General features: G+C 52.9%; 49 protein-coding genes, 1 tRNA gene and 2 pseudogenes. 30 read left to right on the top strand and 22 right to left on the bottom strand.

Annotation, left to right across the window (positions count from 1 at the left end; translation table 11 throughout):
* Positions 1 to 454: 454 nt before the first annotated feature.
* Entirely contained in the window at positions 455 to 973 is a 519-nt protein-coding gene (locus tag OGX90_RS19670; protein WP_047408665.1) for an Hcp family type VI secretion system effector, read from the bottom strand.
* A 673-nt stretch (positions 974 to 1,646) separates the two neighbouring features.
* Between OGX90_RS19670 and tssB the strand changes: the two genes are divergently transcribed.
* The 15 genes and pseudogenes from tssB to OGX90_RS19595 all read left to right on the top strand — a co-directional run bounded on the left by tssB (position 1,647) and on the right by OGX90_RS19595 (position 21,236).
* On the top strand, positions 1,647 to 2,153 hold the full coding sequence (gene tssB, locus OGX90_RS19665) for a type VI secretion system contractile sheath small subunit (RefSeq protein WP_071445512.1): 507 nt from the start codon (positions 1,647 to 1,649) through the stop codon (positions 2,151 to 2,153).
* 19 nt (positions 2,154 to 2,172) lie between these two features.
* Positions 2,173 to 3,654, top strand: coding sequence for a type VI secretion system contractile sheath large subunit (gene tssC, locus OGX90_RS19660; protein WP_286624547.1), 1,482 nt, complete (start codon positions 2,173 to 2,175; stop codon positions 3,652 to 3,654).
* Between the two features lie 5 nt (positions 3,655 to 3,659).
* A complete protein-coding gene (gene tssE, locus OGX90_RS19655) occupies positions 3,660 to 4,082 on the top strand; it encodes a type VI secretion system baseplate subunit TssE (RefSeq protein ID WP_071445507.1) in 423 nt (140 codons plus the stop codon).
* A 5-nt stretch (positions 4,083 to 4,087) separates the two neighbouring features.
* Positions 4,088 to 5,920, top strand: coding sequence for a type VI secretion system baseplate subunit TssF (tssF, locus tag OGX90_RS19650; RefSeq protein WP_103284720.1), 1,833 nt, complete (start codon positions 4,088 to 4,090; stop codon positions 5,918 to 5,920).
* Positions 5,887 to 6,930 (top strand): type VI secretion system baseplate subunit TssG, encoded by a 1,044-nt coding sequence (tssG, locus tag OGX90_RS19645; protein ID WP_071445502.1) that lies wholly within the window; start codon positions 5,887 to 5,889, stop codon positions 6,928 to 6,930. The genes tssF and tssG overlap by 34 nt, the downstream gene beginning before the upstream one ends.
* A gap of 28 nt (positions 6,931 to 6,958) precedes the next feature.
* Positions 6,959 to 8,233, top strand: coding sequence for a type VI secretion system-associated FHA domain protein TagH (gene tagH / locus OGX90_RS19640; protein WP_502872851.1), 1,275 nt, complete (start codon positions 6,959 to 6,961; stop codon positions 8,231 to 8,233).
* A gap of 23 nt (positions 8,234 to 8,256) precedes the next feature.
* The gene (gene tssJ / locus OGX90_RS19635) at positions 8,257 to 8,763 is read left to right on the top strand and encodes a type VI secretion system lipoprotein TssJ (RefSeq protein ID WP_373371263.1); all 507 of its coding nucleotides are present in this window, start codon (positions 8,257 to 8,259) and stop codon (positions 8,761 to 8,763) included.
* A 2-nt stretch (positions 8,764 to 8,765) separates the two neighbouring features.
* On the top strand, positions 8,766 to 10,109 hold the full coding sequence (tssK, locus tag OGX90_RS19630; RefSeq protein WP_286624543.1) for a type VI secretion system baseplate subunit TssK: 1,344 nt from the start codon (positions 8,766 to 8,768) through the stop codon (positions 10,107 to 10,109).
* Between the two features lie 27 nt (positions 10,110 to 10,136).
* Positions 10,137 to 10,922 carry a type IVB secretion system protein IcmH/DotU gene (gene icmH / locus OGX90_RS19625; protein ID WP_374115577.1) on the top strand — a complete coding sequence of 262 codons (786 nt, stop codon included), beginning with the start codon at positions 10,137 to 10,139 and terminating at the stop codon, positions 10,920 to 10,922.
* Positions 10,923 to 10,933: 11 nt separating this feature from the next.
* Positions 10,934 to 13,672 (top strand): type VI secretion system ATPase TssH, encoded by a 2,739-nt coding sequence (gene tssH / locus OGX90_RS19620; protein WP_103284724.1) that lies wholly within the window; start codon positions 10,934 to 10,936, stop codon positions 13,670 to 13,672.
* Entirely contained in the window at positions 13,669 to 14,415 is a 747-nt protein-coding gene (gene vasI, locus OGX90_RS19615) for a type VI secretion system-associated protein VasI (protein ID WP_103284725.1), read from the top strand. Before tssH ends, vasI begins: the two co-directional genes overlap by 4 nt.
* Before the next feature lie 4 nt (positions 14,416 to 14,419).
* The gene (gene tssA, locus OGX90_RS19610) at positions 14,420 to 15,841 is read left to right on the top strand and encodes a type VI secretion system protein TssA (RefSeq protein WP_457921894.1); all 1,422 of its coding nucleotides are present in this window, start codon (positions 14,420 to 14,422) and stop codon (positions 15,839 to 15,841) included.
* Between the two features lie 51 nt (positions 15,842 to 15,892).
* Entirely contained in the window at positions 15,893 to 19,378 is a 3,486-nt protein-coding gene (tssM, locus tag OGX90_RS19605; protein ID WP_474897275.1) for a type VI secretion system membrane subunit TssM, read from the top strand.
* A gap of 14 nt (positions 19,379 to 19,392) precedes the next feature.
* Positions 19,393 to 20,845 (top strand): annotated as a pseudogene (locus tag OGX90_RS19600) (VasL domain-containing protein).
* Positions 20,757 to 21,236, top strand: coding sequence for an Hcp family type VI secretion system effector (locus OGX90_RS19595; RefSeq protein WP_047408701.1), 480 nt, complete (start codon positions 20,757 to 20,759; stop codon positions 21,234 to 21,236). The pseudogene OGX90_RS19600 and the gene OGX90_RS19595 overlap by 89 nt, the downstream one beginning before the upstream one ends.
* A gap of 228 nt (positions 21,237 to 21,464) precedes the next feature.
* Here OGX90_RS19595 and OGX90_RS19590 read toward each other — a convergent pair whose 3' ends face one another.
* From OGX90_RS19590 to OGX90_RS19580, 3 genes are all read right to left on the bottom strand, one after another.
* A complete protein-coding gene (locus tag OGX90_RS19590; RefSeq protein ID WP_103284728.1) occupies positions 21,465 to 22,247 on the bottom strand; it encodes a lipoprotein YafT in 783 nt (260 codons plus the stop codon).
* Between the two features lie 632 nt (positions 22,248 to 22,879).
* Positions 22,880 to 22,955 (bottom strand) — tRNA-Phe (locus tag OGX90_RS19585).
* 105 nt (positions 22,956 to 23,060) lie between these two features.
* Complete coding sequence (locus tag OGX90_RS19580; protein ID WP_048215570.1) at positions 23,061 to 23,768, bottom strand: DUF554 domain-containing protein; 708 nt, start codon at positions 23,766 to 23,768, stop codon at positions 23,061 to 23,063.
* Positions 23,769 to 24,236: 468 nt separating this feature from the next.
* On the opposite strand from OGX90_RS19580, the gene OGX90_RS19575 reads away from it, so the two are divergent.
* Positions 24,237 to 26,372 carry an ornithine decarboxylase gene (locus tag OGX90_RS19575; RefSeq protein WP_071445577.1) on the top strand — a complete coding sequence of 712 codons (2,136 nt, stop codon included), beginning with the start codon at positions 24,237 to 24,239 and terminating at the stop codon, positions 26,370 to 26,372.
* A gap of 52 nt (positions 26,373 to 26,424) precedes the next feature.
* Here OGX90_RS19575 and OGX90_RS19570 read toward each other — a convergent pair whose 3' ends face one another.
* The 4 genes from OGX90_RS19570 to mutY all read right to left on the bottom strand — a co-directional run bounded on the left by OGX90_RS19570 (position 26,425) and on the right by mutY (position 30,413).
* Complete coding sequence (locus tag OGX90_RS19570; protein ID WP_008785778.1) at positions 26,425 to 27,681, bottom strand: nucleoside permease; 1,257 nt, start codon at positions 27,679 to 27,681, stop codon at positions 26,425 to 26,427.
* Positions 27,682 to 27,891: 210 nt separating this feature from the next.
* Positions 27,892 to 28,977 carry a membrane-bound lytic murein transglycosylase MltC gene (mltC, locus tag OGX90_RS19565; protein ID WP_008785777.1) on the bottom strand — a complete coding sequence of 362 codons (1,086 nt, stop codon included), beginning with the start codon at positions 28,975 to 28,977 and terminating at the stop codon, positions 27,892 to 27,894.
* Positions 28,978 to 29,063: 86 nt separating this feature from the next.
* Entirely contained in the window at positions 29,064 to 29,333 is a 270-nt protein-coding gene (locus OGX90_RS19560) for an oxidative damage protection protein (RefSeq protein ID WP_003027126.1), read from the bottom strand.
* A 27-nt stretch (positions 29,334 to 29,360) separates the two neighbouring features.
* Positions 29,361 to 30,413 carry an A/G-specific adenine glycosylase gene (gene mutY, locus OGX90_RS19555; protein WP_286624540.1) on the bottom strand — a complete coding sequence of 351 codons (1,053 nt, stop codon included), beginning with the start codon at positions 30,411 to 30,413 and terminating at the stop codon, positions 29,361 to 29,363.
* A gap of 160 nt (positions 30,414 to 30,573) precedes the next feature.
* Here mutY and trmB point away from each other — a divergent pair, with 160 nt between their 5' ends.
* The 4 genes from trmB to ansB all read left to right on the top strand — a co-directional run bounded on the left by trmB (position 30,574) and on the right by ansB (position 33,623).
* On the top strand, positions 30,574 to 31,293 hold the full coding sequence (gene trmB, locus OGX90_RS19550; RefSeq protein WP_003825406.1) for a tRNA (guanosine(46)-N7)-methyltransferase TrmB: 720 nt from the start codon (positions 30,574 to 30,576) through the stop codon (positions 31,291 to 31,293).
* Complete coding sequence (locus tag OGX90_RS19545; protein ID WP_003027115.1) at positions 31,293 to 31,619, top strand: YggL family protein; 327 nt, start codon at positions 31,293 to 31,295, stop codon at positions 31,617 to 31,619. Before trmB ends, OGX90_RS19545 begins: the two co-directional genes overlap by 1 nt.
* Before the next feature lie 49 nt (positions 31,620 to 31,668).
* Positions 31,669 to 32,388, top strand: coding sequence for a YggN family protein (locus OGX90_RS19540; protein WP_003825409.1), 720 nt, complete (start codon positions 31,669 to 31,671; stop codon positions 32,386 to 32,388).
* A 188-nt stretch (positions 32,389 to 32,576) separates the two neighbouring features.
* Positions 32,577 to 33,623 carry an L-asparaginase 2 gene (gene ansB, locus OGX90_RS19535; RefSeq protein ID WP_003027108.1) on the top strand — a complete coding sequence of 349 codons (1,047 nt, stop codon included), beginning with the start codon at positions 32,577 to 32,579 and terminating at the stop codon, positions 33,621 to 33,623.
* A gap of 114 nt (positions 33,624 to 33,737) precedes the next feature.
* Here the strand turns inward: ansB and hemW are convergent, their stop codons facing one another.
* Genes hemW through OGX90_RS19510 form a run of 5 tightly spaced genes read right to left on the bottom strand, consistent with a single transcriptional unit; the run spans position 33,738 to position 37,044 of the window.
* Positions 33,738 to 34,874 carry a radical SAM family heme chaperone HemW gene (hemW, locus tag OGX90_RS19530; RefSeq protein WP_286624538.1) on the bottom strand — a complete coding sequence of 379 codons (1,137 nt, stop codon included), beginning with the start codon at positions 34,872 to 34,874 and terminating at the stop codon, positions 33,738 to 33,740.
* Positions 34,867 to 35,460 (bottom strand): XTP/dITP diphosphatase, encoded by a 594-nt coding sequence (locus OGX90_RS19525; RefSeq protein WP_003825414.1) that lies wholly within the window; start codon positions 35,458 to 35,460, stop codon positions 34,867 to 34,869. Before OGX90_RS19525 ends, hemW begins: the two co-directional genes overlap by 8 nt.
* Positions 35,461 to 35,467: 7 nt before the next feature.
* Positions 35,468 to 35,758, bottom strand: a complete 291-nt coding sequence (yggU, locus tag OGX90_RS19520) for a DUF167 family protein YggU (protein WP_003027101.1) — start codon at positions 35,756 to 35,758, stop codon at positions 35,468 to 35,470.
* Positions 35,755 to 36,321 (bottom strand): YggT family protein, encoded by a 567-nt coding sequence (locus OGX90_RS19515; RefSeq protein WP_003825417.1) that lies wholly within the window; start codon positions 36,319 to 36,321, stop codon positions 35,755 to 35,757. The genes yggU and OGX90_RS19515 overlap by 4 nt, the downstream gene beginning before the upstream one ends.
* A gap of 18 nt (positions 36,322 to 36,339) precedes the next feature.
* Entirely contained in the window at positions 36,340 to 37,044 is a 705-nt protein-coding gene (locus OGX90_RS19510; protein WP_057067562.1) for a YggS family pyridoxal phosphate-dependent enzyme, read from the bottom strand.
* A gap of 17 nt (positions 37,045 to 37,061) precedes the next feature.
* Between OGX90_RS19510 and OGX90_RS19505 the strand changes: the two genes are divergently transcribed.
* Entirely contained in the window at positions 37,062 to 38,042 is a 981-nt protein-coding gene (locus OGX90_RS19505; RefSeq protein WP_286624536.1) for a type IV pilus twitching motility protein PilT, read from the top strand.
* Here the strand turns inward: OGX90_RS19505 and ruvX are convergent.
* The 8 genes from ruvX to metK all read right to left on the bottom strand — a co-directional run bounded on the left by ruvX (position 38,039) and on the right by metK (position 45,291).
* The gene (gene ruvX / locus OGX90_RS19500) at positions 38,039 to 38,455 is read right to left on the bottom strand and encodes a Holliday junction resolvase RuvX (protein ID WP_008785771.1); all 417 of its coding nucleotides are present in this window, start codon (positions 38,453 to 38,455) and stop codon (positions 38,039 to 38,041) included. The genes OGX90_RS19505 and ruvX overlap by 4 nt on opposite strands.
* Positions 38,455 to 39,018, bottom strand: a complete 564-nt coding sequence (locus tag OGX90_RS19495) for a YqgE/AlgH family protein (protein ID WP_003027086.1) — start codon at positions 39,016 to 39,018, stop codon at positions 38,455 to 38,457. The genes ruvX and OGX90_RS19495 overlap by 1 nt, the downstream gene beginning before the upstream one ends.
* Before the next feature lie 176 nt (positions 39,019 to 39,194).
* Positions 39,195 to 40,142: a glutathione synthase gene (gshB, locus tag OGX90_RS19490; protein ID WP_003027083.1), complete on the bottom strand. Its 948-nt coding sequence runs from the start codon at positions 40,140 to 40,142 to the stop codon at positions 39,195 to 39,197.
* 19 nt (positions 40,143 to 40,161) lie between these two features.
* Positions 40,162 to 40,893 (bottom strand): 16S rRNA (uracil(1498)-N(3))-methyltransferase, encoded by a 732-nt coding sequence (gene rsmE / locus OGX90_RS19485; RefSeq protein ID WP_111464965.1) that lies wholly within the window; start codon positions 40,891 to 40,893, stop codon positions 40,162 to 40,164.
* Between the two features lie 74 nt (positions 40,894 to 40,967).
* Positions 40,968 to 41,675 carry a deoxyribonuclease I gene (endA, locus tag OGX90_RS19480; protein ID WP_103284734.1) on the bottom strand — a complete coding sequence of 236 codons (708 nt, stop codon included), beginning with the start codon at positions 41,673 to 41,675 and terminating at the stop codon, positions 40,968 to 40,970.
* Between the two features lie 94 nt (positions 41,676 to 41,769).
* Positions 41,770 to 42,267 (bottom strand): SprT family zinc-dependent metalloprotease, encoded by a 498-nt coding sequence (locus tag OGX90_RS19475; RefSeq protein ID WP_003825440.1) that lies wholly within the window; start codon positions 42,265 to 42,267, stop codon positions 41,770 to 41,772.
* A 76-nt stretch (positions 42,268 to 42,343) separates the two neighbouring features.
* Complete coding sequence (galP, locus tag OGX90_RS19470) at positions 42,344 to 43,738, bottom strand: galactose/proton symporter (RefSeq protein ID WP_008785766.1); 1,395 nt, start codon at positions 43,736 to 43,738, stop codon at positions 42,344 to 42,346.
* Positions 43,739 to 44,136: 398 nt separating this feature from the next.
* Positions 44,137 to 45,291, bottom strand: a complete 1,155-nt coding sequence (metK, locus tag OGX90_RS19465) for a methionine adenosyltransferase (protein ID WP_234692669.1) — start codon at positions 45,289 to 45,291, stop codon at positions 44,137 to 44,139.
* Between the two features lie 540 nt (positions 45,292 to 45,831).
* Between metK and yqgG the strand changes: the two are divergent.
* From yqgG to speB, 4 genes and pseudogenes are all read left to right on the top strand, one after another.
* Positions 45,832 to 45,933, top strand: a pseudogene (yqgG, locus tag OGX90_RS19460) (small protein YqgG); the annotation flags it as partial.
* Positions 45,934 to 46,191: 258 nt separating this feature from the next.
* Positions 46,192 to 46,338 (top strand): acid stress response protein YqgB, encoded by a 147-nt coding sequence (gene yqgB, locus OGX90_RS19455; protein ID WP_071692618.1) that lies wholly within the window; start codon positions 46,192 to 46,194, stop codon positions 46,336 to 46,338.
* The gene (speA, locus tag OGX90_RS19450) at positions 46,331 to 48,307 is read left to right on the top strand and encodes a biosynthetic arginine decarboxylase (RefSeq protein WP_071692619.1); all 1,977 of its coding nucleotides are present in this window, start codon (positions 46,331 to 46,333) and stop codon (positions 48,305 to 48,307) included. The genes yqgB and speA overlap by 8 nt, the downstream gene beginning before the upstream one ends.
* Positions 48,308 to 48,514: 207 nt before the next feature.
* Positions 48,515 to 49,435, top strand: coding sequence for an agmatinase (gene speB / locus OGX90_RS19445; RefSeq protein ID WP_234692668.1), 921 nt, complete (start codon positions 48,515 to 48,517; stop codon positions 49,433 to 49,435).
* Between the two features lie 186 nt (positions 49,436 to 49,621).
* Here the strand turns inward: speB and loiP are convergent, their stop codons facing one another.
* The gene (gene loiP / locus OGX90_RS19440; RefSeq protein ID WP_032944921.1) at positions 49,622 to 50,380 is read right to left on the bottom strand and encodes a metalloprotease LoiP; all 759 of its coding nucleotides are present in this window, start codon (positions 50,378 to 50,380) and stop codon (positions 49,622 to 49,624) included.
* 279 nt (positions 50,381 to 50,659) lie between these two features.
* Here loiP and tkt point away from each other — a divergent pair, with 279 nt between their 5' ends.
* The 5 genes from tkt to OGX90_RS19415 all read left to right on the top strand — a co-directional run bounded on the left by tkt (position 50,660) and on the right by OGX90_RS19415 (position 57,594).
* Entirely contained in the window at positions 50,660 to 52,651 is a 1,992-nt protein-coding gene (tkt, locus tag OGX90_RS19435; RefSeq protein WP_003825453.1) for a transketolase, read from the top strand.
* A gap of 491 nt (positions 52,652 to 53,142) precedes the next feature.
* A complete protein-coding gene (epd, locus tag OGX90_RS19430) occupies positions 53,143 to 54,171 on the top strand; it encodes an erythrose-4-phosphate dehydrogenase (protein WP_008785759.1) in 1,029 nt (342 codons plus the stop codon).
* Positions 54,172 to 54,210: 39 nt separating this feature from the next.
* Complete coding sequence (pgk, locus tag OGX90_RS19425; RefSeq protein ID WP_003027032.1) at positions 54,211 to 55,374, top strand: phosphoglycerate kinase; 1,164 nt, start codon at positions 54,211 to 54,213, stop codon at positions 55,372 to 55,374.
* 88 nt (positions 55,375 to 55,462) lie between these two features.
* Complete coding sequence (fbaA, locus tag OGX90_RS19420) at positions 55,463 to 56,542, top strand: class II fructose-bisphosphate aldolase (RefSeq protein WP_003027029.1); 1,080 nt, start codon at positions 55,463 to 55,465, stop codon at positions 56,540 to 56,542.
* A 191-nt stretch (positions 56,543 to 56,733) separates the two neighbouring features.
* Positions 56,734 to 57,594 (top strand): small-conductance mechanosensitive channel MscS, encoded by an 861-nt coding sequence (locus OGX90_RS19415; protein WP_003825461.1) that lies wholly within the window; start codon positions 56,734 to 56,736, stop codon positions 57,592 to 57,594.
* The last annotated feature ends 77 nt before the right edge of the window (positions 57,595 to 57,671 follow it).

Below are 57,671 nucleotides of genomic sequence, written 5' to 3'. Positions count from 1 at the left end.
ATTGATGACTAAATGCTCATGAATTTATAAATTAACGTGTTGATTTTATTGTGAATTTTATGATGACCATCGTGCGGGAAATATACTTCTCTTATGTGTTCACACTGCAAAATCATCACAGCCATAGGTCTACGTGCGTTACGTACTACCCGGCCTGCTTTCCCTTTAATTACTCTACTATTTGGCACTGCTATCTATTCTGCTTCCATTGTAAAACTCTGTCCTTTTAACGACATATCAACCTCCCTAAAGTATGACTCTCGCTGTTTAGTGACTGTGACGGTACGTACAGTGTTACGCTTGCGTTCAGGCACGCTACCGCCGAAGTTTCCGGCGTCCGCCATCTCCCGTAAAAACGTAATTCCTTACTGACAGCCTTCTTCTTTATTGATTGCCTGTGGCGCAATACAAAAACAGCACCCTGCCCGTGAGGGCCGGATGCTGTGGTTTTAACTTATGCTTCCAGCGGTGCACGCCAGTCGTCAGCACCGGAAGTACCGGACTTGATGTGTTCCCACTCGACTTTACGGTACGCCAGTGATACGGCGAGCAGTTGAGTGAACTCACGCTGTGTCGGGTCCTGGCAGTGCGGCATATGCAGGTTCATATCCACAATCGTTGAGTCCGTCAGGCGGGTAGTGAAGTAATGTTCCTGCTTACCTTCGACAGAAGTGCGCCACCAGTGCAGTTCAACTTTTGGCAGCATCTCACCGGACGCCAGCGCGTTATACAGTAGCGGAACGGCTTTATTCAGCGCCACGGTAAAGATGAATGGCTTGTGGGCACGCTGGCCTGCGGGCTGACCGGACTGTGGGTCGGTTGGCACGGTGACGTTGTGCAAAAACTCCTGCACCAGCATTTCGTCTTCGTGGCCCTGCACATAGATGTTACCGACAGAATCGGCGGTGAATGCGCCAGCGGTGATATTGCCCTGAGTCTGGCCTGTTATTGAAATGTAACATGGGGTTGGCATTTGTCGTGCTCCTTGTGGGTGTTGTTAACAACTATTTCCGGTGGTCTGCCGTTAATTCCCGACAGGCCGATAATAATGCGGCTCACTCCAGGAGTCGCATTATGCTTCTGCATCCGGCTTACGAACAAACCGAAGATGTGGTAACTCGATGAATGATATTTAATATTTATTAATTATGTTTTTAATTTAATCTAAATATATATTATCAACTATTGCAATTCATTTTCTCAGATGCCTATGTCTGGAAATGGACATTGGTTAATCATGAATAATATTATATTCGCTGCGCTTTATTGAGAAAAGTCTGTGAGGTGTTTCTTAATATGTTTCATCCTTTTATCCATAAGTTTTATACATAGCAATCCACTATAATTATTCCTGATAATGCATAAAATAAATTCATTTAAATTCAATTTGTTATGGTTTTGCATTGTGCGATTTGTGTTGCTTTTGTTTCTTCTGTACTTATATCTATCGAGCGGATAATAAAATCATACCCTTCTTTCAATTGAAGAAAAAGATCTTTTAAAATTTATCATTGAGCGTAAAATGCGGAGCATGAAGGGTGTGGAATTTATCTTTTACTGCCACTGGAACGGCATTGTTAGTAATTTTTTGTAGTAACGAAAATGCTGTGTTCATGGCTCGAGCGACAATCTTACGGACTATTTTTATGAGCAGCAGAAAAAATGACAGCAGTGGCAGTATTGCCCCTAAAGAACGTGTAAATATTAAATTTCAGCCGAAAACGGGAAACCAGACAGCAGAAGTGGAACTGCCGCTTAATTTATTAGTAACCGGCAATCTGACAGGTGGAACAGATGACACTCCGCTGGACGAACGCCAGCCTGTTGCTATTAATCGTAACAATTTTAACGCCGTGCTGGATCAGGCGGATATCGGGCGTGATTTTACGGTGCCCTCTGCGCTTAGCGAAGCTTCTGATGTACGTATGAACGTCAATCTGAAAGTGAAATCACTGGCCGATCTGTCACCGGACAATATTGCCGCCCAGGTTCCGGAGATGCGCAAAATGCTGGAACTGCGCGAAGCGCTGGTTGCACTCCGGGGGCCAATGGGCAATATGCCTGCCTTCCGTGCGCAACTTCAGGCTCTGCTTGCTGACGAAAAGAGCCGCGAACAACTGATTGCGGAGCTGGGCCTCGCTGGCCGGAAATAACTTGTACAAGGATTTCAGTATGTCAGAAACCACCTTACCGGAAGCGCTTGCTTCCACTGCATCTGTCGCCGCATCCAGCCTGCTGGATGAGATCATGGCGCAGACCCGTTTTAAACCAGAATCAGAAAGCTACGATATCGCCCGTCAAGGTGTGACTGCCTTTATCACCGCAATGTTGCAGGATGATGAGGCAGAATCAGTCGATATCCTGGCCGTTAACGGCATGATTGCTGATATTGATGCGCGTATGGGCCGCCAGATGGATCTGATCCTCCATGCCCCGGAGTTTCAAGAGATGGAGTCGTTCCTACGCTCACTGAAGCTGCTGGTTGACCATGCCGATCCGCGTGAAAACATCAAAATTCACATCATGCACGCTACTAAAGAAGAGCTGTTGGATGACTTTGAATTTTCAGCGGAAATAACCCAGTCTGGGTTCTATCGGCATGTCTATTCCAGCGGTTTTGGTCAGTTTGGCGGTGAGCCGTTTGCCGCAGTGATTGGCAATTACGCTTTTAACAATACCGCTGCTGATATGAAGCTGCTGAAGTATGTTAGCGCCGTCAGTGCGATGAGCCACTGCCCATTTCTGTCTTCCGTATCACCGGAATTCTTTGGTCTGGATTCGTTTACCGAACTTCCTGGCATTAAAGACGTTGCTGCTATTTTTGAAGGCCCGGCCTACACCAAATGGCGTTCGTTGCGCGAGTCCGAAGATTCCCGCAATCTGGGCCTGACAGCACCGCGTTTCCTGCTGCGTCATCCTTATGCACCGGATGAAAACCCGGTTAAGAGCTTTAACTACCATGAAAACGTCAGCAAAAATCATGAGCATTATCTGTGGGGAAACACGGCTTTTTTGCTTGCGGCAAACATGGCTGAAAGTTTCATGTCCACCCGCTGGTGCCCAAATATCGTCGGTCCGCAGAGCGGTGGCGCGGTAAAAGATTTGCCGGTGCATTTATATGAAGCCATGGGCCAGCTTCAGGCCAAAGTTCCGACCGAAATTCTCATTACCGACCGGCGGGAGTATGAACTGGCGGAGCAGGGCTTTATTACTCTGACAATGCGCAAAGGCTCTGATAATGCGGCATTTTTCTCTGCCAATTCGGTTCAGAAACCCAAAGTGTTCCCTAACACGGTGGAAGGGAAGGAGGCTGAAACCAACTACAAACTTGGTACGCAGCTCCCTTATCTTTTCATCATTAACCGACTGGCGCACTACATCAAAGTATTGCAACGCGAACAGCTTGGTTCATGGAAAGAAAGAGGGGATCTGGAGCGTGAGCTGAACGGCTGGATACGCCAGTACGTAGCTGACCAGGAGAACCCGCCTTCTGACGTGCGCAGCCGTAAACCGCTGCGTCAGGCGAAGATTGAAGTCTCTGATGTGGAAGGTGAACCAGGCTGGTACCAGGTTGCTCTGAGCGTCCGTCCGCACTTTAAGTACATGGGGGCATCATTTGAGTTGTCCCTGGTCGGGCGTCTGGATAAAGAGTAGTCACCATGATAATGGAGCGGGAGTCTGGGGGGAGTCTGTTTGAACGTATCGGGGAGGCGGCAAAACCATCTTCACGCCAGCGCCCAAAGACGGCGCTGTTGCATTCTATACGCGATAACCTGCGCAATATCCTCAACACCCGTTCCGGTAGCTGTTATGGCTCACCGGAGCTGGGGATCACGGATTTTATCGACAGGCCACCCGAGCGCCAGAACATCCGGGAATGGATGGTTCAGGCGATCCAGAACTGTATTCTGCGTTACGAACCCCGGATATCGGATGTGGCGGTGACTGCTGCCACAGAGGATAGCCATGCGCCACTGAACCTGCGTTTTCATATTGTGGCATATATGGATTTCAGCGACAGGCAGGATGTCCTGGAGTTTGACATTCTGCTGGATAACCACCAGCACTGGTGCGTGGAGTAAACCTGATGGCCTTCGAAGAGCGTTATTACCGCGAAGAACTGGACTATCTGCGTCAACTGGGCAAACTTCTTGGTCGTGAAAAACCCCATCTTGCCCGTTTTCTGGCCGAGAAAGAGGGCGATCCTGATGTGGAACGCCTGATGGAGGCATTTGCTTTCCTTTCTGGTGGCCTGCGGCAAAAGCTGGAGGATGAGTTCCCGGAGTTTACGCACAGCCTGATTAATATGCTGTGGCCCAATTATTTACGTCCTGTGCCGTCAATGGCCGTGGTTGAATACAACCCTGTTGCGACACAGTTTTCTGCGCCCGTTCAGGTTTGTCGTGATGAACTGATTTGCTCAGGCCCGGTTCGCGTGACGTCTTCGGGACGTAAGATTCTGGCCGGGGATGATGCTACCCAGTCTCCTGTATGCCATTTTACTCTGGCACGCGATACCTGGCTGCAACCGTTACATATTCGCGATGTGCGTAACACCAGCACGCTGAAAAAAGGGTACGTTGACATTGATTTTTTCACCGAAGGTAGTGTTTCTCCCGACACATTGGATCTGAATAAACTCACTTTCTGGCTGGGAAACGGAGATGACTATACCCGCCAGCAACTCTATTTATGGTTCAGTGAGCGGTTAATGGATGCGGAACTGGTGGCTGGAGAGCGGCGTATTCCCCTACCGGATTTGTGGCTGAACGCAGCTGGGTTTAAACGGGAAGATGCACTATTGCCGTGGCCGAAAAACGTCCATAGTGGCTATCGCGTGCTTCAGGAGTATTTTTGCTACCCGGAGAGCTTTTTCTTCTTTCATTTACAGGGGGCCACGTCGCTACCGGCAGACTTCCCGGTCGGCGCGTTTACACTGCGTTTGCATTTTAATCTGCCATTACCTGTGGATATCAAGCTTCGCAAAGATTCACTGCGCCTGTACTGTACGCCGGTGGTGAATTTATTCGCTCACCATTCTGAGCCTGTCAGGCCGGACGACAGTTCACCGCAATATGCGTTACGGGCCAGTCAACAGAACCCGGAACACTATGATGTTTTCCAGGTGAAGACGGTTTCCAGTAAGGTTGCAGCGTCGGATAAAACTCCCGGTCCTGATGAAGCAATACATATCTGGCCTGAGTTTGAAGGGTTTCAGCATCAGATCGAGTTCAGCCGTCAGCGTGAAGTTGTCTACTGGCACCACCGCACCAGAACCTCCCTGTTTCATCGTGGTCTGGAACACGCCATTGCCTTTGTTCACGCCGATGGCAATCAGCCCGACCCTTCCCGACTGAACGGTGAAGTATTCACCGCTTCGCTGGTGTGCACTAACCGAATGTTACCTGCGTCACTGCATACCGGCGATATCTGCGTTCCTGTTAACAAAAATCCAGCGGTGGCATCGTTCAGCAACGTTACGCGCCCGACCCGTCCTCTGTATCCAGTAACGGATGGCGATATGCACTGGTCGCTGATTTCCTGCATGAACCTGAACTACCTTTCGCTGTTGGACCGGGAGGCGCTGATCCAGGTGTTGCGTACCTTCGATATGCCGGGTATCCACCATCCACAGCAGGCACGGCTTTCCTCACAGAAGCTCGATGCCATCGAAAAAATGGAATCCCGCCCGGTTGACCGTCTGTTTAAAGGCGTCCCGGTTCGCGGTCTGTCCACCACGCTGTGGATCAATCCCGCCCCCTTTGTCTGTGAAGGCGAGATCTACCTGTTGGGTACCGTACTGTCATACTTTTTTGCGCTGTACGCCAGCATCAACTCATTTCACTGTCTCAAAATTATTAACACGGAAAGTCAGGAGTCCTGGGAATGGCAACACACAGGCCAGCACGCCCTGATGTAGGGGAAACGCTACCGCTCCCGGATGTGCGCGGGATGAATTTTTATGTGCTGATGGAGTCACTGTACCGCCAGTATGGTGAGCCGGGCTGTGAACCATCCCTGCGCACCGAACCGGAGCATGAAGTGGCGCTGTTCAAATCTGATGCCAGTATTGCCTTTCCGGGCAGCGATCTGAGTACGCTTGAACGCAGTGACAGCGGGCAGTTTATCCTGACGACAAAATTCCTGGGCTTCTCCGGCAGTCAGTCGCCGCTGCCCGGCTATTACCTGGATCGGATGGCGCGCGAATCTGCGCAAAATGAAGAGGGGCTGAAAGCGTTCCTCGATCTGTTCAGCCACCGCTGGACGCAGTTTGCTTACCATGCCTGGCGCAAATACCGCTATTACGTCTGTTTTCGCAACGGTGGAACTGATGTCTTTTCACAGCGGATGTATGCGCTGGTGGGCCTGGGCAATCAAAGCGTGCGAGACAAACTCGCCATCAATCACAGCAAAATGCTGGCCTACGCCGGGATACTGGCAACACCTGGGCGCTCGCCGGACGTGGTAAGTAACCTGGTCAGCCACTGCTTCGATTTACCTGATGTCAGCATCGAAAATTGGCAGTTGCGTAAGGTAGTCCTTGAACCCGCGCAACAAAACCGGCTGGGCGTGCGTAATCCTAAACGGAAAACGGCCGGGTATGTGCCGGGCCGCTCGGTGATCGGCGTTAATTTTACCCTCGGTGCCAGAGTGCCGGATCGCAGTGGAAAATTTCTGTTGCGGATCGGTAATCTCTCGATGGCGCGCTACCTCTCTTTTTTACCGGAAGGCGAAAACCACCAGGCGCTGACGATGTTTGTCTCCTTTCTGCTACGCGATCAGTTCGCCTGGGATCTGCGGCTTGATCTCGCACCGGACCAGGCGAAGGGAATGCGGCTGGGCGATCGCTCTCGATCCTGTATCGGACGCACGGCGTTTATCGGCCAGCCGAAAATGCCGCCAACCGTCACCCTCCATATTAGGGATTAATTTAATGGAAACGCAAATGGCTGAGGAAATAACGCACGCTCCCGTACTCTCACTGACGCTACAGGTGATGAACGGTAACGAACTGGAGAGCGGACGCGCCGCAAAATGTCTGTTTACCGCCGATGGCGGGGAAATTGGCAACGCATCCACCTGCCACTGGCCGGTGCAGGACAGGGCGGGTTCTGTTGCCGAACGCGCCTGTCAGGTGGTGATGCATGACGGCACATTTTGTCTGAAAAGCCTGGTATCGGGGCTGATGATTAACCTGGCACCGATGTCCACGGAGACCGGGCTGGTGCGCCTGCGGCAGGGCGATGAGGTCGTTCTGGGGGCGCTGGCGCTGAAGGTATTTATCCACAATGGACAGCTGGTCAGCTACAGCGAACAGATGGCGGCACCGGAAACCATCGTCACCAACCGTGACCGCCTGGCAGACGCGCTGCTGACGACGAACGGTCAGCCTGCGTATCCGGGCATGCCCCGAATGCACCAGCTTGCGGATACCGTGGTCAACAGCTTTTCCGCCGATCCGCTTCAAGCACTCCAGATGGAAAGTCTGACAGTGGCAGGCGATCCGCTTGCGGGGGTTGTCCCTGTCCGCTCTTCTGTTCCTGACAGGGATGGCGTGATCGACACCCCGTTTATGGATTTACCGCCGCGGTATTCCGATCAACAGACTCGCTACGAGGATGCGGCATCACCGACAGATACTGCCCAGCTCCATCTTGCCGTGACCCCGCTGTTGCGTGGGCTGGGCGGCTCGCTTGCCGTGCGTAACTCACAGGATGCCGATGATTTTCTGGAAGAAGCAGGGCGGACGTTGCAGGCGGCGATAAAAGGTCTGCTTGAGCTACAACAGCGCCGCAACAGTCTGTCGGACAAGCATCTGCGCCCGCTGGAAGATAACCCGCTGCGCCTGAATATGGACTATACCACCGCCCTTGACGTGATGTTTGCCGAAGGCAAAAGTCCAGTGCATCTGGCTGCACCCGCTGCCGTTGGTGAGAGTCTGCGCAATATCCGTCATCACGAAGAGGCCAACCGCGCCGCGATTGTCGAATCGCTGCGCGTGTTGCTGGATGCGTTCTCGCCGCAGAGCCTGATGCGTCGCTTTGCGCAGTACCGGCGCAGCCATGAACTGCGAAAGCCGCTGGATGATGCCGGTTCCTGGCAAATGTACTGCGATTACTACGACGAACTGGCCTCCAGCCGCCAGCAGGGTTTTGAAATGCTGTTTAACGAAGTCTATGCCCAGGTGTATGACCGGGTACTGCGCGAAAAACAGCGGGAGCCGGAAGCATGACAGGACGTTTTTTTCGTTTCTGCATGGTGATGTTGCTTTTCAGCCTCACCCTGACAGGCTGCGAAATGGTGAAAAAGCTCGGCCAGGTGATTAAGAACCCGGATGTTCAGGTCGGGAAACTGGCAGATCAGTCATCGGAGGTAACGGTCACGTTACTGACCGAGCCTGACACGAATATCAATGCGGACGGTGAGGCGGCTGCGGTCGATGTGCAACTGATTTATATGAGCGATGACTCGAAGTTGCAGGCGGCTGACTACGACATGGTTGCCAGCACGCCGCTGCCGGAGGTGCTGGGGAAAAATTATATCGACCACCAGGACTTTAACCTGCTGCCGGATACCATAAAAACGTTGCCGCCAGTGAAACTGGATGAAAAAACGCAGTTCATTGGTGTGGTAGCGTACTTCTCTGATGACCAGGCCACTGAGTGGAAGCAAATCGAACCAGTAGAAGGGGCGGGTCATCACTACCGTCTGCTGGTGCATGTACGACAGGGCAGTATCGAAATGAAGAAAGAGGACAACTGAGAATGGCGACCATGAAAAACAGGGTGATCTGGCAGGAAGGTCTGTTTGCCCTGCCGCAGCACTTCCAGCAGCAGCAGCGTCATCAGGAATATTTGCTGAACCAGCGTATGAGTGCGCAGGATGATTTTGCCTGGGGATTCACCTCGTTGTCGATCAATACCGAGCTGCTTGCCCAGGGGAAACTGATGCTGGACTACGCGACGGGTTGTATGCCGGATGGCACGGTGTTCAGCATTCCGGAGCAGGATCAACTCCCTCTGCCGTACCAGCCGCTCGATCTCTCCCGATCCAGCAGCAATGACATTTATCTGGCATTGCCCGTTATCAGTGATATCACCTGTGAAATCGAAGGTCGCCGGAGTGCTGGGCAGGGAACAGAGCGTTACCGCCTGACCCAGGCCGATACCCGCGATTTGCATTCCGATGATGGCGACGTGCAGCCTATCGTGCTGGGACAACTGGCACCGAAAATCGTCAGCGGCGCGGACGATCTCAGCGCCATGGTCACGCTGCCGCTGTGCCGTATCCGCAGCCAGCAATCCGGTGGCGCACTGGTGCTGGATGACAGCTTTATCCCGACCAGTCAGGCCATCCGCGTAAGCCCCGTGCTGAACGGATTTGCTGGCGATGTGCAGGGGCTTCTCAGCAACCGCGCCAGCGAGCTGGCAAAACGTATCGGTTCGCCGGAGCAGAGCGGTATCGCAGATGTGGCTGAGTTCATGATGTTGCAGATGCTTAACCGCAGCCAGATGCACTTTACTCATCGTACCCACCTACACACCCTGCACCCGGAAACGTTTTATCTGGATCTGGTCCGCTTACTGGGGGAACTGATGACCTTTACGGAAGACAGTCGTCTGCCCTGTCCGGTGGAGCCCTACGACCACCGTAATCTTACGCAGTCGTTTAATTCCGTAATCCCGGAGCTGCGCCGGGCGCTCAACACCGTACTGATGCCGCGTGCGCAGAATCTGCCACTCGTCTTCTCTGACGGGTTTTATGTTGCCACGGTTAACGATCCGACCCTGTTGCGCTCCGGCACATTCATTCTGGCGGTGCGCTCACGGATGCCGCACAGCCAGCTTATTCACCAGTTTACCCAGCAGTCAAAAATCGCGGCCACCAACAAAATCCGCGATATGGTCAGTGTGCAGGTACCAGGTGTACCGCTGACGCCGCGAACTGCCGCCCCGCGCCAGTTACCGTACCACGACGGTTTTGTTTACTTCGAGCTGGACAAAGGTGCTGCTGCCTGGCTGGACGTGGTGAAAGCCGGTGCGCTGGCGCTGCATATTTCCGGCACCTTTCCGGATCTGGGGATACAGTTGTGGGCGATAAGGGGTTAAACCATGAATGAGTCGTTCGTTCCGTCCATTGACAGTCTGACCACAGGGAACCCGTCGGGAAAGGTCAATACTGCGCCGCAGCTCGCGGACGAAAGTCTCTCTGGTCGCCAGTACCGATTGGCTCTGCGCGGCAACAGCATAAACCCGATGATTGACGCCGCCACACCCCTGCTGGGGATGGTGATGCGCGTGGACGGGATGAACAGCCAGAGTATGCCGGAACACCTTTTTGCGCAGGTGGTGACGGACGTTCAGGCTGTGGAGCAACTGCTACAGGAACAGGGCTACGAGCCGGGCGTGATTGTCTCGTTTCGTTATGTTCTCTGCACCTTTATTGATGAAGCTGCACTGGGGAACGGCTGGTCGAACAAAAACGAATGGATCAAACAGTCGTTACTTGTGCATTTCCATAACGAAGCCTGGGGCGGTGAAAAAGTGTTCATCCTGCTGGAGCGCTTGATTCGTGAGCCAAAGCGCTATCAGGATCTGCTTGAGTTTTTATTTCTGTGCTTTTCGCTGGGGTTTCGCGGGCGCTACAGGGTGGCTGCGCAGGATCAAGGGGAGTTTGAACAGATATATCGCCGCCTGCATCACGTTTTGCATCAGCTTCGTGGCGATGCGCCTTTTCCGCTGCTGCATCAGGATAAAAAAACGCAGGGCGGACGCTATCAGCTTATCAAACGATTGACCATCCGACATATTCTCTGCGGCGGCATCGTCGTGCTGGCGCTGTTTTATTTCTTTTATCTGCTGCGGCTGGACAGCCAGACGCAGGATATTCTGCATCAACTGAACCGGCTGCTTGCCAGGTAAGGACACGACATATGATCCAGATTAATCTGGCCTCTCTGGTTAAGCATCTTAACCCGTTTTCCCGCCAGGCGCTGGAGGCGGCGGCAGCAGAGTGTATGAGCCAGCAGGCAATGGAAATCACCGTGGCACATGTGCTGTTGCAGATGCTGGCAGCGGTGCGCAGTGACGTGAGGGTGATTGCTGACCGGGCAGAAATTGATACAAATGCGCTTCGCCAGGCACTGAAGGTGGAAAATTACACGACGTCGCGAGCGACAGACAGCTACCCGGCATTTTCGCCGATGCTGGTCGAGTGGCTGAAAGAGGGCTGGCTGCTGGCCTCTGCCGAGATGCAGCATAGCGAGCTGCGCGGTGGAACACTGCTGCTGGCTCTGCTGCATTCGCCGCTACGCTATGTCCCGTCTGCCGCTGCCCGGTTGCTCATCGGCATCAACCGCGATCGCCTGCAACAGGACTTTGCTGAGTGGACGCGCGAGTCGGCGGAGTCAGTCGTACCGGATGCTGGCGGGCGGACCGTCAGTACTAAAAACGATACCGGCGACAGCCTGCTTGGCCGCTACGCCAAAAACATGACCGCAGACGCCCGTAACGGCAAACTCGATCCGGTCCTGTGCCGCGATAATGAAATCGACCTGATGATCGATATTCTCTGCCGTCGCCGCAAAAATAACCCGGTCGTGGTCGGTGAGGCGGGCGTCGGTAAGAGTGCGCTCATTGAAGGACTGGCGCTTCGTATTGTCGCAGGCCTGGTGCCGGACAAGTTGCGCGATACCGATATTATGACGCTCGATCTTGGCGCATTGCAGGCGGGCGCATCCGTTAAGGGTGAGTTCGAGAAGCGTTTTAAGGGGCTGATGGCAGAAGTCATTCAGTCACCCAACCCCGTCATTCTGTTTATCGACGAAGCCCATACGCTGATTGGCGCGGGGAATCAACAGGGCGGGCTGGATATCTCTAACCTGCTCAAACCGGCGCTGGCACGCGGCGAGCTGAAAACCATCGCCGCCACCACCTGGAGTGAGTACAAAAAATATTTCGAGAAAGACGCCGCCCTGTCGCGCCGTTTCCAACTGGTGAAAGTCAGTGAACCCACGGCTGCAGAAGCGACTATTATTCTGCGCGGTCTGTCGGCGGTATATGAGCAATCGCACGGCGTATTGATTGATGATGAAGCCTTACAGGCAGCGGCGACGTTAAGCGAGCGTTACCTCTCTGGTCGTCAGTTGCCGGATAAAGCCATCGACGTACTGGACACAGCCTGTGCCCGCGTGGCGATTAACCTCTCGTCGCCGCCGAAGCAAATTTCGGCGCTGACCACCCTGCGTCACCAGTGCGAGGCGGAAATGCGCCAGCTTGAGCGTGAAATCCGCATCGGCCTGCGGTCGGATACCTCACGACTGACTGAAGTTATCGTCCAGTATGACGAAACGTTGACCGAACTGGATGAACTGGAAGCGGCATGGCACCAGCAGCAGGCGCTGGTCCAGGAAATTATCTCGCTGCGTAAAGGGTTGCTGGAAGAAACCGACGCCAGCAGCAGTGAAGACATCACGCTACCGGACGCTGACGATAACGTCGTATCAACGGATGAACCCGAGGCCGAGCAGACGGGCGCGGAACCTGAAATCCCTCCTGCTGTTCGTCTCGTGCAGTTAACTGCTGAACTGGAGGCGTTGCACCATACGCAACTGCTGATTTCCCCGCACGTCGATAAAAAACAGATTGCCGCCGTGATTGCCGAATGGACTGGCGTGCCGCTTAACCGCCTGTCGCAAAACGAAATGTCAGTGATTACTGACTTACCTCAGTGGCTGGGTGAGACCATAAAAGGCCAGGATCTGGCGATCAGGCACCTGCATAAACACCTGTTGACCGCCCGCGCCGATCTGCGCCGTCCGGGACGACCGCTTGGCGCATTCCTGCTGGCTGGTCCCAGCGGCGTGGGTAAAACCGAAACCGTACTACAGCTGGCAGAACTGCTTTATGGCGGTCGCCAGTACCTCACCACCATCAATATGTCGGAATTCCAGGAGAAACACACCGTTTCGCGCCTGATTGGCTCCCCTCCGGGCTATGTCGGCTACGGTGAGGGTGGCGTACTGACCGAAGCGATTCGCCAGAATCCCTACTCTGTGGTGCTGCTTGACGAGGTGGAAAAAGCGCACCCAGATGTGCTCAATCTTTTTTACCAGGCGTTCGACAAGGGCGAGATGGCCGATGGTGAAGGCCGGTTGATCGACTGCAAAAATATCGTCTTTTTCCTGACGTCTAACCTCGGATACCAGGTGATTGTCGAACATGCCGACAATCTGGAATTAATGCAGGACGCGCTGTACCCGGTGCTGGCGGACTTCTTCAAACCCGCGCTGCTGGCTCGTATGGAAGTGGTGCCTTACCTGCCGTTATCTAAAGAAACGCTCTCGGTCATTATCGCCGGGAAGCTGGCAAGGCTGGATAACGTGCTGCGAACCCGCTTTAACGCGGAAGTGGTGATTGCATCGGCTGTCACTGACGAAATCATGCAGCGCGTCACCCGCGCCGAAAACGGTGCGCGAATGCTGGAATCGGTTATCGACGGCGAGATGCTGCCGCCACTGTCCCTGTTGCTGTTGCAGAAAATGGCGGCGAGCATCGCCATTGCCTGCATTACGCTGGACGTAGTGGACGGCGCATTTACTGCTGACATTGAAGATGTGCCGGATGAGGATACTCAGCCCGAAACCAAAACAGAGGACGAAGCTGTTTTATGAGCAGAATGCAGACGCTCCGGCAAACCGGACTGCTGATGGCTGGCCTGCTGGCGGGATTGTCTGCGGGTATTTCGTTCGCGAAAACGCCACCCGTACCCGGCGTCGTGGCCGCGCTGAGCAGCACCACATCCCCCGAGCCGGATACACAGGCCACGCTGAAAGCGATGCAGTCCTGTCGCCAGGAGCCTGCGGCGCTGGAACGACTCGACTGCTATGACCATATTTTGGCTCCGGGGCAATCCAGTTTTGATGGCGCGCTGGTAAAGGCCCGTTATGAAGGTGAGGCCTGGAAACGGGCTTTTGCTCAGGAAAAACAGCGTCCGGACAACTCCACCGCATTGATGATAACGCAAAGCGACGGAGAACATCCGACGGTGATTATCACCACGCCCGCTATCGGCAACGTCCCGCCGCGTCCGGTACTGATGTTCAGTTGCGTGGACAACATCAGCCGGATGCAGGTGGCGCTGACACATTCCATGACGTCCAGTGATATCGCCGTGACGCTGACTACTGATCACGGGCGCTTTCAGTCTCGCTGGTTTATCCGTGAAAACGGCACCCTGCTGGAGTCCAGCCGGGGATTATCCGGAATCGACGAAATTAAACAGCTTTTTGGTGCAAAAACGCTGACCATCGACACGGGCACGGACAGTGCGGCCGGGAAACTGACCTTTAATATTGACGGGCTGGCGAAAACCATCGCGCCGCTGCGCGATGCCTGTCACTGGGCGGGAGAATAATAAAATGGTAATGGACTTACGTAACCCGGATATCTGGATATCGCATCTGCTGGAAAATCTGCCGGAAGACAAACTGACCTCTGTGCTGAAAGATGATAATCCTGACTGGGAATATATTGACGGCGACATGCTTAAACTCGGCTCTCTGGCTCACAGCCAGCTTGATATCCCGGAAATTCAGCGCCGGGGGTTGACGCTCCTGGCCTCTAAAAGCAAGGATTTTCGCCTGCTGACCCATCTTTTACGTACCCTGCAGCACGCCGGTGATCCGCTGCTGGCGCTGCGTTTGCTGGCGCTTTACGTGGAGCATTACTGGACGGTGGCAGCACCGGGAATGGCGCATAAAAAACGTTTTGCCGCCCAGGTCATAAAGCGTTTTGAGGCGGGCATTTCCGGTTTTGCAGAGAATGCTGCTGCGACGCAGCGCGATCTGTTGTTGGGTGAACTGGCAAAACTGGCGCTACTGTGGCAGGACAATAACGCGACTGAACTGGCGCAGGCAACGGATGATGTTGCTGCGCTGTACATGCGGGCATTTCGCGACAGCGAACCTGCCGAAACGCCCGTTGCAGCACAATCTGCCGTCGCTTCTGTACCGCTTTCTACTGTGCCGGTCGCATCTGCACCTGCGCCATCTTCGGTAGCCCCCGCACCGGTGATGAATATTGACAGCCATGACGACAAAGCCTGGCGCGATACGTTGCTGAAAGTCGCTGCCATTTTATGCGAACGCCAGCCGGACGTGCCGCTTGGCTACCGTCTGCGTCGCCATGCGCTGTGGCTGGCAATTACCTCCGCGCCGCAGGCTGAAAGTAACGGACGCACACCGCTGGCCGCGTTCCCTGCCGATATGATGGATGATTTTCATGCGCGTCTGAACAATGCCGACATGACGCTGTGGCAACAGGTAGAGAAAAGCGCACTTCTGGCGCCCTACTGGTTTGACGGTCATTACCTTTCAGCGCAGGTTGCGCAGCGGCTGGGCTACACCGCCGTGGCAGAGGCTATCCATGAAGAAGCTATCGGTTTTCTTACCCGTTTGCCCCAGCTTTCCACTCTGCTGTTTAACGACCATACGCCCTTTATCAGCAGTCAGACAAAACAGTGGATGACCGCCTCGCCGTCCTCCGCTCAGCCCGTATCAGCACAGCAATCCGGCGAGGAATGGCAGAACGCCTTGGCCTGTTTTACTGAACAGGGGCTGGAGGCTGCATTACGGTATCTGGATACGCTGCCCGAAGGTTCCCCCCGTGACCAGTTTTATCGTCAGTATTTTGGCGCACAACTGATGGACGATGCTGGAATGGCAAAAATGGCGCAGCAACAGTTTCGGATGCTGTTCAACACCGGCTTGCGAATAGTGCTGGCAGAGTGGGAACCATCACTACTTGAGCAGCTTGAACAGAAGTTCACGGCAGAACAGTAAGAGATAACAGGAGTTTTTGTGAGAATACCGACCCCCCGACTGTTTAGTGGCATGAAATCAGTTTTGCGACCCGCGATGCCACGGTTTAAGGTCTCCGCGTTCTGGCTGCTGGTGCTGGCATGGGTTTTCCTGCTGGTGTGGATCTGGTGGAAAGGCCCGTCATGGTCGTTGTATGACGAGCTGTGGCTTAAACCGCTGTCCAATCGCTGGCTGGCGACGTCGGCATGGGGGATTATCGCCCTGGGGTGGCTCACCGTCCGGGTGATGAAGCGCCTGCAACAGCTTGAGAAACAACAAAAACAACAACGTAAGGAAGCGCAAGACCCGCTGAGCGTCGAGCTGAATGCGCAACAGCGTTACCTCGACTGGTGGTTACTGCGCCTGCAACGCCATCTCGACAACCGTCGTTATCTGTGGCAACTACCGTGGTATATGGTCATCGGCCCTGCCGGGAGCGGTAAAACCGCACTGTTACGTGAGGGATTTCCGTCCGATATCATTTATACGCCGGAAACGGTTCGTGGTGCAGAACAACGAGTGTACCTGACGCCGCATGTCGGAAAACAGGCGGTGATTTTTGATATTGATGGCTCGCTCTGTGAACAGCCGGATGCTGATGTCCTGCACCGTCGATTATGGGAGCACGTTCTGGACTGGCTGGTGGAAAAACGTGCCCGCCAGCCGCTGAACGGGATCATTATCACTCTCGACTTACCTGACCTGCTGACGGCTGACAAACGCCGTCGTGAGCATCTGTTGCAGACGCTGCGCAGCCGTTTGCAGGATATGCGCCAGCACCTCCACTGTCAGCTACCGGTTTACGTGGTGCTGACGCGGCTGGATTTGTTACACGGCTTTGCCGCCCTGTTTCAGTCACTGAACAAAAAAGATCGCGATACGATTCTGGGTGTTACCTTCACCCGCTGCGCTCATGAAAACGAGGACTGGCGCGCGGAGCTGGATGCTTTCTGGCAGACATGGTGCGATCAAATGAACCATGCCTTGCCGGATCTGATGCTCTTGCAGACGCATATGCGCAGTTCCCTGTTCAGTTTTTCCCGCCAGATACAGGGAAGCCGGGACTACCTGGTCGCCCTGCTCGACAGCCTGCTGGACGGTGAAAATATGGATGTGATGCTGCGTGGGGTATACCTCACTTCGTCACTGCAACGGGGCCAAATGGATGACATCTTTACGCAATCTGCCGCCCGGCAGTATCGGCTGGATGGCAGTCCACTGATCGCCTGGCCGCTGGTGGATACCGCATCTTACTTTACCCGCAATCTGTTTCCACAAGCGCTGCTGGCGGAGCCAAATCTGGCTGGAGAAAGCCGCACCTGGCTGATAAACAGCCGTCGCCGTCTTACGTCTTTTTCCGCAGTGGGTGGGGTGGCGGCATTACTGCTCATCACCGGATGGCACCATTATTATAATAATAACTACGCCTCCGGCGTACAGGTGCTGAAACAGGCGGAAGCCTTTATGGCGATCACGCCTCCGCAAGGGATTGATGACTACGGTAATATGCAACTACCGCTGCTTAACCCGGTGCGCGACGCGACGCTGGCCTATGGAAACTGGGATGACCGCAGTCGCCTGGCGGATATGGGATTGTATCAGGGACGGCGCGTCGGACCGTATGTCGAACAAACCTATCTGCAACTGTTGGATCAGCGCTTTTTGCCTGCGCTGTTTAACGGTCTGGTGAAAGAAATGAATGCTGCACCGCCAGAGAGCGAAGAAAAACTCGCCGTGTTGCGTGTGATGAGAATGCTGGAGGATAAAAGCGGACGTAATCATGAAGTGGTTAAGCTGTACATGGCGAAGCGCTGGAGTGACGAGTTCCACGGCAAGCAGGACATCCAGGCGCAACTGATGTCGCACCTCGACTACGCGTTGAAGCACACCGACTGGCACGCAGAGCGTACAGCGGGCGACGGGGATGTCATCAGCCGCTGGACACCGTATGACGGTCTGGTGGTGGCTGCACAGAAAGAGTTAAGTAAACTACCTGTTTACCAGCGTGTTTACCAAAGTCTGAAAACACGGGCGCTTGGTGTCCTGCCTGCCGATCTGAACCTGCGCGATCAGATTGGTCCGACGTTCGATCAGATCTTCGTTGCCCCTGATGACAACAAACTGGTGATTCCGCAGTTTCTCACCCGCTATGGCCTGCAAAGTTATTTTGTGAAGCAACGTGATGCGCTGGTAGAACTGACAGCGATGGATTCCTGGGTGTTGAATCTTACCCAAAGTGTCAAATACAGCCAAGCCGATCGTGCTGAAATTCAGCGCCAGTTGACCGAGCAGTATATCAGCGACTATACCGCCACCTGGCGGGCGGGGATGGACAACCTCAATGTGCGCGATTATGAATCCATTGTACAACTGACCGGCTCACTGGAGCAGGTTATCAGCGGCGATCAGCCGTTGCAGCGTGCGCTGACGGCGCTGCGGGATAATACGCAGCCAGCCATTCTCTCTGAAAAGCTCTCTGATAAAGAGCGAGAAGATATGCAGGCAGAGCCGGATTATCGCCTGCTGACGCGTCTCGGACATGAGTTCGCACCGGAAAACGCTACCCTGGCAGTGCAGAATAACAAGGAAAATACCTTACAGGCGGTCTATCAGCAGCTAACGGAACTGCATCGCTACCTGCTGGCTATCCAGAATGCGCCGGTACCGGGGAAATCGGCGCTGAAAGCTGTTCAGCTCCGCCTTGACCAGAACAGCAGTGACCCTATATTTGCTACCCGCCAGATGGCGAAAACGCTTCCTGCACCACTTAATCGCTGGGTGGGTAAACTCGCCGACCAGGCCTGGCATGTGGTGATGGTGGAAGCGGTTCACTATATGGAAATTGACTGGCGTGACAACGTGGTGAAACCGTTCAACGAACAGCTTGCAAATAACTATCCGTTTAATCCACGTTCATCCCAAGATGCCTCGCTGGATGCATTTGAACGTTTCTTTAAACCGGACGGTGTGCTGGATACCTTTTATCAGCAGAACCTGAAACTGTTTATTGAGAATGATTTAAGTCGTGACGGGGGGGACGGCGTGATTATCCGTGAGGACATCATCCGGCAACTGGATACCGCGCAGAAAGTCCGTGACATATTCTTCAGTAAGCAGAATGGCCTGGGAACACAGTTTGCGGTGGAGACCGTCTCGCTTTCCGGCAATAAGCGCCGCAGTGTACTGAATCTGGACGGGCAATTAATTGACTACAGCCAAGGGCGTAATTACACCGCTCATCTGGTCTGGCCGAACAACATGCGGGAAGGTAATGAAAGCAAACTGACGCTGGTTAGCACCAATGGTGGGGCACCGCGAAGTATCAGTTTCAGTGGGCCGTGGGCGCAGTTCCGGCTATTTGGTGCAGGCCAGTTAACCAGCGTGGAAGAGGGGACATTCAGCGTGCGCTTTAACGTGGACAGTGGCGCGATGGTCTACCGGATACACGCTGATACTGAAGACAACCCGTTTAGTGGTGGACTGTTCAGTCAGTTCCGGCTAACGGACACGCTGTACTGAGGAAGGAGACCGGGATGAGCAACGACGCACTCATACAAACTATCGTCACTGGCAGTGATCCGCGTAATCTGCCGGAGTTCATCGCTATTCGCGAGGAAATCAACAAGGCTAGCCACCCGTCTCAGCCGGAAATGAACTGGAGGCTGGTGGAATCGCTGGCGCTGACAATTTTTAAGGCTAATGGCGTGGATTTGCACACGGTCACTTACTACACCCTGGCGCGTACCCGCACGCAGGGGTTGGTCGGTTTTTGTGAAGGAGCCGAACTGCTGGCGGCAATGATTACCTATGAATGGGACAAATTCTGGCCGCAGGGTGGATCTGCTCGTACTGATATGCTGGACTGGCTTAACACCCGTAGCGGAAATATCCTGCGCCAGCAGACCTCCTTTGCGGAAAGCGACCTGCCTCTGCTGTACCGTACCGAACGGGCCTTACAGCTTATCTGTGACAAACTCCAGCAGGTGGAGCTTAAACACCCGCCGCGTGTGGAGAATCTGCTTTATTTTATACAGAACACGCGCAAACGGCTGGAGCCGCAACCCCGGAATAATACAGATGCTGTCCCACAGGCCACCGTCAGAACGCTGGTCTATGCCCCGGAAAGTAATGCGCCCATGGTTACTGAGACACTCTCTTCTCTCCCCGAATTGCCGGAGATGAGGGTGGAAGTCCGTGGTCTGGCGGATAATGGGTGTATTGCCGATCAGGGCAGTCCGGTGAAAGGTTTTATGGCCGGTATCGCCGCTACTGCGGTTATCGCCGCAGTACTCTGGTGGTGGCAGGTGTACCCGATGCAACAGCAACTGGCACAGGTCAGGGATACGGCACAGGGCGCGGCAACGGTCTGGCTGACATCACCGGACCTGGACAGTTACGGACAACAGTTGCAACTGCTTCCTGATACGTCGCCATTACAACTGCTGGAGACCGGGATGCAGATGATGCGCACAGCGGACACTCGCTGGCCGGAAAGCCTGCAACAACAACAGGCCTCTGCTCAGTGGAGTGAAACCCTGAAAACTCGAGCACAGAACAGTCCACAGCTACGGGGCTGGTTACAGACTCGCCAGGATTTACACGCCTTTGCTGACCTTGTGATGCAGAGCGAGAAAGAAGGACTGACACTTTCTTATATAAAAAATGTCATCTGGCAGGCCGAGCGTAGGCTGGGGCAGGAGACACCGCTGGAATCATTACTGACGCAGTACCATGACGCTCGGACACAGGGTCAGAACACGCAGGCGCTGGAAAAACAGATTAATGAGCGACTGGACGGCGTGTTAAGCCGCTGGATGCTGCTGAAAAACGGCGAAATGCCGGAAGCGACAACTGAAATCAAATCCGGAAAATAACGACGAAATAAAAGGAGTTTACTATGGCAAATCCGGTTTATATGACATTGAACGGCGACCTTCAGGGGCTGATCTCCGCAGGCTGTTCTTCCATGGCCTCCATTGGCAATAAAGCGCAGATTACGCATACGGATCAGATTATGGTGCTGGGTTTGTCCCACGCACTGACTCGCGCACAGAATGTGAATCATCAGACGCTGGTGATCCAGAAGCCGGTGGATAAATCCTCCCCGTTACTGACTAAAGCCATCAGTGAGAATGAGTGTCTGACCTGCGATTTTGAGTATTATCGTACCAACCGCTTTGGCATTAATGAACTGTATTACAAAGTGAAGCTGATTAATGCCCGTATCGCCAGCATCAAGCATGTTGTGCCTCACACCATTAATAACAGCCAGGGGCAACCGGAAGAATCATTGTCACTGAGCTATGAAAGTATTACCCAGGAGCACTGTATTGCTGGAACCAGCGCCTATAGCTTGTGGGAGGAGCGGCTTTTCTGAGGAATATACATTGTGAAGAGTATTTATTTCGATCCAATCATCATTGCAGCTCTTGTCTGCAAAAATATCTGGGGTCTATAGCAAAAGTCGAAGTTGTCTGGTTAATCCCCGCATAGATATTCTACGCGGTCAATGGCATTATCTGTCAGCAAAAAAGGTGAGCCGTACACCCTGAAATTTTCATATCGATGGCTACCGCCGCAAATTATCGGCGGTAGCCAGGACGGATTACTGGTAACGGTTCACCAGGTCTTTAACCATTGAGGCATAGGCTTTTTGCTTAAGCTGCGAAAATTGCTTTTCAGCAGTTGCTTCTGCGGCATTTTTTTTCCCTGGCAGTGGTAGCAGCATTTTATCTTCATAATTGACCGGCGACCAGGTAGCCCATTCACCTGTTGCCACGTCCACTAGAGTGAAACGCACCAGATAACGTAGTGATGTATTGTCGGTTAGTTTTTCATTTTTATAATCTGACCAGACCATGTTTTTTGTCGCAGCGTCATATTTGCCTGACTGCAATGTATCCTGATAAACGATGATTGCTTTCTGATGACCTTTCGCGGCGACATAACGCAGAGCCTGCATCCAGTTCATGTTTTCTACAACAGCAATATCCTGGCTCTCGTCTTTATTTTTATCTTTATTACAAGTCACGGTCTTTTGCCTGTCCGGGATACCGGAGAAGGTTGCGACGGTATAATATCGACTCATTTCCTGCTGCATGATGGCTTCCGGTGCTCGGCTACCGGACTGTACCAGAATAACAGGGGAATTCAGAGGTACGCGAAATACATTCCCTTCCAGCGCAGCCTGGATCTCCTCTTCGGACACCGCCAGCGTAGTTTCATTGCCGAAAATATCCTTGTCCGTCAGTTGCTGTGCTGAAGCAGTCTTACTTACACCGTTCTCTGTCCGTGCCCCTGCTTTCTTTGCATCAATAGGAGAGTGTGGCGCGCAGCCAGCTAGCAGAAATACTGCTGTACATAAAAATACTGCTGACCTGGAATTCATATTTGCATCCTCAATGGCGTCAGGTGTTTCCTGCAATTATTTATCTGAAAACTCAAACTGAATTATACACATGAAATAAAGACCTAAAAAGAGAATTGCTGTTTATTAAAACATTCGGTTAAATAATAATTGATGGTTTTGTATGTATTATTTAAATATATGCAATCCTATTGCAGAGTACAGTTTATCCGTGTGGGGCTGGCTGGCAGTATTATTGGGAGAATTATAACAGTACGAAGAGTTTTTAGGGGGATGCAATATTCGGGAGTAAAACTATATTATTGCCTTAACACTAATATTGGTTTGTTCTCCTGAATGAATTTAAGCCGGGAATAAATGATGAAAATTCTGGAATATACAACATCAGAGTAAGACAAGAAGCGTCTCCTTCGGATCAGATTTTAAGATTTCGGGTATACAGGTGGGGGGCGGTGTGTCTCAACGTCCTGGATTCACCCATGGTCTTGTGTGTTGCAGAGAAAGGTAGATGCCAGCAGCTTACACGCGACTTCTGCCAATCTAATTTGTGTATAAGAGTAGACGAATTGGAGGTGAGCAGTTGGCTAAGTTCGATGAAGAGTCCGCTTCGCCAAAAGCAAAAAACCAGCCCTAAGGCTGGTTTTTCTAAATAGTGGTGCCCGGACTCGGAATCGAACCAAGGACACGGGGATTTTCAATCCCCTGCTCTACCGACTGAGCTATCCGGGCAACGAGGCGCATTAAAACCGATTCGCTTCGTTTCGTCAACGAAATTTCTTCAAATCAACGCAGACTGCACAATCTATCACCACATTGTTGCTATTGCACGCATTCTCAGGCAAAAAATGCCGTCCACGCGGCAGAAAGCGGCATTGCCAGCAGAAGGGCAGGAAGCATATTCACAACCGCAAACATTTTGATTCCACAAATACGTAAACCGGTTGCCAACAACAGTAGCCCACCTACGGCGCTGAAATCGGCCATCATGGCTGGCGTCGTTAGGGGCAAAATCATTGCCGCGCAGGTGGCAAGCGTTAACTGGATTGCCAGCATTGGTACACAAATTGCCGATACCGCGATACCTAATGAACAGGCAAAAATGATGGCCGTGAAGAAATCAAGAAACGACTTGGCGATTAAAATATTTGGATCGCCGGTCATCCCTTCATGTATTGCCCCGAAGATCCCGGTACCACTGGCGCAAAATAGCACGATGATGGCCACATAGCTCTGGATGAAGGATTCGTGCGTGGTGTTGGCATCCGACCGGGTGAAAAGCTGCTGCGCTTTGGCAACCGCGGTATTGATCCCTTTTTCCAGATAACAGAACTCGCCAATTAATGCACCGACCAACGTAGCCAGAACCATCACCGGTAGGTTAGCGCACTTGATAACCAGCAAAATACCAATTCCCAAAGAGCACAGTCCGAATATGGAGGTCATGGAGGCACGAATGCGTTCCGGTAAATGCTGACTGAGTAGTGCGCCGAGAACACCACCAAATAAAATAGCGCCAGCATTAATAAAGGGTCCAATTACCACGTTTGCTCCTGCATACCCATTATCGTCTTGATGCTAAAGGCAATTCTCTGGGTAAAATATGTTTTCAGATTGCATTATTATGCCGCGATTGACAGGCGGATTGCTTGTTTATCTGTGAGGTTCAGGCTCCGGATTTTATCTTGCGCCTGAAAGTGAAAGGTGCCATGATTGCGCGAATTTTCTCCTGTCTGAATGGGGCTGCCTGGGATGATATTACTCCCCCTACATCGCCTTCAACATCGCCTTTTTGCGCGACGTTTGCCCCTTCCTGCGACTTATCTTTACGCTCCCACCATGCGGTGAGGGCAGCGCACGCTCACTGCAGGATAACAGTAAAATCAGAGGCTATCTGCTTTTACTGATGTCTGGCGGTCGGGGCTGGTAACCAGTTTGACCTGTCATTTCGTGGGCAAAGCAATATGGCTTTGTCCGGGACTTTTGATTTTCCCGAAACGGGTTATTGCGCTTATGAAATCAATGAAAATTGCCGCCAGTGGAGAACTGGTTTCTCGTCTGTCCAGCCATCGTCAGGTGGTGTCGCTGGACAGTACTGATTTTACTGACGTTGCGGCAGTCGTCATTACCGTTGCGGATAGCCGCAGCGGGATCCTTGCTTTGCTGAAACGCACCGGTTTTCATATACCCGTGTTTCTGTTCGCAGAGTCGGATGTTGATCTGCCGATGGGTGTGAATGCGGTCATTCGCGGTCAGGCGCAGGACTGGCTGGAGCTGGAGTCTGCTGCCTGTCAGTATGAAGAAGATTTGCTGCCGCCGTTCTATGACACGTTGACTCAGTATGTCGAGATGGGGAACAGCACATTTGCCTGCCCAGGACATCAACACGGTGAGTTCTTTAAAAAGCATCCCGCGGGGCGCCATTTCTACGAGTTCTTTGGCGAGAATCTGTTTCGCGCGGATATGTGCAACGCCGACGTTAAGCTTGGCGATCTGCTGATTCATGAAGGCTCGGCGAAACATGCGCAGAAATTTGCCGCGAAAGTTTTCCACGCGGATAAAACCTACTTTGTGCTGAACGGGACTTCTGCGGCCAATAAAGTAGTAACCAATGCGCTGCTGACGCGCGGCGATCTGGTGCTGTTTGACCGTAATAACCATAAGTCGAACCACCACGGTGCGCTGATCCAGGCGGGTGCGACGCCGGTGTATCTGGAAGCGGCGCGTAATCCGTTTGGCTTTATTGGCGGTATTGACGAGCACTGCTTTGATGAGGAGTATCTGCGCCAGCAACTTCGCGAGGTTGCGCCGCAAAAGGCCGATCAACCGCGCCCGTTCCGTCTGGCGATCATTCAGCTCGGCACCTATGACGGTACGATCTACAATGCCCGGCAGGTGATCGACAAGATCGGTCATCTCTGTGATTACATCCTGTTTGACTCCGCATGGGTCGGCTACGAACAATTTATTCCGATGATGGCCGATGGGTCACCGCTGCTGTTGGATCTCGATGCTAACGATCCGGGGATCTTTGTCACCCAGTCGGTACACAAACAGCAGGCCGGATTCTCGCAAACCTCGCAGATCCACAAAAAGGATAACCATATTCGCGGTCAGGCGCGGTTCTGCCCGCATAAGCGTCTGAATAATGCATTTATGCTGCATGCTTCTACCAGTCCGTTTTACCCGCTGTTTGCGGCGCTGGATGTTAACGCCAAAATCCATGAAGGCGAGAGCGGCCGTCGGCTATGGGCGGAGTGTGTGACGCTGGGCATTGAGGCCCGTAAAGCGGTTCTTACCCGCTGCAAGATGATTCAGCCGTTTATTCCCCCGGTAGTTGATGGCAAACCGTGGGAAAGCTATCCGACGCAGGTGATTGCCAGCGAGCGCCGCTTCTTTAGCTTTGAACCAGGTGCTAAATGGCATGGTTTTTCCGGCTACGCGCGCGACCAGTATTTCGTTGACCCTTGCAAACTGCTGTTAACCACTCCAGGCATTGACGCACAAACCGGGCAATATACCGAGTTTGGTATTCCGGCGACGATTCTGGCGCATTACCTGCGTGAAAACGGCATCGTGCCGGAGAAATGCGACCTTAACTCGATTCTGTTCCTGCTGACCCCGGCAGAAAGCGCAGAGAAACTGGCGCAACTGGTGGCGATGCTGGCGCAGTTTGAGCAGCATATTGAAGACGATACGCCGCTGGCAGATGTGCTGCCAACCATCTTCAATAAGTATCCGGTACGCTATCGGGATTACACCCTGCGTGAACTGTGCCAGGAGATGCACTCACTGTACGTCAGCTTTGATGTGAAAGATCTGCAAAAAGCGATGTTCCGTCAGGAAAGTTTACCTGCCGTGGCGATGAACCCACAGGATGCGAACAGCGCTTTTATCCGTGGTGATGTTGAACTGGTGCGGATTAGTGAAGCAGCTGGCCGCATTGCGGCGGAAGGTGCGCTGCCTTATCCTCCGGGCGTGCTGTGCGTGGTACCGGGCGAAGTATGGGGTGGGGCGGTACAGCAATATTTTCTGGCGCTGGAAGAGGGCGTAAACCTGCTGCCAGGCTTCTCGCCGGAGCTGCAAGGTGTTTACAGTGAAACGGATGCAGACGGTATTAAGCGTCTGTATGGATATGTGGTGAAGTAAGCGCAAAAAAAGCGGGTTACCTTTTGGTAACCCGCTTTTCTCTGCGTAAACGTTAGTGCGCGATAGTCTGTGTGCCTGCTGGAACGCGTACGTGTTTGTATTTAAACAGCGCAACGAAGGCAAAAGCCAGAACCAGCGAGTAACCTGCGAAGATCAACCACACGGTCTGCCAGTCGGTAATACCGTTCAGCGTATAGTGTTCAACAACTTTACCGCTCACCAGTCCGCCCAGAATACAACCGAAGCCGTTGGTCATCATCAGGAACATACCCTGTGCGCTGGCGCGGATTTCAGGGCGTACTTCTTTCTCCACGAACACAGAACCAGAGATGTTGAAGAAGTCGAAGGCGCAGCCGTAAACAATCATCGACAGAACCAGCAGCACGGTACCGAACGGCGTTGGATCGCCATAGGCAAACAGGCCGAAGCGCAGCATCCACGCCACAATACTGATAAGCATCACGTTCTTAATACCGTAACGGCTTAAGAAGAACGGGATGGTCAGGATAAACAACGTCTCGGAAATCTGTGAAATCGACATCATCACTGATGCGTGTTCCACGATAAAGCTACCGGAGAACAGTGGGTTGTTATCGAAGCTGTGCAGGAAGGTGTTACCAAACATATTGGTAATCTGCAGCTCTGCGCCCAGCATCATTGAGAAGATGAAGAAAATCGCCATACGCTTGTTTTTAAACAGCGCGAAAGCATCCAGACCGAGCATTGATGTCCAGCTCTGGTTTTTCTGCTGATTGGCAACCGGAATATGCGGCAGCGTCAGGGTGAACAGTACCAGTACCAGGGACAATGTCGCACCGATGTACAGCTGCATATGGCTCAGTTCAAAGCCGGAGAAGCTCACGGCCCACATCGCCAGAATAAAGCCGATGGTGCCCCAGATACGAATTGGCGGGAAGTCGGTAACGATATCCATCCCGGCAGATTGCAGGCGATAGTAGGAGATGGTGTTGATTAGCCCCAGTGTTGGCATATAGGCCAGGGAGTTAAGCAAGATCACAAAGAACATGGCCCCTGGCGTGGTGACTTCGGCTGCGGCAAACAGCGTTCCTGCGCCGACCAGGTGGCAAAGGGCGTAAACCCACTTCGCACTGATCCATTTATCGGCCACGATCCCTAACAGCGTTGGCATAAACACGGCGGCGATCCCCAGCGAGCTATACACCGCGCCAATGGATGCACCATCGAATTTAAGGGTGACAAACATATAGGAGCCGAGGGTAGTGAGCCAACTACCCCATAAGCAGAACTGCAGAAACGAGAGAACTTTCAGCTGCAGCTTAAGATTCATGTTAATTTCCTCACACCGTAATGCGGATGAATGTTTTAAAAGGCACATTTGCCGTGGCTATATGATGTGATTCTATCAATGAGATGCACTCTTTTTTTGTTACCTGTGACAAATATTTGCAAACAATTTCTGATTGCAAAGCAAAAGAGTGATGGAGTTAACATTTTTGGTGCTTCAGGCCCCCGGTTTAGGGGGCTGAAGGGGGATACATTAGCGGCGTCGATAGGATTTTTGTGCGGAATTGACCTTGTAAAGGTATCGGCGTGATTCAGCAGAGGGATGTCGGGTGGTCAGCGTTTGATAAACGTCACCAGGAGACATGCTGTTAATGATATTCGCGGCCTGAATTTTATCGTTCGAGAACACGCGTAGCACGCTGCCCGCGCCGCCGTTATACGCGGTGATTACCGCATAGCGACGTGAGGTCGGATTATCGATACCGCCCAAATAGACATTGTTGAGCATTGCCAGATAGGCCGTACCGGTATCAATGTTGCTGGCCGGGTCAAACAAGAAGCTACGGCTTGGTGTGCCTGAGCGCCCTTGCGAGCGGAACACATCTTTCCCGGCGCTGTGCTGTACCACCTGCATCAGTCCCAGCGCATCGGCATGGCTCACCGCATACGGGTTAAACGAGGATTCGGTTTGCATGATAGCCAGAATCAGCGACTCGTCGACGCCATACTTACGTGAAGCCTGACGCACCATGCCAACGTATTTATGCGCGCGCTTATCAAGGTGGTTCGGTACCAGATTGATCGTCACGCTATAGATGATACGCAGGCCATTGCTGCGGCTTTTAAGTCGTGTTTGCAGCAGGTAGTTGGCAAAGTTGGTGGCACGTCCCTCCCAACGAATGGGCTGGCCGGTATTATCAACCACCTGTCCGTACAGGAATGGCTCTTTGGAAATCTTAATGTCGTCGACATCGGAATAGAGGTCGATAGATCCCGGATCATCGCCCATCAGCAATGTCTTAATAATCGCCCGACGCAGGTGTCCGGCGGGATCTGTCCCGGCAATGGTCTCGACGGTTATCGTACCGTCATCAAAGTTGATGTGGCTGCGGGTTTGATACTGATCGGTATACTTGACGTAGTCCTTCGGACCCGCAATCAGCACTTCCTTAAATCCCCACAAATTCTCAATATTATGGGCAAATTGCCCCATCAGAATATCAAAACCGTTGGTATCCTTGACCCAGGCTTCGTTATAGGAATCGCCTTTTTTGGTCGAACTGGAACAGGAGATGAGCAACGGCGCAATAACGGCAAGCGCGAGAAATTTTTTCATCATTCCGGGAGTGCGTGTTGTGTTTGTTGTTTGCAAGGACCAGATTAAAACGTAGGCCGGATAAGCGCAGCGCCATCCGGCAACGGTTCTTATGATTCTGGCGTATAGCCTTCAATATGCACATCCTTACCTTCAAACAGGAAGTTAATCATCTCCTGTTCCAGTAACTTACGGTGTTCGACGTTCATCATATTGAGTTTTTTCTCGTTAATCAGCATGGTCTGTTTATGCTGCCATTGCGCCCATGCTTCTTTAGAAATCTCGTTATAAATGCGTTTTCCCAGATCGCCCGGGTACAGCTGAAAATCCTGGCCTTCTGCTTCGCGTTGCAGGAAAGTGCAAAAAATCGTTCTGCTCATAAAAAGTCCTCTCTATCGTCCGGTACGTTAAACGTGTGTACCGGCACGTAATTGCTGTAACAAACGCTCCACGGGGGCCGCCAGTCCGACCGACGGCGGTTGCGCTAAGTTATACCAGAGCGCGTTGCCTTCATCCATGCATGAGGTGAATGAAGACACGGGAAGCCACATAGGCACAATATCTAAGTGGAAATGGCTAAAGGTATGGCGAAACGCATTAAGTTGGGTCAGATTATCTGCGTTAATTTGTCGTTGCGCCAGCCAGTTGCGAAGTCCATCTTCGTCGTCAAACTGCGGAAAACAGTATAAACCACCCCACAAGCCGCTGGGCGGTCGCTGTGAGAGCAGCACTTCGTCATCATGCTGCATCAGTAAAAAATAGCCCGTTCGTTCCGGTAACGTCTGTTTGGGCTTTTTACCGGGATACAGCGCCCAACTTGCATTGGCGCTCGCCACACAGCCATTTTCCAACGGACACAGGGAACATTTAGGTTTTGAGCGCGTACAGACCATGGCGCCTAAATCCATCATCGCCTGATTAAAACGCTCAACACTCTGGGCTGGCGTAACTTGCTCGCTCAGCTCCCACAGCTTCTTTTCGACCTCTTTTTTACCCGGCCAGCCGCTTACAGCATAACAGCGAGCCAGCACGCGTTTGACGTTACCGTCGAGAATCGGAAAATGCTGACCCAGAGAGAGAGAAAGGATCGCGCCTGCGGTTGAACGTCCGACGCCAGGTAGGGCGGCTACTTCATCAAAGGTTTGCGGAAATATACCGCTATGCAGCGTCACAACCTGCTGCGCGGCTTTATGCAGATTACGCGCACGGGCGTAATAACCCAGCCCGGTCCACAAATGCAGAACTTCATCCAGCGGCGCATGGGCTAAATCCGTTACCGTTGGGAAGCGCGCCATAAAGCGCTCAAAATAGGGGATAACGGTCGCAACCTGAGTTTGTTGCAGCATTACCTCAGAGAGCCATACTTTGTAAGGCGTCTTGTCAATTTGCCAGGGCAGCGTTTTCCGCCCGTATTTGTCGTACCAGCTCAAAACCTGAGCCGAAAATTGAGACGCTTGCATGATTACCGTTTCATTATTGCCGGGGGCAAGATTGCAGCACAGCGGCAACGGGGTGTAAACCGGAACTTTCCGCTGCTCACTTTCTTCCTTTACTTGCATCCGGCAACTAACTTTGGATAATGCCCGTTTTCAGAACTCAAACACAGCAGACTAAACTTTTATGAAGAACGACGTCATTTCACCGGAATTTGATGAAAACGGCCGCCCTCTGCGCCGGATTCGTAGTTTTGTTCGTCGCCAGGGGCGACTGACGAAAGGGCAGGAACACGCGCTGGAAAACTACTGGCCGGTGATGGGCGTTGAGTTCAGCGAAGAGCCTGTAGATTTCGCAGAACTGTTTGGCCGTGACGCGCCAGTCACGCTGGAAATCGGTTTTGGTATGGGAGCGTCGCTGGTTGCAATGGCGAAAGCGCGTCCGGAACAGAATTTCCTCGGCATTGAGGTTCACTCACCGGGCGTTGGTGCGTGTCTGGCTTCAGCCCATGAAGAGGGTGTCGAGAACCTGCGCGTCATGTGCCATGATGCCGTTGAAGTCCTGCATAAAATGATTCCTGACAATTCTTTATCTATGGTTCAGCTGTTTTTCCCTGACCCGTGGCATAAAGCACGTCATAATAAACGCCGTATCGTTCAGGTACCGTTTGCTGAGCATATCTTAAGTAAGCTGAAGCTGGGCGGCGTGTTCCATATGGCGACCGACTGGGAAGCGTATGCGGAGCACATGCTTGAAGTGATGTCCTCGATTGACGGGTATAAAAACCAGTCAGAGAGTAACGATTATGTACCGCGCCCGGAATCGCGCCCGGTAACCAAATTTGAACAACGTGGTCATCGTCTTGGCCACGGCGTATGGGACTTAATGTTCGAGAGGGTGAAATAATGGCAAAGAACCGTAGCCGTCGTCTGCGTAAAAAGATGCACATCGAAGAATTCCAGGAAGTAGGATTTTCGGTTGCATGGCGTTTCCCGGAAGGTACATCTGGAGAGCAGGTCGATCAAATCGTTGATGACTTTATCAATGAAGTCATCGAACCGAACAAGCTGGCTTTTGACGGCAGCGGCTATCTGGCCTGGGAAGGTCTGATCTGTCTGCAGGAAATCGGCAAATGCACCGAAGAACACCAGGCAATCGTGCGTAAGTGGCTGGAAGAGCACAAACTCGAAGAAGTGCGTACCAGCGAACTTTTCGATATTTGGTGGGACTAAGTAGCACAGGGTCGGCAAATGCCGGCCCGATTTGTATTGAGGGAAAGATATGATGCGCAAAACGCTGCTGGCGGCAGTCCTAACGTTCACGGCGATGGCCGCACATGCAGATTACCAGTGCAGCGTCACCCCGCGTGACGATGTGATTTTGAGCCCACAAACGGTGCAGGTGAAGGGCGAGAATGGCGACCTGGTTATTACCCAGGCTGGTGATGTCACCTTCAACGGTAAACAGTACAACCTGAACGCCGCACAGCGTGAGCAGGCCAAAGATTATCAGGCGGCGTTGCGTAGCAGCCTGCCGTGGATCGACGAAGGTGCCAGAGCGCGCGTAGAGAAAGGTCGCGTGGCGCTGGACAAAATCATCGCCAAAGAGGTCGGTGAAAGCAGCAACATGCGTGGCCGCTTAACCAAGCTGGATGCGCAATTGAAAGAGCAGATGAACCGCATCATCGAGCATCGAACTGATGGCCTGACTTTCCATTATAAGGCGATTGATCAGGTCCGCGCGGACGGACAACAGCTGGTGAATCAGGCGATGGGCGGCATTTTGCAGGACAGCATCAACGAGATGGGGGCGAAAGCCGTGCTCAAAGGCGGTGGTAATCCACTGCAGGGCGTACTCGGAAGCCTCGGTGGTTTGCAGACCTCAATTCAGAACGAATGGAAGAATCAGGAACAAGACTTCCAGCAGTTTGGCAAAGATGTTTGTTCCCGCGTTGTGACGCTGGAAAACGATCGTAAAACGCTGGTTAGCACTCTGAAATAATCTTCACCTCTTATTAACGGCACAGAAACATTCTGTGCCGTTTTATTTTGTATATTTCTGTTTTTTTGATATCCATCTCTAAGAACGGCAATTTGGTGGAGATATAAATCTGGTTAATTGGAACTCGTCACATTATTCATCTGTAGGATAGACATAATGCTGCAAATTCAAGTAACTGGAGAAATAACATGGAGTTTTTCAAGAAAACGGCACTTGCCGCACTGGTTATGGGTTTCAGCGGCGCGGCGCTTGCACTGCCAAACATCACCATTTTAGCTACTGGCGGAACGATTGCCGGCGGTGGTGATTCCGCGACAAAATCTAACTACACGGCAGGCAAGGTTGGCGTAGAAAATCTGGTTGAGGCCGTACCTCAATTGAAAGATATCGCTGTCGTTAAAGGCGAGCAGGTGGTGAATATCGGCTCCCAGGATATGAATGACGAAGTCTGGTTAACGCTGGCGAAAAAGATTAATACCGAGTGTGATAAAACCGACGGCTTCGTGGTAACACATGGTACGGATACCATGGAAGAAACCGCCTATTTCCTCGACCTGACCGTCAAGTGCAACAAGCCGGTGGTGCTGGTCGGTGCAATGCGTCCGTCTACGGGTATGAGCGCTGATGGCCCGTTCAACTTGTATAACGCGGTAGTAACTGCCGCAGACAAAGCCTCTGCCAACCGCGGAGTGCTGGTGGTGATGAACGACACCGTTATGGATGGTCGTGACGTGACTAAAACCAACACTACCGACGTCGCTACCTTCAAATCCGTTAACTACGGCCCGCTGGGTTACATCCATAACGGTAAAATCGACTACCAGCGTACGCCTGCGCGTAAGCACACCACGTCTACTCCGTTCGATGTGTCTAAGCTGACCGAGCTGCCGAAAGTTGGAATTGTTTATAACTACGCTAACGCCTCTGATCTGCCGGCAAAAGCGCTGGTGGATGCGGGTTACGCCGGGATCGTCAGTGCGGGTGTAGGTAACGGTAACCTGTATAAAACCATTTTCGATACGCTGGCAACCGCCGCGCATAAAGGTACCGTTGTAGTGCGTTCATCCCGTGTACCAACGGGCGCCACTACACAGGATGCAGAAGTTGATGATGCAAAATACGGATTTGTGGCTTCAGGTTCCCTGAACCCGCAAAAAGCACGTGTTCTGCTGCAGCTTGCGCTGACTCAAACCAAGGATCCTAAGCAGATCCAGGAAATGTTTAATCAGTATTAATCGATGAAGGTGGCTGCGCTTACCGCCCTAACCCTGTAGGCCGGATAAGACGCAGCCGCCATCCGGCAATTTTCCTGATGGCGCTACGCTTATCAGGCCTACGTTCACCAGCCATCACTCCGCCAGAAACAGCTCCAGCAGCGAATTCAAGAACAGCTTACCTTGTTGGGTAATCTGCCAGTACTCATCGCATTCACTCAGGTAGCCTTGGGAAATAGCCTCATCGATCTGTCGACGAATAACGTCTTCGGTAAGACCGGTATATTGCGTAAACTCCGCGCGAGGCGCGGCTTCCAGCAGCCGGAAACGATTCATGAAGAACTCGAACGGCTTATCGGCTTCGGCAACATCGCGCTGGCTTTCGAGATAACGCCCTTGCATATACCCACGAGGATGCCGTGTTTTGGTGGTGCGCAGGATGCGTCCGTCAGGGAATGTGATCTTACCGTGTGCGCCGCAGCCAATGCCAAGATAGTCGCCAAAACGCCAGTAGTTAAGGTTGTGCTGACACTGATAACCCGGTCTGGCGTAGGCTGAGGTTTCGTACTGCTGATATCCCGCGGCGGTCAGTAGCTGGTGGCCTTGCTCAAAAATATCCCACAGCGCGTCATCGTCCGGTAAAACCGGCGGTCGGGAACCGAACAGCGTGTTGGGTTCGATGGTCAACTGATACCAGGAAAGATGCGGTGGGTTGAGCGCGATTGCCTGCTGTAAATCACCCAGCGCCTCTTCCAGCGTCTGATCCGGCAAACCATGCATCAGGTCGAGGTTAAAGCTGCGTAGCCCCAGACCGCTCGCCAGGTGTGCTGCTCGTTTGGCTTCTTCCGGCCCGTGAATACGTCCCAGACGTTCGAGTTTGGCGGAGCTAAAGCTCTGTACGCCAATCGAGATACGGTTGACGCCAGCGCGTTGATAATCCACAAAGCGATCGGCTTCCACCGTCCCGGGATTCGCCTCCATCGTGATTTCTGCATCTTCGGCCAGATTCAGCCGTGCTCGCACGCCGTCGAGCAGCGTTTGCATCGCCGGGCCAGAAAGCAGGCTCGGCGTGCCACCACCGATAAAAATCGTCTTTACTTCACGGCCCTGGGCATGGGCCACCTCAGTATCCAGATCGCTCAGCAGATGCTGTACATAGTCGTCATGAGGGACTTCGCCCTTTAGTGCATGCGAGTTAAAGTCGCAGTACGGGCATTTCTGCACGCACCACGGGATGTGAATATAAAGACTTAGCGGCGGAAGTTTAACCATTACGCAGGGCATCCAGCAGCAGCTTTAGCGCCTGTCCGCGGTGAGAAATTGCACTCTTTTCTTCACGGGTCAGTTCGGCTGCGGTTTTCCCTTCAGACGGCACAAAGAAGATCGGGTCGTAGCCAAAACCACCGTTTCCGGCAGGTTCACGGGTAATCACGCCCGGCCAGCTTCCGTGGCAAACAACAGGCGTTGGATCGTCTGCATGGCGCATATACACCAGCACGCAGTGGAACTGTGCCTGGCGCTTGTCATCAGGAATATCCTGCAGGGTGTGAAGCAGTTTTTCCAGGTTCTGCTGATCGGTCGCATCTTCGCCGGAATAGCGGGCTGAATAGATACCCGGCGCGCCGCCAAGGGCATTTACTGCCAGACCTGAGTCATCAGCAATGGCCGGTAAGCCGGTAATTTGCGCGGCATGACGCGCCTTCAGAATGGCGTTCTCAATAAACGTCAGCCCGGTCTCGTCTGCAGAATCAACACCCAGTTCCGTTTGGGCAACAACATCAAGACCGAAATCACTCAGAAGAGAGGCGAGTTCACGCACTTTACCGGCATTGCCGGTCGCGAGGACAACTTTTTGCATGGGATACCTAATCAGTTAACGCCGCAATTTCGGGCGGGATCTGTTGCGGATGAATGATTTTAACCTGTTTGTGACGACCAAGCTCGCCCTTCTCAATGACGACCTGGCTTTTTGCCACACGGAACTGTTTGCCGAGAAACTTCACCAGATGGCTATTGGCCTGGCCATCAACCGGTGGGGCGGTAATGGCGACTTTAACTTCGTCGCCATGTAAACCCACAATACTGTCACGGCTGGCTTTAGGCTGAATATAGAGCCGTAAAACCAGACCGTCGTCGCAGGGTGTAACGGCACTCATAGCGCCATCCACAGCCCCGGCAGCAGCATGTTGCCTGTCGCCTGTAACACTTCCGCGATGCCCATGTTAATAACGTAGAGCAGCAGAACCAGAATCATTGGGGAGAAATCGATCCCGCCCATGCCTGGAAGTATGCGACGGATAGGACGCAGCAGCGGATCTGCCAGTTGAATCAGCACGTACTCTACAGGACTGCGGCCCTGGCTGACCCAGCTCATAATCGCCATCACAAGCAGCACCCAGAAAATCAACAGCCCGATAGTCTTCAGGACAATCAGTACGGCGGCGATCCAGATGATCGGCTGGAACGTGACCACCTTAAACAGCACGATTGCTTTGATAAAGCTGAGAACGAGCGCAACTAATGCCGATGCGCTGTCGATCGGTCCCATAGGGGGAATAATGCGGCGTAACGGCCCAATAATGGGCTGAGTGATTTTCACTATAAACTGCGAGAACGGGTTGTAAAAATCGCAGCGAGACCATTGCATCCACACGCGCAGCAGCAGCGCCATGGTATACAGCTCAATTACCGTTGAGAGCAGGAAGGTCAACGTATTCATGGTGTTCCTTAGTTTTCCTTATTTTTTAGTGTAATCACGAGCACCAAAAATGGCAGTGCCAATGCGCACCATCGTGCTACCCGCCGCGATGGCGGCATCCATATCATCAGACATTCCCAGTGAGAGAGTGTCGATGCCTGGGTAGCGTGTTTTCAACCCGGCAAATGCTACCGCCATTTGCTGTGCAACTTCAAACTGCCTTACATAATCTGACTCTGGAGCCGGAATCGCCATCAGACCACGCAGGGTAATGCGCGGCAGTGCAGCTACTTCAGCGGCCAGTGCATCAAGCTCTGCCAGCGGAATGCCTGACTTACTGTTCTCATCGCTGATATTAATTTGAATCAGTACATTGAGCGGCGGCAGTTCCGCCGGGCGCTGTTCGCTCAGGCGGGCAGCGATACGCAGACGGTCGATCGTATGGCACCAGTCAAAGTGCTCGGCGACCAGACGACTTTTGTTGGACTGCAGCGGGCCGATAAAGTGCCACTGCAGATCGTTGACGCCTTTTTCCTGGAAGTAGCGGATTTTATCCACCCCTTCCTGCACATAGTTTTCACCGAAGGCACGCTGCCCTGCGGTAATGGCTTCTTCGATGGCGCTCGCAGGTTTGGTTTTACTGACTGCAAGCAACGTAACTTCTTCTGAAGACCGCCCGCAACGCGTCGCGGCGGCTGAGATTTTGTCCCGGACATGTGCCAGGTTATGCGCGATATCGTTCATTTTCCGAGGATGTTCATATGAATATGGAAGAAATAGTGGCCCTTAGTGTAAAGCATAACGTGTCGGATCTACACCTGTGCAATGCATGGCCTGCGCGCTGGCGCATACGTGGAAAAGTCGAAATCGCACCCTTTACTACGCCTGACGTGGAGAATCTGCTGATGTGCTGGCTCAGTGAGCAACAACAGGTACAGTGGCAGGAACAGGGGCAGATTGATTTTGCTATTGCGCTGGCAGGTTCCCAGCGGCTGCGCGCCAGTGCTTTTGTTCATCAACAGGGAACCTCACTGGCGCTAAGATTGCTCCCGCTTGATTGTCCACGTTTAGACGATCTCCAGACCCCTGACGTCATACCTGAACTGCTGCGCAGTGAAAATGGGTTAATTCTGGTGACAGGCGCTACCGGTAGCGGTAAATCAACGACCCTGGCGGCGATGGTTGAGTACCTTAATCAGCAAGTTGCGGGGCATATTCTGACGCTGGAAGACCCGATTGAATATCGCTACACCAGCCAGCGTTGTCTTATTCAACAACGGGAGGTGGGCGTGCACTGCGCTTCTTTTGCCGCTGGTTTACGCGGCGCGTTGCGTGAAGATCCCGACGTCATTTTGCTGGGCGAGCTACGCGACGTGGAAACCATTCGTCTGGCGTTAACGGCAGCGGAAACCGGGCATCTGGTGCTGGCAACGTTACATACGCGAGGGGCGGCGCAGGCCATCGCGCGGCTGGTGGATACCTTTCCCGCACAGGAGAAAGATCCGGTGCGTAATCAGCTGGCAGACAGCCTGCGGGCGGTACTTTCGCAAAAGCTGGAGGAAGATAAGCTGGGAGGACGCGTGGCGCTATTTGAGCTGCTCGTCAACACGCCAGCCGTGGGCAATTTGATTCGTGAAGGGAAAACGCATCAGCTACCCGGCGTAATTCAAACCGGGCAACAGACAGGTATGCAGACATTTGCACAAAGTCAGCAGCAGCGTCAGGCGCAGGGACGGATTTAGTAACCCTGCTCGAAATAGCTTTCGAGGATGACCACGGCAGAAGCGGAATCTACTTTGCCTTTATTCAACGCCCGGTATCCGCCTTGTTCGAACAGGCCGGAGCGGGCCTCGACGGTGCTCAAGCGTTCATCGTGCAGCGTTACGGTTACGCCAAAGCGACCGTGAATACGGTTAGCGAACTTACGCGCGCGCGCGGTAAGGGGCTGTTCTGTGCCATCCATGTTGAGTGGTAGGCCGACAATGATTTCATCCGGCTGCCATTCTTTCAGCAGGCGTTCAATCAAACTCCAGTCTGGCGTACCGTCCTGCGCCTTAATGGCGGGCAACGGTCTGGCCGTACCGGTAATGCGCTGACCAACAGCAACACCAATACTTTTCGTACCAAAATCAAAAGAGAGTAATGTTCCGCTCATCAGGCATGTCCCGCCACGCCTGGCATGGTCTGAATATCTATCCCGATAAGCTTCGCCGCATCGCGCCAGCGGTCGGCAATCGGCGTTTTGAATAAGATGTTGAGGTCTGCGGGCGCCGTGAGCCAGGCGTTATCCAGTAACTCTTGTTCCAGTTGACCTTTTTCCCATGATGAATAACCCAGCGCAACCAGCACTTCGGACGGTTGTTCTTGTGTGCCCAGGGTTTCTAGTACATCGCGGGAGGTGGTGATGATGGTGTTATCTGAAATGCGGATACTGGATGCAAAACGTGACGGCGGGGTATGCAGAATAAATCCACGGTCTTCCGCCAGCGGGCCGCCGAGCATCACTGGTTTATCCAGACGAATGGCCGGATCGCGTTCTTCTGGGGTAATCTTCAGCTTTTCCAGAATCCCTTCAATTTGTAAGTTTTCCAGAGGCTTATTAACGATAATCCCCATTGCTCCGTTCTCATTATGTTCACAGATGTACACCACGGAACGGCGGAAAATCGGATCCTGGAGAGCAGGCATGGCAATCAGAAAGTGATGCTGTAAATTCATTGTCAGAGGTTCTGTTTCCTGGTTCAAAAAAGCAACAGAGCCCAGTATGTGGGCAAAGCTCGAAGATGTCACCCTCTGAAGATAGCATTGCCGGATGACGGCTTCGCCTAATCCGGTCTGCGGGGTGCAATTTCAGGCCGGATAAGACGCGATGGCGTCGCTATCCGGCAACGTATTTACTTCTGCAAACGCGCCTCAATGGCATCCATCAGCATACCGGTAATCGAAACCGGGAACTCCGCTTCGATTTCACGAATACAGGTTGGGCTGGTAACGTTAATTTCCGTCAGACGATCGCCAATGATATCCAAACCGACAAAAATCAAACCTTTCGCTTTCAGCGTTGGCCCAATGCGACGTGCAATTTCCCAGTCGCTGTCGGTCAATGGACGCGGCTCACCACGACCGCCAGCGGCCAGGTTACCACGGGTTTCGCCGCCCTGCGGAATACGCGCCAGGCAATAAGGAACGGGTTCGCCATCGACCACCAGGACGCGTTTATCGCCATCTTTAATTGCTGGCAGATAGTTCTGCGCCATGCAGTAGCGGGTACCGTGCTCGGTCAGCGTTTCAGCAATGACGCCAAGGTTCGGGTCGCCTTCCTTCACACGGAAAATAGATGCGCCGCCCATACCATCCAGCGGTTTGAGAATGATGTCGCTGTGTTTTTGCCAGAAGGCTTTCAGCTGCGCTTTGTTACGCGTGACCAGCGTTTCCGGCGTCAGGTCGGCAAACCATGCGGTGAACAGCTTTTCGTTGCAGTCGCGCAGGCTCTGCGGTTTGTTGACGATCAGCGTCCCTTTTTCTTCTGCACGTTCCAGAATATAGGTAGCGTAGATGAACTCGGTATCAAACGGCGGATCCTTACGCATCAGAATAACGTCCAGGTCTGCCAGCGGGAGATCCTGCTCGCTCTTGAACTCATACCATTTGTCGTAGTTCTGCTCTACGCTCAGGGTACGCGTATGGGCACGGGCTTCACCGTTGATCAGATAAAGATCGGCCATCTCCATATAATGAATTTCGTAACCGCGACGTTGCGCTTCCAGCAGCATAGCGAAGCTGGAATCTTTCTTGATGTTGATGCTTGCGATGGGATCCATCACGATGCCGAGCTTGATCATTTTCTTCTCCGTTTATGCCTTAGCCCAGATCGCCAAAACGCACCTGTAGCGCAGTAATGGCGGTGAGCGCGGTTGTCTCAGTACGCAGAACGCGAGGTCCTAACAGAATATCAGTAAACTGATAACGTGCGGTCATGGCAATTTCATCTGCCGACAACCCGCCTTCCGGGCCAATCAGCAAGCGGATGCGTTCCACCGGCAGCGGCAGCGTATTGATGCTGGCGTTGGCGCGCGGATGCAGGTTCAGTTTCAGACCTTCGTCCTGTTCCGCGCACCATGCTTCCAAATCCATTGCCGGGCGAATTTCGGGCACCCGGTTACGACCGCACTGTTCGCAGGCGGCAATGGCGATTTTCTGCCACTGCTGGAGCTTCTTGTTCAGGCGTTCACTGTCCAGTTTAACGCCGCAGCGCTCAGAAAAAAGTGGCGTAATGAGGCTTACACCCAGTTCGATCGATTTCTGGATAGTGAATTCCATTTTTTCACCGCGCGACATCACCTGACCCAGGTGGATGTGCAACGGCGACTCACGATCGTCGAGTTCAGCGTTAAGTACCTTCACATCCACGCTTTTTTTACTGGCGTGGGTGATTTCAGCGTCGAATACCTGATTGCTGCCATCAAACAGCTGTAGCGCCTGACCCGGTCCCATACGCAGCACGCGGCCGATATGGTTGGCTGCATCTTCACACAGTGAAATTTGGCTGCCGGAAGTGATTGGCTCAGGGTGATAAATGCGAGGAATGCGCATAGTTAAACATCCGCGTCATGGCCCTGGGCTACGAAAGGCCAGGGCATGGTTAAAAATATTGACGCTAGTGTAGGTTAGCTCTTTTGCGCCTGGCAAGCGCGTTGCACATATGGGTTATGGTTCCCCTGTACCTTTGCAATGCGTTCGTCGCGCTCACACTCCCAGTCGGTGACCGGATATTGCTTATTCCAGGCGTTAAAAAGCTGAGTTTGCTGGCGGGAGAGCGTTAGAGAGTACTGGTCGCGCATGTAAAAATAGGTACGAGCAATGGCACCGCGGGCGCGGGCTGGCGGCTCGGCAACTTTCTCTTTGAAGTCGACCTTCATGGCGCATTGCCCATACTGACCCTCGCCACCGTTCCACTGGCTGTACATGAAGTTAGCGCGATCGCCATTTACCTCACCCACCGCAGGTTGCAGGTTATGCATGTCGCTTTCCATTTTGCGATAGACCGGATCTTTGGCGCAGTTTTTACGCCCTCCGTCCTGCCAGCACTGACGCTGATGACCAAATTGCCAGGCGGGGACAACGTGCTCCCATTCAATTCGACTGGCGCGGTTTTCATTTTTTCGCACTTTATAGCCGCAGGATTCGAGGTCAACGATCCCTTTTTTGCCTTGCCAGTTAATTTTACAACCGCAGTAGAAATCGCCCGGCGCATCGGCGTTCACCTTGACGCCTGCTGCTTTTGCCTGAGAAAAACTGTTGATGCCTTCGGCTAAAACCGGGCCTGAAAACGCAGCGGCTAACAGGGCCGCAGCAAAAGAAAAATGACGGTACATCACAAACTCCGTGTCAAAACGAGCCCGCAACGTAGCGAAAGTTATTCCAGTATGCAATCAGTTAGGTCAGAAAAGTTCCTGATAATTCTGAAGATTATTCTGCAACCAGCGGTTCGCCGCAGTGAACACAGCGGTAGGTGGCCTCACCGCGCACAACGCGGTTATGGCGGCGGACGGTCAGTTGGTGCTCCTGACACTTACAGCGGTAAGTAAAGGTCTTGCGCTGCACCGATTGCAGTTCAAACTGATGCGTGCGCCGGGCCGGTACGCCCAGTACGCTTTCCATCATCCATTTCCACTCTTTTCCGTGTGGCGGCACGCGCCCAAAGTGCTTCCACACCAGTAAATGCGCCAGTTCATGGGGCACAACTTCGTTAATGAATGCGTCGACGTTTTCCATCAGCAGGACGGGATTAAGGCGAATTTCATAGGTTTGTAGCCACGCAGTGCCGGCGGCGGTGCCGCGCTGTTGGTAAACCAGCTTTGGCTCCGGATATTGGCGTTCGAGCTTGAGATTGGCCTGGGCGAGTTTTTCCCGCAGGCTACGCATAACGGCTTGCTGGATGGCGATAGGGAGACGGGAGGTTTTCATAACGCCAGAGGATAGTGCGACAGGGAAGGGACTGCAAGAGGAAGGCTTCCTCCGCTGGGGAGGAAGCCTTTGGTGATTAGTCGTGTGCGCCAATTTCGCGCAGTTTACGACCCTTCATCAGGTTACGCTCAATGTGTTCCAGAGAGACGTTTTTAGTTTCAGGGATCAGCCACAGAGTCAGGAAGATGAACAGTACGTTCAGGCCGCCGTAGACCCAGAAGGTGTTGGCGCTGCCCAGCGAGTTCAGCATCGTCAGGAAGGTTGCGCCGACGATCATGTTGGCAATCCAGTTGGTTGCAGTAGAGCAGGTGATGCCGAAATCGCGGCCTTTCAGCGGCTGGATTTCAGAGCACAGTACCCAAATCAGCGGACCGGCGCTCATGGCAAAGCCAACGATAAACATCAGCAGCATCAGTACTGCGAAGTATTGTGCGGATGCCGAGTGAATACCCACGTGCATCATTGTACCCAGCACGCCCATACCAACGGCCATCACGATAAAGCCAAGGATCAGCGTAGGCTTGCGGCCCCAACGGTCAACCAGGCCAATGGCGATAAAGGTTGCCAGCACGTTGGTCAGACCGACGATAACAGTCCCCCACATCTGCTCGGTGGTGTTGGTGTAGCCCGCCAGCTCAAAGATTTTCGGTGCGTAATACATGATGACGTTCATCCCGGTGAACTGCTGCATCACCTGCAACAGAACGCCAAGGAATACCGCACGACGGAAGTTGCTATTTTCTTTAAACAGCGCCCAGCCACTCTGCTTTACCTGCAGACTTTCACGGATTTCATCCAGCTCGCGTTTGGCTTCTGCGCTGGTGTCACGCAGACGCAACAGGACGCGTTCAGCATCAACAAAACGACGTTTAGCTGCAAACCAACGTGGGCTGTCCGGCAGGAAGATAACGCCAACCAGAAGCAGCAGGGCAGGGATGATGATTACACCCAGCATCCAGCGCCATGCGCCGCTGTAGCTAAAGGCTGTATCGGAAAGATACGCGCCCAAAATACCGATGGTGATCATCAGCTGATACATAGAGATCATGCTGCCACGAATCTTTTCCGGGGCAATTTCAGACAGGTACAGTGGCGCGGTATAAGACGCAACGCCTACAGCCAGGCCGAGCAGCACGCGGGAAACCAGCAGGACTTCAACGTTTGGCGCAGCGGCGGAGAACAGTGAACCCGCAACAAACAAGATCGCACCGATCATCAGGCTTTTTTTGCGTCCCAGTTTGAAGGAGAGCCAACCGCTGCCGACAGCACCTACCGCCGCACCAAACATCATGGAACTCACCACCCATTCCTGAGTGTGCGGGGTAATTTGAAACTCGTCGGTGATGAACGGTAAAGCACCGGCAATAACACCGATATCCAGGCCAAAAAGTAATCCAGCCAGGGCTGCCAGAAAGCAGACAAAAAATGTCATGGCTTTGTTGGAACGCCCCGTTTTTTTATTGTCAGGCATGATGCCCTCCGGTTGGGTAGCTAGTTTTGTTGATGTTAAGGGTAGGTGAGTACGGGGTAAAAAAATGCGAATCACATCACATTAGTGTAATCGCTTACACTGTCATTCATGCGGATTATTGGTTAATTCATTGAAAGTTAACATTATTTATTGGGGTTAAATAATGTTGGTCGTCTGAATTTAAGACAGTGATGAAATATAATGTAACAGTGATGCAAGTGTGCTGGATAAGAGATGTTAATTCAAGGTAGAGGGAAATATGGTGTGATGTAATCGCTTTCATTTTCATTTAAAGCAATAGTAATCAGCGCGGTTTGGTGATGGATGTGGGAGAGGAAATAGGTATAAAAAAAGACCAGCGCGAGGCTGGTCTTCATAAGCGTTAAGTCTGGTTTAAATTACTTCAGACCGGCAGCGTCGCGCAGCAACTGTGCTTTGTCGGTTTTTTCCCATGGGAAATGTTCGCGACCAAAGTGACCGTAAGCAGCGGTTTCTTTGTAAATCGGGTGCAGCAGATCCAGCATCTGAATCAGGCCATACGGGCGCAGGTCGAAGAACTCACGCACCAGAAGAGTCAGCTGCTCTGAAGGCACTTTTTCAGTACCGAACGTTTCCACCATGATAGATGTCGGTTCTGCCACGCCGATTGCGTAGGAAACCTGAATCTCACAACGGTCAGCCAGGCCTGCGGCAACGATGTTTTTCGCTACGTAACGGGCTGCATAGGCTGCGGAACGGTCAACTTTAGACGGATCTTTACCAGAGAATGCACCGCCGCCGTGACGCGCCATGCCGCCGTAGGTATCAACGATGATTTTACGACCGGTCAGACCGCAGTCGCCCATCGGGCCGCCGATAACGAAACGACCAGTTGGGTTGATGAAGAATTTGGTCGAAGCGGTCAGCCATTCAGTCGGCAGTACCGGCTTGATGATCTCTTCCATAACGGCTTCTTGCAGCGATTTCTGGTCGATATCTTCAGAGTGCTGAGTAGACAGAACAACCGCATCAATACCGACGATTTTGCCGTCGTCATACAGGAAGGTTACCTGGCTTTTGGCATCCGGACGCAGCCAGGATAAGGTGCCGTTTTTACGCACTTCAGCCTGACGCTGCACCAGACGGTGAGCATAGGTAATAGGTGCTGGCATCAGCACGTCGGTTTCGTTGGTTGCATAACCAAACATCAGGCCCTGGTCGCCTGCGCCCTGTTCCAGCGGATCGGCACGGTCAACACCCTGGTTGATGTCCGGAGACTGTTTACCAATCGCGCTCAGTACCGCGCAAGAGTTGGCGTCAAAGCCCATGTCGGAATGCACATAGCCAATTTCGCGAACCGTGTTACGGGTGATCTCTTCGATATCGACCCATGCGCTGGTGGTGATCTCACCGCCAACTAAAACCATACCGGTTTTGACGTAGGTTTCGCAGGCAACGCGTGCTTTTGGATCCTGTTCCAGGATTGCATCCAGCACAGCATCAGAGATTTGGTCAGCGATTTTGTCAGGATGCCCTTCTGATACGGACTCGGACGTAAAAAGGTGTTTTGCCATATTTAATTTCACCTAAGGAGAATTTGGTTAGCTCAAACTGTCGAGTGGAATAGCCATGTGTAGAAGATTCTACCATGAGTCTGCAGATGACGGACACTGGCAGTCTGAGTGTTAATCGGTATAGATGGATTAACATCTGGACGGCTATTTTAGGACAGTTCTTCGCCTGATTTCCAGCTTTTTTTGATTGAGGTCGCATTGTACTGAAAATGTAACTGGAAATTTTTCCTGACGGTGCTGGCAATGTGCATATTTATCTTTTGCTTTTTGACTTTCTTATCGGTATAAAACGCGGCGCGCGGCTCATATCCGTCATACTTCAAGTTGCATGTGCGTTGGCTTCCTCGCTCGCCCCAGTCACTTACTCATGTAAGCTCCCGGGGACTCTCTGCGTTGCCGCCTTCCCGCAACTCGAATTATTTAGGATAGACAAAAGCACACGACGTTTTCATCGTGTTGCCACTTCCAGCCGGGTTAAAACTTTAGCTTTGGCTTGTGGGTTCGTTCCGTAAGGAGCAACCGTGGAGGTGATACGAGATAATGAACCGTTGTATTCTGCAGAATCTGTCGCACCGTTCTGGTGTACATATGTCCCCCGCAATCTGCATCTCTGCTTTGCATACCTGTCGATGTTATATACACAAAATCATTTATGCTGCGTCGAGGCGGCAAGTGAATGAGTCTCCTGAACGTACGAGTAGTACGTGACTGGGGCGAATGAGCGTAGCCAACAAAGAGGCTGCATGAAGGATGAAGTGTATACCCATCTCGGCGTATCTCAGGACTCAAGAGCCGGTAACGGTCACTAAGAACTGAACAAGGGCGCTCTTGGTAAACAAGAGTTTTCTCGTGGTTTCGCCGAACCGTCAGCATTAAGTTCGGTTACGTGTTTACATTGATATGAAAAAGAAACCGGTCGCACAGTCGGAGCGTCAGCACTATCTGCTGCAAATTCTGCCTGTATTTGGGTTGTTATCGCGTCTTCGGATTGCGATAGTAGTCAACTGTTTTACACTTGTTAATAAAATTGAGGTTCGCTATGTCTGACGACATTTCTTTGGGTTCGCCTTCGTCAGCAGGCGAACACGGTGTACTACGCTCCATGCAGGAGGTTGCAATGAGTTCCCAGGAAGCCAGCAAGATGCTGCGTACTTACAATATTGCCTGGTGGGGTAATAACTACTACGACGTCAATGAACTGGGTCACATCAGCGTGTGCCCGGATCCGGACGTACCCGAAGCGCGCGTTGACCTTGCTGAGTTGGTGAAAGCCCGTGAAGCGCAGGGCCAGCGTTTGCCTGCATTGTTCTGCTTCCCGCAGATCCTGCAACACCGTCTGCGTTCGATTAACGCCGCGTTTAAACGTGCCCGTGAATCTTACGGTTACAACGGTGACTATTTCCTCGTTTACCCGATCAAGGTCAACCAGCACCGCCGCGTGATTGAATCGCTGATCCACTCCGGCGAACCGCTGGGACTGGAAGCGGGTTCCAAAGCTGAACTGATGGCCGTTCTGGCTCATGCCGGAATGACCCGTAGCGTGATCGTGTGTAACGGTTATAAAGACCGCGAATATATCCGTCTGGCGCTGATTGGCGAGAAGATGGGCCATAAGGTCTATCTGGTCATCGAGAAGATGTCTGAAATTGCAATCGTGCTGGATGAAGCTGAACGCCTGAATGTCGTTCCGCGTCTGGGCGTGCGTGCGCGTCTGGCGTCGCAGGGCTCTGGCAAGTGGCAGTCCTCAGGCGGGGAAAAATCGAAATTCGGCCTGGCGGCAAACCAGGTGCTGCAACTGGTCGAAATTCTGCGCGAGCGCGGTCGTCTGGACAGCATTCAGTTGCTGCACTTCCACCTTGGCTCGCAGATGGCGAACATTCGTGATATCGCCACCGGCGTACGTGAATCGGCGCGTTTCTACGTTGAGCTGCACAAGCTTGGCGTCAATATCCAGTGCTTCGACGTGGGCGGTGGTCTGGGCGTGGATTACGAAGGTACCCGTTCGCAGTCTGACTGTTCCGTAAACTACGGCCTGAACGAATACGCCAACAACATCATCTGGGCAATTGGCGACGCCTGTGAAGAACACGGTCTGCCGCATCCGACGGTAATCACCGAGTCTGGCCGCGCGGTTACCGCGCACCATACCGTGCTGGTATCTAACATTATCGGCGTTGAGCGTAGCGAACACACAGAAGCAACGCCTCCGGCTGATGATGCGCCGCGTGCTCTGCAAAGTATGTGGGAAACCTGGCAAGAAATGCATGAACCGGGAACTCGCCGTTCGCTGCGTGAATGGCTGCACGACAGCCAGATGGATCTGCACGATATTCACGTTGGTTACTCTTCAGGTACCTTTAGCCTGCAAGAGCGTGCGTGGGCTGAGCAGCTTTATCTGAACATGTGCCATGAAGTGCAGAAACAACTCGACCCGAGCAACCGCGCGCATCGCCCGATTATCGACGAGCTGCAGGAGCGTATGGCGGATAAGATTTACGTCAACTTCTCGCTGTTCCAGTCGATGCCGGATGCGTGGGGGATCGATCAGCTGTTCCCGGTAATGCCGCTGGAAGGACTGAATCAGGTACCTGAGCGCCGCGCGGTGCTGTTGGATATCACCTGTGACTCTGATGGCGCTATCGACCACTACGTTGACGGTGATGGCATTGCGACCACCATGCCGATGCCGGAATATGACCCGGAGAACCCGCCGATGCTGGGCTTCTTTATGGTGGGGGCGTACCAGGAGATCCTCGGCAACATGCACAACCTGTTTGGTGATACCGAAGCGGTTGACGTGTTCGTCTTCCCTGACGGCAGCGTAGAAGTTGAGCTGTCCGACGAAGGGGATACCGTGGCGGATATGCTGCAGTACGTGCAGTTGGATCCGAATACCCTGCTGACGCAGTTCCGTGACCAGGTGAAAAACACCGATCTGGATACCGAGCTGCAGCAACAGTTCCTCGAAGAGTTTGAGGCCGGTCTGTACGGTTATACTTATCTGGAAGATGAGTAACGATAAATGCCTGCTGGCGCTACGCTTACCGGGCCTACGAAAGTAGGCCGGATAAAGCGAAGCCGCATTTGTGGCACTTACTTGAATCCGTACAAAATAACGGCGATAATTTGCCGTAAATATGCAGCTACCAAATCAATCCCTTCCTCGTCGGGCTTAACGACGCGGAGGGGATTTTTTTTCATCGATTTTTAAAGAGGTCAGTACATGAGCACCTTAGGTCATCAATACGACAACTCCCTGGTTTCTAACGCCTTTGGTTTTTTACGTCTGCCGATGAACTTCATGCCGTACGACAGCGACGCCGACTGGGTGATCACCGGTGTACCGTTTGATATGGCAACGTCTGGTCGTGCGGGCGGGCGTCATGGTCCGGCGGCGATCCGTCAGGTTTCCACTAACCTGGCGTGGGAGCATAACCGCTTCCCGTGGAACTTCGATATGCGCGAGCGCCTGAACGTGGTGGACTGCGGCGATCTGGTTTATGCCTTCGGTGATGCGCGTGAAATGAGTGAAAAACTGCAGGCGCATGCTGAGAAGCTGCTTTCTGCCGGTAAGCGCATGCTCTCCTTCGGCGGCGACCACTTCGTCACGCTGCCGCTGCTGCGCGCACACGCTAAGCATTTTGGTAAAATGGCGCTGGTGCATTTTGATGCCCACACCGATACCTACGCGAACGGCTGCGAATTCGACCACGGCACCATGTTCTACACTGCGCCGAACGAAGGTCTGATCGATCCGAATCACTCTGTGCAGATTGGTATTCGTACCGAATTCGACAAAGACAACGGCTTTACCGTGCTGGATGCCTGCCAGGTGAACGATCGCAGCGTGGATGACATCACCGCCCAGGTTAAGCAGATTGTCGGTGATATGCCGGTGTATCTGACCTTTGATATCGACTGCCTGGATCCTGCGTTTGCGCCGGGTACCGGTACGCCAGTGATTGGCGGTCTGACTTCCGATCGCGCGATCAAGCTGGTACGTGGTCTGAAAGATCTGAATATCGTCGGGATGGATGTTGTTGAAGTGGCTCCGGCCTACGATCAGTCAGAGATCACCGCACTGGCGGCGGCTACGCTGGCTCTGGAAATGCTGTATATTCAGGCGGCGAAGAAAGGCGAATAATAGTCGGACTATTTTACTCGTCATTTTGGGTCCGGGCAGTGCTCGCCATCCTCACGTACTACGTGTACGCTCCGGTGGCTGTGCGCTGGCCGGGCCCAAACTGACTTCGCCAATTACGTCCGATAATGGGATGAAATCTGTAGGCCGGATAAGGCGTTCACGCCGCCATCCGGCAGTGTTCAAGGGTTATTTGATCCCGTCTGCGCTCATGCGATCGCGTATATGTTGCGCACGTTCTGCGGATGCCGGGTGATCGTCAAACATTGAGCTTTGACGTCCAGCTTCCAGTTTGGCCAGTTTCTCAAAGCTGGTGGCTAAACCTGCCGGATTGATCCCGCGTTTGCGCAACAAATCATACGAGTAATCATCCGCCTCGGATTCCTGACGCTGGGAGAACTGCGAGTTCACCAGTTTCTCGCCAAGATCGCCCAATTGCGACTGCGACAGGCTGCCGACAATGCCGCCAGCGGATGCCGCCGCTGCACGTACGGCGTTGGTACCCAGCGCAACCTGCATACCTTTTTTCACGTGACCCAGCGCGACGTGGCCCATTTCATGGCCGATCACCGCTTCGACTTCGTTGTCGGTCATCATATCCATCAGGCCGCTGTACACGCGGATACAGCCGTTTGCCATGGCAAAGGCATTCACATCTTTCGCCATATAGACTTTGTAGTTCACCGGCTGGCCGTTAATGTTATCGCCAAGCGCGGCGGATATTTTGCCAAGACGCGTTGCGTACTCGCTGCTGGCCGGGGCGATAGTAGCCTTGCTGTCCATATCTTTACAGGCCTGATCGCTTAGCGCTTTTACCTGAGCATCGCTCAGACTGTAGGCCTGAAAAGCCTCCGCGCCAGAAGAAAGCAGTCCGTTGGAGTCCATGTTCTGGCAGCCGGTCAATGCCGCAGCCATGCTCGTAGCAAGCAGTAAAGCGCGAATTTTCATTTTTTCTCTTCCGCACAAAGTCAGGATTATTCTAAAAATTACGTCGTTTGCAGGTGAACCGACGCTCGGCCTAAGTATAAAGAAAAGAACAATACGCGGGCGAGAAGATTGCGCAACTTGCGCGCATGATCCAGAGATTTCTGAAGCGGCAAAAGGATGCTCCATGTACATGACACGCGGCTTGGGTTACATTGTTGGCACTTTTTTCCGGCGTAGCCCAAAACGCGCTGTCGTCAAGTCGTTAAGGGCTCAGCCTTCATTATCCGATCTGGAGTCAAAATGTCCTCACGTAAAGAGCTTGCCAATGCTATTCGTGCGCTGAGCATGGACGCAGTACAGAAAGCCAAATCCGGTCACCCGGGTGCCCCGATGGGTATGGCTGACATTGCCGAAGTCCTGTGGCGTGATTTCCTGAACCACAACCCGACTAACCCGTCCTGGGCTGACCGTGACCGCTTCGTGCTGTCCAACGGCCACGGCTCCATGCTGATTTATAGCCTGCTGCACCTCACCGGCTACGATCTGCCGATGTCCGAGCTGCAGAACTTCCGTCAGCTGCACTCCAAAACTCCGGGTCACCCGGAAGTGGGTTACACCGCGGGTGTTGAAACCACTACAGGTCCTCTGGGTCAGGGCATTGCGAATGCAGTGGGTATGGCTATCGCTGAAAAAACGCTGGCGGCGCAGTTTAACCGTCCAGGTCACGACATCGTTGACCACTTCACCTATGCTTTCATGGGCGACGGCTGCATGATGGAAGGTATCTCTCACGAGGTATGTTCCCTGGCTGGTACGCTGAAGCTGGGTAAACTGGTTGCGTTCTACGATGACAACGGCATCTCTATCGATGGCCACGTTGAAGGCTGGTTCACCGATGACACCGCGAAGCGTTTTGAAGCTTACGGCTGGCATGTGGTTCGTGGTGTTGATGGCCACGATGCTGACGCGATTAAGCGCGCAGTTGAAGAAGCACGCGCAGTAACCGACAAACCGTCCCTGCTGATGTGCAAAACCATCATCGGTTTCGGTTCTCCGAACAAAGCGGGTACTCACGACTCTCACGGCGCACCGCTGGGCGATGCAGAAATCGCACTGACCCGTGAACAGCTGGGCTGGAAATACGCGCCGTTCGAAATCCCGTCTGAAATCTACGCGCAGTGGGATGCGAAAGAAGCCGGTCAGGCAAAAGAAGCTGCATGGAACGAGAAGTTCGCTGCTTATGCGAAAGCCTACCCGCAGGAAGCGGCTGAATTCACCCGTCGTATGAAAGGTGAAATGCCGTCTGACTTCGACGCCAAAGCGAACGAGTTCATTGCTAAGCTGCAGGCTAATCCGGCGAAAATCGCCAGCCGTAAAGCTTCTCAGAACGCGATTGAAGCCTTCGGTCCTCTGCTGCCTGAATTCCTCGGCGGCTCCGCTGACTTGGCACCGTCTAACCTGACGCTGTGGTCTGGTTCGAAAGCGATTAACGAAGATACTGCCGGTAACTACATCCATTACGGTGTGCGTGAATTCGGTATGACCGCTATTGCGAACGGTATCTCCCTGCACGGTGGTTTCCTGCCGTACACCTCCACCTTCCTGATGTTTGTGGAATATGCCCGTAACGCGGTGCGTATGGCTGCGCTGATGAAACAGCGTCAGGTCATGGTCTACACCCACGACTCCATCGGTCTGGGCGAAGACGGCCCGACTCACCAGCCGGTAGAGCAGGTTGCTTCTCTGCGTGTGACCCCGAACATGAGCACATGGCGTCCGTGTGACCAGGTTGAATCCGCCGTTGCGTGGAAATACGGTGTTGAGCGTCAGGACGGCCCGACCGCGCTGATCCTCTCCCGCCAGAACCTGGCACAGCAGGAGCGTACCGAAGAGCAACTGGCAAACATCGCTCGCGGTGGTTACGTGCTGAAAGACTGCGACGGTCAGCCGGAACTGATCTTCATCGCTACCGGTTCTGAAGTTGAGCTGGCTGTGGCTGCGTGGGACAAACTGACTGCCGAAGGCGTGAAGGCTCGCGTGGTTTCCATGCCGTCTACCGACGCGTTCGACAAACAGGATGCCGCTTACCGTGAGTCTGTGCTGCCGAAAGCGGTTTCCGCTCGCGTTGCAGTGGAAGCAGGTATCGCTGACTACTGGTTCAAATATGTGGGCCTGAACGGCGCAATCGTCGGTATGACCACCTTTGGTGAGTCTGCTCCGGCAGAGCTGCTGTTTGAAGAGTTCGGCTTCACCGTAGACAACGTTGTCGCGAAAGCTAAAGAACTGCTGTAATTTCGATTACAGGTGAAAACGGGTCGCTCAGGCGGCCCGTTTTTTTTTGCTTTTCCGGAACGCGCCGCGCGTTGCGCAATCGCACGGCGCAGTCTGCTATCCAGAGCGTCTGCGGCATCGTTGAAGGGCTCCGGGACTCGGACCTCGCGCTGGTGATTAGATGCAGGTTAGGGGGCTTTCTGATTTAAATCAGGGTGTGTAACACGACAACGAAATAATTTTGCTAAAGTTATTCGTCATTCTGGAATATGGAATAAATTTAGCGTTGAAGGGCGTTAAAATGTGACGCAAGTCAGATAACTGTGTTCTGTTGCTGGACAATCATTCCTTTTATTCCGCGTTTCGCTTATTCTAGCTGAAGCGTTTCAGTCGATTAAATGTTCGACAATTAACCAATTAGTCGCAGTTTGCGACAGGTAAGGTTTCCCTGAGCGATTTGCTGCATTACTCTGTCTGCCACATCGTTTCTGAGAAATCCTTGCAGGAGACCTATGACCGTACGCGTAGCGATTAATGGTTTCGGTCGCATCGGACGCAACGTGGTTCGTGCTTTGTATGAATCCGGGCGTCGGGCGGAAATCACCGTGGTGGCAATCAACGAACTTGCGGATGCTGCAGGCATGGCGCATTTGTTGAAATATGACACCAGCCATGGACGTTTTGCCTGGGATGTTCGTCAGGAACGTGACCAGCTCATCGTTGGCGATGACGCTATCCGCATTCTGCATGAGCGAACACTCGATGCACTTCCATGGCGCGAACTGGGTGTCGACATCGTGCTGGATTGTACGGGGGTCTTCGGCAATCGCGAACACGGCGAGGCGCATATTGCCGCTGGTGCAAAAAAAGTGCTCTTTTCACATCCTGGTAGTCACGACATCGACGCAACCGTTGTATATGGCGTTAATCAGGATCAGCTGCGCGCTGAGCACCGGATCGTTTCCAACGCTTCCTGCACCACGAATTGCATAATACCCGTCATTAAATTGCTGGATGATGCTTACGGCATTGAGTCTGGTACCGTCACCACGATCCACTCCGCGATGCACGATCAGCAGGTTATTGATGCTTATCATCCTGACCTGCGTCGCACGCGAGCGGCCAGCCAGTCGATTATTCCGGTTGATACCAAACTGGCGGCGGGCATCACGCGAATTTTCCCGCAGTTTAACGATCGTTTTGAAGCGATAGCGGTGCGTGTACCGACCATAAATGTGACGGCGATCGACTTAAGCGTGACGGTGAAAAAACCAGTAAAAGCCAGTGAAGTCAACCAGTTGCTGCAAAAAGCAGCACAAGGTGCATTTCATGGTATAGTTGACTATACGGAATTACCGTTGGTCTCTGTAGATTTTAACCACGACCCGCACAGCGCCATCGTTGATGGTACGCAAACGCGTGTGAGTGGCGCTCACCTGATCAAAACGCTGGTCTGGTGTGATAATGAATGGGGCTTTGCTAACCGTATGCTCGACACTACGTTAGCGATGGCTGCTATTGGTTTCAGGCTCGACGCTTGAGCGTCGACAAAACTTTATGAATCAACGAGAGGATTCACCATGTCTGTAATTAAGATGACCGATCTGGATCTGGCTGGTAAACGCGTTTTTATCCGTGCGGACCTGAACGTACCAGTTAAAGAAGGGAAAGTAACCAGCGATGCGCGTATCCGTGCTTCTCTGCCGACCATCGAACTGGCCCTGAAACAGGGTGCGAAAGTGATGGTAACTTCCCACCTGGGTCGTCCTACCGAAGGCGAGTACAACGAAGAATTCTCTCTGCTGCCGGTTGTTAACTACCTGAAAGACAAACTGTCTGCTCCGGTTCGCCTGGTAAAAGATTACCTGGACGGCGTTGAAGTCGCTGCCGGTGAACTGGTGGTTCTGGAAAACGTTCGCTTCAACAAAGGCGAGAAGAAAGACGACGAAGCACTGTCCAAAAAATATGCTGCGCTGTGCGACGTATTCGTAATGGACGCTTTCGGTACAGCTCACCGTGCACAGGCTTCTACTCACGGTATCGGTAAATTCGCTGATGTAGCTTGCGCAGGCCCGCTGCTGGCTGCTGAGCTGGATGCGCTGGGTAAAGCACTGAAAGAACCTGCTCGTCCGATGGTTGCTATCGTTGGCGGTTCTAAAGTTTCCACCAAACTGACCGTTCTGGATTCTCTGTCAAAAATCGCTGACCAGCTGATCGTTGGCGGTGGTATCGCGAACACCTTCGTTGCCGCTCAAGGCCACAACGTGGGTAAATCCCTGTACGAAGCTGACCTGGTTGACGAAGCTAAGCGTCTGCTGACCACTTGCGACATCCCGGTCCCGACTGACGTTCGCGTAGCGACTGAATTCTCTGAAACTGCACCGGCTACTCTGAAGTCCGTTAGCGATGTGAAAGAAGACGAGCAGATCCTGGACATCGGCGACGCTTCTGCACAGCAGCTGGCTGACATCCTGAAAAATGCGAAAACCATTCTGTGGAATGGCCCGGTTGGCGTGTTCGAATTCCCGAACTTCCGCAAAGGTACTGAAATCGTTGCTAACGCTATCGCAGACAGCGAAGCGTTCTCTATCGCAGGCGGCGGTGACACCCTGGCAGCAATCGACCTGTTCGGCATTGCTGACAAAATCTCCTACATCTCCACTGGCGGCGGCGCTTTCCTCGAATTCGTGGAAGGTAAAGTATTGCCAGCAGTAGCGATGCTCGAAGAGCGCGCTAAAAAGTAAGCATTTAATGGGCAGGGAAACCTGCCCAATTATTAGCGCGCTTTAGAGCGCGCGCCCTTTCCAAGGCCGAAGATACAGGATTCGTAATATGTCTAAAATTTTTGATTTCGTAAAACCAGGCGTAATCACTGGTGATGACGTACAGAAAGTTTTCCAGGTAGCTAAAGAAAACAACTTTGCTCTGCCAGCTGTTAACTGTGTGGGTACCGACTCCATCAACGCCGTTCTGGAAACCGCTGCTAAAGTTAAAGCGCCGGTAATCGTACAGTTCTCCAACGGTGGTGCTTCTTTCATCGCGGGTAAAGGCGTGAAGTCTGACGTTCCTCAGGGCGCTGCAATCCTGGGTGCTATCTCTGGCGCGCATCACGTTCACCAGATGGCTGAACACTACGGTGTTCCGGTTATCCTGCACACTGACCACTGCGCGAAGAAACTGCTGCCGTGGATCGACGGTCTGCTGGACGCGGGTGAAAAACACTTCGCAGCAACCGGCAAACCGCTGTTCTCTTCTCACATGATCGACCTGTCTGAAGAGTCTCTGGAAGAGAACATCGAAATCTGCTCCAAATACCTGGCGCGCATGTCCAAAATGGGCATGACCCTGGAAATCGAACTGGGTTGCACCGGTGGCGAAGAAGACGGCGTGGACAACAGCCACATGGACGCTTCTGCACTGTACACCCAGCCGGAAGACGTTGATTACGCATACACCGAGCTGAGCAAAATCAGCCCGCGTTTCACCATCGCAGCTTCCTTCGGTAACGTACACGGCGTTTACAAGCCGGGTAACGTTGTTCTGACCCCGACCATCCTGCGCGACTCTCAGGACTATGTTTCTAAGAAACATAACCTGCCGCACAACAGCCTGAACTTCGTCTTCCACGGCGGTTCCGGTTCTACTGCTCAGGAAATCAAAGACTCCGTAAGCTATGGCGTAGTGAAAATGAACATCGACACCGATACCCAATGGGCTACCTGGGAAGGTGTTCTGAACTACTACAAAGCGAACGAAGCTTACCTGCAGGGCCAGCTGGGCAACCCGAAAGGCGAAGATCAGCCGAACAAGAAATACTACGATCCGCGCGTATGGCTGCGTGCTGGTCAGGCAACCATGATCACCCGTCTGGAACAGGCTTTCAAAGAACTGAACGCGGTTGACGTTCTGTAATTTACGCCGTTCTACGTGACATGAGGCCCGCAAATGCGGGCCTTTTTTATTGCCATTTCAATATGCTGCTGGCAGAGAATTCTGTGATCTGTTTGGCAAAATCCAGGTTTATTGTTTACCCTTGTCAGATTGCCAGTCCCGTTGGGACGGCTTTATTTTTCCCATTTGGGTAAGCAAAAAAGGAATATTGAATGGAAGATTTGAATGTTGTCGACAGCATAAATGGTGCGGGCACCTGGCTGGTCCGCAATCAGGAGCTGCTGTTAAGCTATGCCGTCAACATCGTTGCGGCCATCGCCATTGTCATTATCGGTATGATTGTGGCGCGAATCGTATCAAACACCGTTAACCGCCTGATGGTGGCACGTAAAATTGATGCAACCGTTGCTGACTTCCTCTCCGCACTGGTGCGCTACGGTATTATCGCGTTCACGCTGATTGCCGCTTTGGGTCGCGTTGGGGTACAAACCGCTTCTGTGATTGCCGTTCTCGGTGCCGCAGGTTTAGCCGTTGGTCTGGCGCTGCAAGGTTCGCTGTCCAACCTCGCCGCTGGCGTGCTGCTGGTGATGTTCCGTCCGTTCCGCGCAGGTGAGTATGTAGACCTCGGCGGCGTAGCGGGAACCGTACTCAACGTGCAGATTTTCTCCACGACTATGCGTACCGTAGACGGTAAGATTGTTGTGATCCCAAACGGTAAAATCATTGCCGGGAATATCATTAACTTCTCTCGTGAGCCGGTTCGTCGTAACGAATTTATCATCGGCGTGGCTTACGACTCCGATATCGATCAGGTGAAAAAAATCCTCACCGATATCATTCAGTCTGACGAGCGTATCCTTAAAGATCGTGAAATGACGGTGCGCCTGAATGAGCTGGGCGCTTCCTCGATTAATTTTGTGGTACGCGTCTGGAGCAACAGTAGCGATCTGCAAAGCGTCTACTGGGACGTACTGGAGCGTATTAAACGCGAGTTTGACGCCAACGGTATCAGCTTCCCGTACCCGCAGATGGATGTGAACTTCAAGCGTGTGAAAGAGAGCGCGGCAGAGTAATCGCGTGCCCGGTGGCGCTATCGCTTACCGGGCCCGCAGGTTTTGTAGGCCGGATAAGGCGTCAGCCGTCATCCGGC

The sequence above is a fragment of the Citrobacter sp. Cpo012 genome (assembly GCF_030333015.1).
In the GTDB taxonomy this organism is placed as follows: domain Bacteria; phylum Pseudomonadota; class Gammaproteobacteria; order Enterobacterales; family Enterobacteriaceae; genus Citrobacter; species Citrobacter portucalensis.
This window is presented reverse-complemented; position numbering and strand designations above follow the sequence as displayed.

Bases quoted from the DNA above. Each gene is read 5' to 3' on its own strand.
- speB (WP_234692668.1), top strand. From the start codon at position 48,515: ATGAGCACCTTAGGTCATCAATACGACAACTCCCTGGTTTCTAACGCC.
- tssE (WP_071445507.1), top strand. From the start codon at position 3,660: ATGATAATGGAGCGGGAGTCTGGGGGGAGTCTGTTTGAACGTATCGGG.
- yqgB (WP_071692618.1), top strand. From the start codon at position 46,192: ATGAAAAAGAAACCGGTCGCACAGTCGGAGCGTCAGCACTATCTGCTG.
- tssH (WP_103284724.1), top strand. From the start codon at position 10,934: ATGATCCAGATTAATCTGGCCTCTCTGGTTAAGCATCTTAACCCGTTT.
- OGX90_RS19670 (WP_047408665.1), bottom strand. From the start codon at position 973: ATGCCAACCCCATGTTACATTTCAATAACAGGCCAGACTCAGGGCAAT.
- OGX90_RS19540 (WP_003825409.1), top strand. From the start codon at position 31,669: ATGATGCGCAAAACGCTGCTGGCGGCAGTCCTAACGTTCACGGCGATG.
- vasI (WP_103284725.1), top strand. From the start codon at position 13,669: ATGAGCAGAATGCAGACGCTCCGGCAAACCGGACTGCTGATGGCTGGC.
- trmB (WP_003825406.1), top strand. From the start codon at position 30,574: ATGAAGAACGACGTCATTTCACCGGAATTTGATGAAAACGGCCGCCCT.
- OGX90_RS19545 (WP_003027115.1), top strand. From the start codon at position 31,293: ATGGCAAAGAACCGTAGCCGTCGTCTGCGTAAAAAGATGCACATCGAA.
- mltC (WP_008785777.1), bottom strand. From the start codon at position 28,977: ATGATGAAAAAATTTCTCGCGCTTGCCGTTATTGCGCCGTTGCTCATC.
- tssG (WP_071445502.1), top strand. From the start codon at position 5,887: ATGGCAACACACAGGCCAGCACGCCCTGATGTAGGGGAAACGCTACCG.
- OGX90_RS19575 (WP_071445577.1), top strand. From the start codon at position 24,237: ATGAAATCAATGAAAATTGCCGCCAGTGGAGAACTGGTTTCTCGTCTG.
- OGX90_RS19590 (WP_103284728.1), bottom strand. From the start codon at position 22,247: ATGAATTCCAGGTCAGCAGTATTTTTATGTACAGCAGTATTTCTGCTA.
- yggU (WP_003027101.1), bottom strand. From the start codon at position 35,758: ATGAGTGCCGTTACACCCTGCGACGACGGTCTGGTTTTACGGCTCTAT.
- loiP (WP_032944921.1), bottom strand. From the start codon at position 50,380: ATGAAAATTCGCGCTTTACTGCTTGCTACGAGCATGGCTGCGGCATTG.
- OGX90_RS19495 (WP_003027086.1), bottom strand. From the start codon at position 39,018: ATGAATTTACAGCATCACTTTCTGATTGCCATGCCTGCTCTCCAGGAT.
- OGX90_RS19525 (WP_003825414.1), bottom strand. From the start codon at position 35,460: ATGCAAAAAGTTGTCCTCGCGACCGGCAATGCCGGTAAAGTGCGTGAA.
- OGX90_RS19515 (WP_003825417.1), bottom strand. From the start codon at position 36,321: ATGAATACGTTGACCTTCCTGCTCTCAACGGTAATTGAGCTGTATACC.
- OGX90_RS19595 (WP_047408701.1), top strand. From the start codon at position 20,757: ATGGCAAATCCGGTTTATATGACATTGAACGGCGACCTTCAGGGGCTG.
- rsmE (WP_111464965.1), bottom strand. From the start codon at position 40,893: ATGCGCATTCCTCGCATTTATCACCCTGAGCCAATCACTTCCGGCAGC.
- tssF (WP_103284720.1), top strand. From the start codon at position 4,088: ATGGCCTTCGAAGAGCGTTATTACCGCGAAGAACTGGACTATCTGCGT.
- OGX90_RS19505 (WP_286624536.1), top strand. From the start codon at position 37,062: ATGAATATGGAAGAAATAGTGGCCCTTAGTGTAAAGCATAACGTGTCG.
- hemW (WP_286624538.1), bottom strand. From the start codon at position 34,874: ATGGTTAAACTTCCGCCGCTAAGTCTTTATATTCACATCCCGTGGTGC.
- pgk (WP_003027032.1), top strand. From the start codon at position 54,211: ATGTCTGTAATTAAGATGACCGATCTGGATCTGGCTGGTAAACGCGTT.
- speA (WP_071692619.1), top strand. From the start codon at position 46,331: ATGTCTGACGACATTTCTTTGGGTTCGCCTTCGTCAGCAGGCGAACAC.
- OGX90_RS19560 (WP_003027126.1), bottom strand. From the start codon at position 29,333: ATGAGCAGAACGATTTTTTGCACTTTCCTGCAACGCGAAGCAGAAGGC.
- tkt (WP_003825453.1), top strand. From the start codon at position 50,660: ATGTCCTCACGTAAAGAGCTTGCCAATGCTATTCGTGCGCTGAGCATG.
- mutY (WP_286624540.1), bottom strand. From the start codon at position 30,413: ATGCAAGCGTCTCAATTTTCGGCTCAGGTTTTGAGCTGGTACGACAAA.
- tssJ (WP_373371263.1), top strand. From the start codon at position 8,257: ATGGTGATGTTGCTTTTCAGCCTCACCCTGACAGGCTGCGAAATGGTG.
- epd (WP_008785759.1), top strand. From the start codon at position 53,143: ATGACCGTACGCGTAGCGATTAATGGTTTCGGTCGCATCGGACGCAAC.
- tssB (WP_071445512.1), top strand. From the start codon at position 1,647: ATGAGCAGCAGAAAAAATGACAGCAGTGGCAGTATTGCCCCTAAAGAA.
- tssC (WP_286624547.1), top strand. From the start codon at position 2,173: ATGTCAGAAACCACCTTACCGGAAGCGCTTGCTTCCACTGCATCTGTC.
- tssA (WP_457921894.1), top strand. From the start codon at position 14,420: ATGGTAATGGACTTACGTAACCCGGATATCTGGATATCGCATCTGCTG.
- OGX90_RS19570 (WP_008785778.1), bottom strand. From the start codon at position 27,681: ATGAATCTTAAGCTGCAGCTGAAAGTTCTCTCGTTTCTGCAGTTCTGC.
- tssM (WP_474897275.1), top strand. From the start codon at position 15,893: ATGAAATCAGTTTTGCGACCCGCGATGCCACGGTTTAAGGTCTCCGCG.
- gshB (WP_003027083.1), bottom strand. From the start codon at position 40,142: ATGATCAAGCTCGGCATCGTGATGGATCCCATCGCAAGCATCAACATC.
- metK (WP_234692669.1), bottom strand. From the start codon at position 45,291: ATGGCAAAACACCTTTTTACGTCCGAGTCCGTATCAGAAGGGCATCCT.
- endA (WP_103284734.1), bottom strand. From the start codon at position 41,675: ATGTACCGTCATTTTTCTTTTGCTGCGGCCCTGTTAGCCGCTGCGTTT.
- fbaA (WP_003027029.1), top strand. From the start codon at position 55,463: ATGTCTAAAATTTTTGATTTCGTAAAACCAGGCGTAATCACTGGTGAT.
- OGX90_RS19510 (WP_057067562.1), bottom strand. From the start codon at position 37,044: ATGAACGATATCGCGCATAACCTGGCACATGTCCGGGACAAAATCTCA.
- ruvX (WP_008785771.1), bottom strand. From the start codon at position 38,455: ATGAGCGGAACATTACTCTCTTTTGATTTTGGTACGAAAAGTATTGGT.
- tssK (WP_286624543.1), top strand. From the start codon at position 8,766: ATGGCGACCATGAAAAACAGGGTGATCTGGCAGGAAGGTCTGTTTGCC.
- OGX90_RS19475 (WP_003825440.1), bottom strand. From the start codon at position 42,267: ATGAAAACCTCCCGTCTCCCTATCGCCATCCAGCAAGCCGTTATGCGT.
- ansB (WP_003027108.1), top strand. From the start codon at position 32,577: ATGGAGTTTTTCAAGAAAACGGCACTTGCCGCACTGGTTATGGGTTTC.
- OGX90_RS19415 (WP_003825461.1), top strand. From the start codon at position 56,734: ATGGAAGATTTGAATGTTGTCGACAGCATAAATGGTGCGGGCACCTGG.
- galP (WP_008785766.1), bottom strand. From the start codon at position 43,738: ATGCCTGACAATAAAAAAACGGGGCGTTCCAACAAAGCCATGACATTT.